We start from the raw sequence: 57,671 nt of genomic DNA, 5'->3' as shown, positions 1-57,671 counted from the left end.
TACCAGAAGATCATGGTGCGGAGATGATGTTTCCAGGTTTCGAGGAAATCACGCATGCGACAACCGATATTAAGAAAGCGATGGAGTTTGCGGAATTGATTGTAATGATTTGCCCTTCATTCGCACAAGAGCTTTTATTTGAGCAAATGCTTCCTCACTTGCAAAATGGGCAAGTCGTTTTCTTAATGCCTGGTAACTACGGCGGACTAGTCTTAAATCGTATGAAAAATGAATCCAATCAAAAAAATAAAGATATTACGTTTGTGGATGGAATCAGTATTCCATGGGCAACGCGCATTGTTGAACCTGGTGTTTTAACTATCATGGGCTTAAAAGAGTTTTTATCTGTCAGCATTTTTCCGTCAGAAAATGCGACGAATGAAGTGAAGCAACTGATTACAGAATCCCTTCCAGTTCCAGTATATTTTCTAGATAACCCATTAGTAGCAGGGTTGGAAAACATCAACTTTGGTGGTCATCCATTATTGACAACGTTAAATATGGGACTACTTGAAAACTTTAACGGAGATTTTAACTATTATCGAGACTGCTGTAGTCCAGCCACTGCGAATGCGGCAGCGAAAATGGATCAAGAACGGCTTGCTGTTGGAGCGGCTCTTGGATTTTCATTGAAGACTGAATTAGAAGCAATGAATGCTCTGTATGATTCAAATTATAAATCAGTATACGATTTCAATCGTGACTCTACAACACATGGTAAAATCAACAGCGCACCAAATAGCTCTAAAAACCGTTATGTAACCGAAGATGTACCTTACTTACTCGTTCCCTGCTTCGAATTAGCACAAGCAGTCGGTATTCGTGTACCAATTGTAGAGTCTTGTATCCATATAGCCTCCGCTTATAATAATACAGACTATTTTAAGATTGGCAGAACATTAAAAGATATGGGTCTAACTACAGATGAATTAAAGATTCTTATCCAATAACTATCGAAAACCCAGATATCTCTTGTTGATATCTGGGTTTTGTTTAAAATCTAAACTAATTAATCCAAATAAAAAAGCTCCCGATCCATTACGACCGAAGAGCTCTGAATATTTGTTTTGCTATTAGAAAGTGATGAATCCTTTTTGTACTGCGAATCCACCTAATGTAAATAAGGCGATGACAACGAGTGTAATGATGAATAATCGATTATTTCTGTCCAAGACGTCACCTTTTTCTCTATCAGATAGATTATGATTGCTAGTTACTTCATTCTATCCTATCGAGTTCAGAATTAGCAATCTAATTTTCACGAGACGAAATATCTGTATTCGCACTTACTACGAGCAATGTCACGGGCTGGCGAGTCTCGTTAAACCATACATGCTCTTGCGTCGAATCTATATGAAAAGATTCATTCATATAAAATGTGTCTGAGTAGTCCTTCAAGACCACTTTAAGTTCACCTTCTAATATATAGACGAATTCCTGCCCTTGGTGGGCGTAGGGATGTGTATGGGATTCTCCAGGTCTTAATTCAATACGTGCGGGGAAAAATAACGGATTCTCCATATCGCCCACTAGGTTTGTAAAAGTGAAGTTAGGCTGATCAGCGGTTTTTTTAATAATACGCTTTTTGATCGGTGATTTTTCCATTGGCTCCTCGAAGAATAGATTAATATGAACTCCTAATGCCTCAGCAATTTTACGCAAAGAGGTAAAAGTTACCGAACTAATTCCGCGTTCTACTTGGGACAAAAAGCTGACGGATAAACCACTTTTGACACTAACATCTTTTAAAGTCAATTTATTCATCTTTCGAATTCGATGAATCTCTTTTCCTAATTCTGCATTCATTCCCATCCATCCCTTACTCAAAAATACTATAAGACTATTCTAGCATCAAAATGAAATTGATTTCTTATGATAAAGAAGACTCCTGAGTAAATCAAGAGTCTTCTTTATTATATAGTATCTAATTATTTCGAACTCAATAAATTAGGAAGCCAAGTAGCCAACGTCGGGAACAAAACGAAAATAATCGTCGCAATAAGTTGGATGATGATAAACGGCACAGTTGCACGATAAATCTTCTCGATACTCACCTTATCGCCCACCGCACTTTTTAGATAGAAGATTGCAAATCCGAATGGCGGCGTTAAATATGCTAATTGAAGAACAACCATGAAGACGACTCCCCACCACAAAGGATCAAAGCCGGCATTCGCAATAATCGGTGAAATTATTGGAGCTGCTAGCATAATCAACGCCATTGTCTCCAGAAACATTCCTAGTAAAATTATAAACGCCAAGGAGAAAGCTAAAATCCCCCATTTACCACCGGGTGCTAATTGAGCCATTTCGGATACAAAACGATTTCCTCCTACTCCAGAGAACACAGCAGAAAATGCTGCCGCACCAATCAATATCCAACCTACCATTCCGGTCATTTTAGTAGATTCTTTAAGCGCTAGATTAATCTTTTTCAAGTTCAAACGCTTGGTAAATAGGCCGATAAGTAAAGTACCCAGAACACCAACTGCCGCTCCTTCAGTAGGAGTCGCAATGCCAGTAAAAATCGATCCAAGTACAATGACGATTAAAATCAGGGGTAGGATGACAGACTTCGTAGCCAGCAATTTTTCACGTGTTGTAGCACGATCTTGCTTTTCCAACGAGGGAGCCATATCCTTGTTTTTATAAGCACGGAATAAAATATACGCTATAAACAATCCTATTAAAATAAAGCCAGCACCTAAGCCCCCAGCAAATAAACTAGACACCGATACGCCAGTGATGGCGCCATAAACGACCATGTTTAAACTTGGTGGAATGAGTTGTCCTAGTGTCCCCCCTGCCATAATCGATCCTAAGCTTAATGATTCATTGTATTTATACTTCATCATCTGCGGTAACGCAATTAATCCTAGACCAATTACTCCCGCAGCAACTACCCCTGAAATCGCACCGATAATTGCACCTACTAAAATGGTCGCAATTGCTAATCCTCCGCGCACTGCACCAGACCACTTATACACAGCATCATATAAATCTGTGATGATATTGGACTTTTCCAATAAAACGGACATTAGAATGAATAACGGAATTGCAATAAGTGTGAAATTATTCATCACCCCCCAAACAGCACTAGTCAATAGACTGGTACTATCTAATCCCCACATCATTAACGAAAACACCACGCCAACTGTGGATAATGCAAATGCAATCGGTACCCCTAAAAATAGAAGTAGCATCAATAAAACAAACATCGCAACCGGTGCATAATCAAATAGAAGTATCATCTATGCTACCCCCTTTTGCGATTTTATAGATTTCGACACACGCCTGTAACCAAATCAGCAACCCGCTGATCGGGATGAACCACTTAAACCACCATATCTGAGGATTAAACGTACTCTGATGTGAGGAATGTTCCATAATCATCGTTGATTCAATCGCCATGAGGGAACCACGGTAGATTAGGAACGATGCTACCAATATCACGAGCAGCATAGCAAATATGCCGAAGAATTTATTCCAACCAGGAGACAGTAAACGTGGAATAATATCCACTGCAATGTGTCCCTTTACTCTTAGCACTTCGGCTCCCGCTAGTAATATGGATACACCATATATGAAAATCGGCACTTCAAAACCCCAATCTGGTGCATCATGCAAAAAGCGTCTCATGATGATGGTATAGATGACTATTAGGGTTAGTGGAATCATTAAATAACCCGCTATTCTTCCTGCGATAGAAGACATTTTTTCTATTATTGTTGTTAAGCGAATCATGTAGCCACCGCCTATTCTTTATAGCCTATTTTTTTTGCCTGTTCAATATAACCAAGTTCAGCCAACAGATCCGCATATTGTTCTACATATTCTTTACTTGCTTCACTTTTCTCTTTATAATCATTTAATAATTCAAATCCTTTTTCACGCATTTCCTCAACATCTTCTTCAGGTAATTGAATGAACTCGATATCTGAATTATTCATCCATTCAGTCTTTGCCTTTGAACTTTCCACGCCATAAGCAATGGCAGATTGATAGCGTACTTTATCTCTTGCCACCTGCACAATCGCCTTCAAATCATCCGGCAACTCCTCCCAAGATTTCGGATTGGCAATCAGCTCTTTATCGGAACTTGGTCCAACATGTAAAGCAGGTTCTATAATGTATTTCGATACTTCATCTAATCCCATTTCGCCATTCACCAGATAATCATTAAATTCTGCGGCGTCCACTGTACCGAGTTGCAGTCCTGTATATATTTCAGGTGCGGATAATGAAATAGCTGACGCACCGAGTTTTCCGTAAAAAAGACTTGCCACTCCAGCAGCACGAATATTCTTTCCTTTAAAATCATCAGCCGAACGGATTGGTACTTGCGACATCAAGATTTCTTCCGGTGCATAATCGAATGTTCCTAAGCTATTAATTCCATGCTTTTCATAGGCTTTATCCATAATAGGCTGAAGTTTTTCGGAACGATAGAAATGTTCTTCAAATCCAGAAATCGGATCACCTGGAATTGTGCCTCCACCTAAAGCAAACACGGGATCTTTCCCTGTCCAGAAACCTGTATAGACAGCTCCTAAATCAACAACACCATTTTTCACCATATCAAATGTTTCATTAGTTGGGAATAAAATATTAGCACCAAACGGCTCAATCACTAAGCGTCCACCTGACATTTCTTCTACAGCTTTGACGAAAGGCAATATCGTGCCATCATATCGTGCTGTTCCTGGTATTTGATGGGTAACCATACGCCACTTATAAACTTTCTGTTCTCCTTCAGGTATCGTTTGATTAAGTTGGCAACCAGATAAAATCAATAGAAATACGAGCATCAAACTAATAAGCAGTATAGATTTTTTCAACATATTACTCCCCCTCTTTGAAATCGCTTACATTCTGATAATTACGTCTAATTATACGAATTAACTTATTATAATTACAGTAGGAGTGTAAAGTCAATGCAATTTTTCTCTTTTACTGTAATTTTGTTATTGAGATTTTTAATTGATTAACAGGAATAAATATTTTTTTTATATTACAAAAATGAATCCAAAAAACAGTCTCTGAAAATCTGATTATCCAGACTTCCAAGACTGTATGTTTTATAATTTGAATTTACTCTACCTTGAGCTATATTACTCAATTTCCAACTTCAATTGCTTTAGAAAATGCACCATGAATTCATGACGTTCTTCCGCTAAGCACGTTCCTTTAGGTGTAACCATTAAGTTTTTCAATAATAATAACTTCTCGTGAAAATGCGTAACCGTAGCCGTTTCTTTTTTACGATATTCTGACACAGACATATCCTTTCGAGCTTCTTCTTGCTGATCGTAAAGTTTCCTGCCGCGCGCGCCACCAAACGCAAATGCACGCGCAATGCCTACCGCGCCAATCGCATCCAAACGGTCAGCATCTCTGACAATAGCGCCTTCAATAGAGGTAATATCTTTTGCGTTGCCGCCACTGAATGATACACTTTCAATCGCAGATATCACGTTTTCTGTAATCTGTTGTGTCGCACCTATTTTTTCAAGCAACTCTATCGTAGTTACTTCATGCATTTCTTCATATTTCGCATCTTCCACATCATGCAACAGCACTGCTAAACGAACGACTAATTCATCAGCACCCGGCTCAGTCGCTAAAATTTTCTCAGCATTTTTCATTACACGATCTATATGGTCGAGATCATGGCTCGCATCGAATTTATTATAAATACCTTCTACTTCAGATCTGCACTTCGATACCATTTCTTGCATTGAATCCCTTCCCCTCTTTTACATTAGTTATATGCGAATACAGCCTGTAAAATCAGTCTTTTTACCTGACGAATGAAATTCATTTCACTGGATTACAGAAAAAAATCGTTACAGTCGCTCCTAATTAAGAAGCAGAATTTACTGCAGCTCGTATTCCTCACCGTAATAGAGTTTAACATGCTCTTCAATGGTATGAATACCTTCTTTTGTTGTACTACATGCTAATTGGACAACGAAATCCAATCATCCGCAGAAACTGTCACGACCCGCAGTTCCCCTCGACGTGTAAAAAGGAAAGGTAGCCAAGGTGTGGCCCCTTTCCTTCTATTATATACCGTGTATATTATTTAACGTAACTTGTTAGATAGCCGTAACCTGTAGCTTCCATTTCTTCTAGCGGTACGAAATCGATTGATGCGCTGTTAATACAATATCGTAATCCACCACGATCTTTTGGACCGTCTTCGAAAATATGGCCAAGATGGCTATCTCCTGCACGACTTCTGACTTCAGTTCGTACCATATTGAAACTTTTATCTATATGTTCCGTCATTACTTCCGGAACGATTGGTTGCGTGAAGCTTGGCCAACCGCACTGTGAATCATACTTATCAGCACTCGAAAATAATGGTTCACCGGTTGCAACATCGATATAGATGCCACTTTCGAAAGTATCCCAGTATTCATTCGAGAATGCTGCTTCTGTATGGTCACCTTGTGTCACTTGATACTGATCTTTCGTCAACTTCTCTTTTAATTCTTTATCGCTAGGCTTAGGATAGTCCGCTACGTCAATTATAGATGGTATTTCTTGATCTTCCAACGTATCGAATTCAACATGACAATAGCCATCTGGGTTTTTCTCTAAGTAATCCTGATGATACTCATCCGCTAATGTAAAGCTCGTCAGCGGTTCTACTTCCGTCACGATGTCGTCATCATAGCGTTCCTGCTCAATAGCAACGACTTCGTCAATAACCGCTTGATCTTCTGGATTAGAGTAATAAATGCCCGAACGATACTGTGTACCACGGTCATTTCCTTGTTTATTCAAAGATGTAGGATCCACAATCATGAAAAAATGTTCCACAATGGTTTTCAAATCCGTATGTGCTGGATCGTATTGTACATGAACTGTTTCTGTATGGCCGGTTTTTCCTGTGATTACTTGATTGTATGTTGGATTTTCCGTTGTGCCATTTGCAAAGCCGGAAGTCACATCATATACGCCATACACTCTTTCCATATATGCTTCCACTCCCCAGAAACAACCACCGGCCAAATAGATATCCTGTAGATTTTCTTCGTTAAATTCTACATCTTCATTGGGATTGGCGGGATACTTGGAACCTGAAGAAGCAGTCAGTGAATCAAGGCTGGATGATGACTCCGGATTACTTAAGCCACACCCTGTAAGCAGTAAAATACCGAGTAAACCGAGTATGAATTTTAACTTCATAATAGTGAGCTCCCTTCATTAATTAATTTGTGACATGGCATCGATAATTTGATCATTTGATAAGTGGCCTGGTTGTGAGCGGACCAATTTCCCTTTTGTATCAATAAAAGCCGACGTTGGATATCCTTTAACATTGAATTCTTGCACGAGACTGCCGCCATCATTTAATAATACCGGCAAAGCGTCCACATGTTGAACACCTTTGAACCATTTGACAAATTCATCGTGTGGCTTTTCATTATTAAAACCAGGGGCTACGACAGTAAGCACTTCAAAATCCGTGGATTCTTTAGCAAGCGTATTGACTTCATCTAGACCTGCCAAACAGATCGGACACCAAGAAGCCCAGAACTTTACATACACTTTTTCGCCTTTATAATCTGCAAGACTAACGGTTTTTCCATGAAGATCCTGCAAAGCAATACTATTTGCGTCACTATCCGTTCCAGCAGACGAACAAGCACCTAGAACAGCAACGATGGCCAACAACATAACGATTTTTTTCAACATGGTAGTTCCTCCTCTTATTGTGGAAATCGTGTTGTAAACCAGTTAAAATTAATAATAATAATGATGATGATTAGCATCCCACTAGTTTGACCTATTTTCGTAAAGTAGTAATTCAGTTATTTCTTTTGAAACAATAAAAGATCAAAGAAAGTAGTGAAAATGATAGGTTACGTTTCAAATACCTGTTGCCCAATCATGAGTAATCCCCTCTTTTTTCATTTATACTTCTATTATAAATTGAGGACACTCTAAAACCTATCGATTGAGACTTTTAAAAAATTTAATATGACCAAATCCAGACGTTTTTCGACAAATAATGATCCTTGACTTTAACTGTTGACAATTTGCCAACAACCATTTATTCTTTTAAAGAAGTATATATTTTTACCGTTGTCGTAGAAATGGAGGGGTAGTGTCATGTCAGAAGGTAGTCTTGGTCTGTCTATCGGGCAATTATTGCGTGATGTTTTAGAAGAACGTTCATTGTCCATGCGCAAACTAAGCGAACTCACAGATATTGATACTTCAACTATCTCTAGGATCATCAATGACAAACGCAAAGCAACACTAGATCACCTAGAGAAATTTGCGATCATTTTGGAAATACCATTAGCCAATTTACTTCAGGCGGCAGGCTATCCAGTTGATCATAAAAACACGATACCTTCTGCTTATGATGATACGATTCAACAACTTGTCGAAACATCAGAACTTCTATCTGCAGATATTTCCATTGAAAAAGTCGAACTTCAGCTTGCAAGTTATGAAGCGTATGTTCAAACTACTGAAGGTAGAAAAAGAATTTTACATGATTTCGATAAGAAGTTAAAACTGACAGGCGGAGTAGGTCCATTCGTCGATCAAATGAAAGAATTATTTACACGGTTTAAAATGCAAGATGTTGCAAAGCGTGATCTAGCCATTATCGGTAGCGCATTATTATACTTTATCATTCCTGTGGATGTCATCCCGGACTACATTTTTGCGGTCGGGTATCTGGATGATGCGATCGCGGTCCAAATTGCTTCAAGCGTACTAACAAAGAATTCATAATTAGATGAGTAGGTGTGACATTAATGGAAAACAGAGTGACTGAAAAGCGTCGCAAGAAAAAACTTAAGAGAAAATATAAGCGATTAATATTCATGGTATTCACTTTGCTACTTTTAGCGGGTGGCGGATATGTCGCTGCGCAATATTCAAACGGCTTATCCTTTGCGAACGGTGGCAAAACAAATGAAATACATACAGAACTCAGCGATAGCAGCAATACATTTTCCGATAACAATTCCGCTTTTGACGACTTTGAAGGTGGCGAATCACAATTTGGCGAAATTAACGTATTGTTAATTGGTGATGACGCAAGGGGCGACGAAGATGACACGCGTTCAGATGCTTTGATGATTGGTCACTACGATCAGACAACAAACCAAGTGAAGTTAATCTCTCTTATGCGTGATACATACGTCGATATTCCAGGTCACGGTATGGAAAAGATCAATGCCGCTTATGCACTCGGAGGACCTGAATTAGTGCGACAAACGATTAAGCATAATTTCGATGTGGATGTGCAATATTACGCGATTGTTAATTTCGAAGGTTTCTCAAAAATTGTCGATGTTATCGCGCCTGACGGAATTGAAGTCGATATTCCATATGAAATGTCACACGGGCTAGGTTTAACACTCTATCCTGGTCAACAGAAATTGAACGGGGATCAATTACTTGGTTATGTGAGATTCCGCCACGATATCCATAGTGATTACGGTCGCGTAGAACGTCAGCAAGAAGCTCTAGGTAAACTGAAAGATGAAGCGATGAGTTTACAGACACTCGTCAATATACCTAAATTAATGGGCGTTATTGATCCATATATTGATACGAACATCGACAGTAAAACTATCTTTACAATTGCTAAAGGTATGTTGACTGGTGGAAAGAATAACGAAATGGAATCCCTACGTATTCCGGTAGAAGGATCATTTGGCGACTTGCGCACAGACGTTGGTGCTGTTCTTGAGATTAACCTAGAACAGAATAAACAAGCATTACGAGAGTTTTTATCATTAGAGGATGAATCAACCGATGATGGAAGCGAACAAGACGTAGAATATGCGGAAGATCAAGAATATAGTCAAGACCAGCCATACTAAAACGAAATAAATCCATACAATAATAAGCTGTTCCAGTCATTCAAACGACTAGAACAGCTTATTTTTATGTTACCTATTTATATGCTAAAAGGAATATCACTTTCACTAAGCCTTTTCCATTTAGTAGTTAAATTATATGAAACATTTCTTATAATCACAAATGATGCTATTCATTATATAATAGTACACTATAACTTTATGTTTTATTACGTCGTCAATACTAATTTCCCCATCGTCTTCCTACCCTGCAATTGTCTCTGGGCTTCTGCTGCCTCTTCCAAATCAAATGTACCACCTATTGTTAATTGTAAATCTCCATTTTGTACATATTCTAGTAGTTCTTTAAAGCTGTTCTGATATACTTCATAGTTTTTCATGATTTGAGGCAAGAAAAAACCAACAACCGATTGATTTCGTTGCATCAATTCTCCCGCATCCATTGGAGATCGTTCTCCGCTTGCCGCACCAAAGACTACCATACGCCCAAATGGTGCAAGACATTTCAGTGTTTTTCTAAACACATCTCCACCGACCATTTCAAGCGCCACATCTACACCTTTACCATCAGTCAATTCTCGGACCTTCGATTCCCAGCCTTCTTCCGTGTAGTTAACTAGATGATCTGCCCCCATCTCTTTTGCATGTGCTAGCTTTTCCTCACTACTCGCTGTTGCAATAACTTTGCCAGCACCAAATAGTTTTGCTAATTGTACTGCAATCGCCCCTACACCCCCTGCTGCTGCATGAACAAGAACAGTTTCTCCTTTTTGTAATCGCCCCATTGTCTTTAATATGTGGTAAGCCGTCTGACCTTGAAGGGGTAGCGCAACCGCGTCGGTATATTCCACACCGTCTGGAATCGGCGCAAGCGTCATTTCAGGTATCGCCGCATATTCGCTATAACCGGCCGATTCAATGAGTGATACTACTCGCATACCGGGCTTAAAACGCTTTACGCCTTTCCCGACTTCCGTAATAATCCCTGCGACTTCAGCTCCGGGAATAAAAGGAAGTGGTGTCGGTACAACATACTTACCTTCACGGCGTGCAACATCCGCATAGTTCACACCAATAGCTTTAATTTCTACCAATACATCACGATCTCCTACAACTGGTTTATCAATTTTCACAAGTTGAAGTACTTCCGGTCCACCATACTGCTCTAATTGAATCGCTTTCATATCATCTGCCCCTTTATGAAATATAGTTTTCTGCTTGATTCATTGCATCAGCAATTCCGCGCTTTGTTTCCACTGTATTTTCAACCGATAATTCACTACATCTATCGAATACATTGCTCAAGATGTATTTTTTAGTATCCCCCGAAGCAACACTGGAAAGTAGTCTTCTCGCATTCATTTCTACACGTAGTAACGTATCCGTAACAAGTGCTTCTGTTAGTTTAATTTTTAGCGAGGCAGACTTGTTATTTGAAGACTCTATTGCTTTCATTGTTCGTAAGACAGCCGATTCCATTGCATAAAGATCAATTGCTATATTAGCAAGTTCCATGAGTGCTTCTTGTTCGTTCGCAATTTGTTCTTCATGCTTCTGATACGTGAGACCAATACATACTAAGAAAACATTTCTTACTAATGTGACTGCTCCTTGTTCTCTTGAAAGTTCAGTGCTTTGCAGAGTTGTTGGCTGACCCAATGCTTTACTCGCTTCCTTTACTAATTCTTGAAGTGGAACCATTCCTTTAGAAGTGTGACTTAGTAAGGACATGGGAATGAGCAACCGATTAATCTCATTCGTCCCTTCAAATATTCGGTTAATACGAGAATCCCGGTACACTTGTTCAATTGCATAGTCTTTGATATAGCCATAACCACCATGAAGTTGCAGTGATTCGTCGGCTACTTGATCTAGCGTTTCGGATCCATATACTTTACAAATTGCACATTCTACAGCATACTCCATCATCCGTTTAGCAATTAAACGATGGTCTTCTGAATGCTCCAAATCACCAAGTGCATCTTCTAAAAGAGAAGCCGTTCTGTACTGAAGCGATTCTGCAGCATAGATCCGCGTCGTCATATCCGCTATCTTTTCTTTTGTAGCAGTAAATTCAGCGATAGGTTTTCCGAATTGCTTGCGCTCTTTTGTATAATCAATTGCTAGTTTCATACTGAACTTTGAAGCACCCATTGTTGCAGAACCTAAATTAAAACGCCCTAAATTAAGTACGTTCAACGCAATATGGTGACCTTTTCCTACTTCTCCCAACAGATTACGTACAGGAACTTCACAGTTTTCAAAATACACCGCAGTCGTTGATGATCCTTTAATCCCCATTTTCTGCTCTTCTGGCCCAAGAGAAATCCCTGGGAAGTCATTCTCTACAATAAAAGCAGTAAACGCCGTACCGTCTACTTTTGCATAGACAATAAATGTATTAGAAAAGGCAGCATTTGTAATATACAACTTTGAACCGTTCAAAATATAATGCGTACCTTCTTCATTTAATGTCGCTGTAGTTTTCGCCGATAATGCATCAGAACCTGAAGTTGGCTCAGTTAAACAGTAAGCGCCAATAAATTCGCCAGATGCCAGTTTCGGTAAGTAGTATTCCTTTTGCCATTGCGTTCCGAAATATATGATTGGAAGCGTGGCTATACACGTATGATTGGAATGTGCCACACTATACCCCCCGGCAGAGCCTAAATGCTCACCGACGAGCCCTTTAGTGATTTTATCAAGACCTAACCCACCATATTTTTCTGGTATACTGTGTGCTAATAATCCAAGATCTCCTGCTTTAGTTAATAAAGATTTCACAAGAGTAAAGTCTTGCTTTTCAATCTCTGAATTGCGTGGATGTACTTCTTTTTTTATGAAGTTTTTTGCTGTATTTGCAATCATATGGTGTTCGTCAGTAAATTCCTCTGGAGTAAATACTTCCTCTTGTCTTGATGGACGATATAGAAAAGCAGCACCTTGGTAGAGTTGTTTTTTATTAGACATGTATATTCTCTCCTTTATGAAAAATAGATATGAAAACTTAGTCTCGTTATCTATTGACTAGATTTGGCTACTCATGCCGCCGTCCACTACTAATACGTCTCCAGTGATGTAATCAGACGCTTTTGACGCTAAAAATACAGCTACACCTTTTAAGTCATCTTCGCTACCTAATCTATTTAACGGTGTTCCATTTAAAATGTAATCACGACCATTTTCGATTGTAACATTCGACATTTTCGTAGGGAAGAATCCTGGAGCAATGGCATTTACATTAATATTATGTCGACCCCATTTTGCTGCTAAATCTTTAGTCAGTACAATGACTGCGCCTTTGCTAGTATTGTAACCAATCGTATCCATGAAATCTGGATGTGTTCCGCCAAGTCCTGCAACAGAAGCAATATTTATGATTTTTCCGCTGTTTTGCTTGATCATGACCTTTCCCACTTCTCTGCTCATAATAAATGTTCCCGTTGCGTTGACGTTAAGCACTTTCTGAAAAGCTTCTATCGGCATATCTATTGTGGGCGCCCCCCATGTGGCACCGCTATTATTCACCAGAATATCAATGGTTCCAAATTCCTTTACTGTCTCTTCAACTACTCTTCTCACATCTTCTTCATTTGCCACGTCACAAGCCAAACCTATTGATCTCACACCTAGACTTTCCAACTCTTGACTCATCTCAATACACGATTCCACTTTGCGAGAACAGACTACAACATTCGCTCCAGCTTCCGCAAATCCTCTTGCAATTTGTGCTCCAAGCCCTCTTCCACCGCCCGTAACTACTGCCGTTTTCCCCTTTAAATTAAACATATCAAGAACCGTCATGTCTATTTCCCCTTTTCTATAGTTTGCTAGTTTCCTTCATTACATTAAAACTACTTTCACTCAAATGTTCATACTACCCTTTATACATAAAGCTTATTCTCATGTACTAACCAGTCGGTATGTTCAGAATAAAAAGATATAATTACCATACTAAACGTTCAGCTTTTATTTAGCAAGACTTTACTTCCCCCTCTTACACTGTAAACCCACAGAATGCTATTGTTGAGATATCATTTATGTCTAAAATTGATGATGAAAATGCGATTTACGCTTCTTATTCGTACGTTTTAAAGGGATTCGAACCCCGACCTACGTCTTAGGAGGGCTTTGATCTATCTAGCTGAGCTACTGGGACGAAATGTGATTGAAGCATCGTGAATACAGCGCCTCCAGGAATACTTGTTTATTTAAACTCAAACTTACTCTTTTATTCGAACTAGAGTATTTGTCCAATCATCTCACTAGCCTTTTCATATATTGATTATAAGGTCGGCCGGCATGAAAAGTGTAATGGAGGTGAAAAGATATGTGTTCTAAAAACAATCGACGGGGAAATCGAGTAGAATTGGTTTGTAAATGTCGAGAAGTAAGATCAAATCACGATAATAGGCACCACTGTAACCGTGACTTTGATCATCACGATAATAAACACCACTGTGACCGTGACTTTGATCATCACGATAATAAACGCCACTGTGACCGTGACTTTAATTGTAGAAATGAGTTCAGATGTCAATGTAGAAGATGTAATCGCAGACGTTTTAACTTTTTCTGGTAAATGTAATAAGATTAAGAAGGTAAAATAATAAATGTGTCTGCGCAGACAAAGCATAAGAAATGGAAAGGCGATTACTCTAAATTGAGTAATTGCCTTTTGGGGATTTGAAGTGGTAAAGCGTGAAAACAGGTTATATATTCTGTTAATACTTAAGGTGGTTTTAAAGTGTGATTTTTTATCAAATCTCCACTTTTAGAAAATGATTTTACTAGATGAGGTTGACTATCGCAAATTTTAGAGGGTTTGGTGGGTTTGCTGAGATATGTGTTCATGTTTATTACTCTAACAATGGCAAGTATTATTTATAGACCTAGTATTTGTTAAGACAATTCAAGGGTCCATTCTAGTAATCAATTTCATGGATTTATTTGATATCAAAGTGTTCGGTTTCAGTAAATAGTAACCAAATAACGTCCTAGAAGGGATTCGAACCCCCGACCTACGCCTTAGGAGGGCGTTGCTCTATCCAGCTGAGCTACTAGGACATGATAGAAATGAGTAACACTTCGATTCATCTGCTGATTCAAAGTGTTCTCACGCTTATTAATCGTTCGCCGTACCATCGTAATCTTCATTAAACCATAATTGCTCATCATCATCCACGTCGCCATTATAGTTAATCAAAATTTCTTCTCCAGCTTTGATATCTCTATAGGCAAAGAAATCAAATGTATGGTGATCGAAATTAATATCATACGTCGCATTCGGTTCATAAGAATGATTGAATAACATTCCGTAGCCAAGAAGGACAGCGGTATGGTTTTCTCCATACTCGAAAGCATAGTCAGCTAGAACAGTTTTCTCAATATGTTCATGTTGTTCATTTGGATAAGAGATAACAGGCGCTTCATGTAACAACTGCCCTTTTTTAATATCGCATTTTGCGAATACTCCTCTATTGAATTCCCCTTCGCCAATTGGAGAAAGTTTTACTTCTATCATGTCTTTCACCTACTCGCTTGTAAATTATACTTGCCTAGTATACCATTAATTTCACCCAATTGCTGATTTCTTTTCTCATTAAATAAAACAGGACGTTAACAGCAGTTAGTTCCTTTTTAGAGACACCTACCAACCATACACTTTCGTACAAACGACCGTTGCTACAACTGACCTGAATAGACATTTGACGGAATACATTTCATACATAAAACCTCTACCTATCTACGCAAAGTCTTGATCCACTTCCTGCCTATCATACTCAAGAATCCAGTCAGAGTATTGTTCATAAAGAAATCTAATAGATTCCCTGTCAGACGCTATGATATCACAGCCACGATCATCGTATAGATGATAAATGATATTTTGGGATAGGTTGATGAAGAATATATCATAACCGCTTTCAAGATTTCGTTTTAAAATCGTAGTCGGATCAGAGTAATCTTCATAACAAATCGCTTTCAGTAACTGCATATACCGAATATCTTGTTTTTTACAAGTAAGCATAAATCGATGTGTTTGAAGTTCTTCCTCCTCTTCACCATAAGGATTAGGAATCGTAGAAAACTGCAATGTATATAATAATTCTTTTCGTTTTATAAACTTGGAATAGACATTCAACGGTCGATCGCGTAGAAAATGATTATTTGTATGGACATCAGTGACCATCATGATTTCATCATCTTCCCCAAACACCGCTTCGAATAATGTAATGGACCGATAAAATGCTTGTTTTAAGAAATCCGGCTCATCAAATGCTATTGATTCAGAAATTTCAAAGCGTATAGCTTTATTTGTTTCGTAAAATAGAGCAGGTGCCAGTTCAATCCCGTCAAAATACTCAGCTAAATATACTTCTAACGTTTTCATTAATTCACTCTCCATTACGGATGTCTTACATGATTGTGAATGCAATCGCCCGTAGTTCTTGCAATGCATATTCAAAGTTCCCTGCCAAAATCTTAGCCTCTTGTTCGCCACCGCTATAGCTAGAAAGATTAACAATTAGTAGATCCTTAGTAAGACGTAGAAAATTCCATAGCCACCTTCCACGACCGGCGCAAATGCACCATTTTCAACTTGTGGATGTGTCGTATTACTAGTGGAAATAAAATCATGACGCATCTTCAAATAGCTGGGATCAGTAAATAGTGCAGGTAATTGTTTCGTTTTGGCTCATCTTGATATAACGAAAATATCTTCTATAATCCAAATAGATGTCTCTCACTCCAAATCCTTTTTGTGCTTCTTTTAATCGATGAGAATGTGCAGCACCTGATTATTGCATTAAACGATAGACAAGAGGAGCTTCTAGCTGTTCCTCCACTATTGCTTTCGCCAGTATTAGATTTTCTGTATTTGAAGGGCGTATGCATTCGGTTCTTTCTTTATTAAACCAACGCATGGACAGCGCATCATACCGAATGTCTTATATTGAGCTACTTGCAGCGCCATATGAAAAAATGAATCTGGACTGAATCCAAGTCGTTTTATTTCATCCGTTCCAAGAGCTTCAAAATTCACCACATGAGTGAAATATTCTCGATCGCTTTTTTTATTCTCTTTTTCTAATGCATGGAGCTCTTGCTGTACTTCAGCTGAAAGCATCCAGTCTAATTTTTCTGCTGTAGGTTGCACGTTCATTTCGATGTTTTCCAAATCCGTTGAAATGAGCTGAATTTGTACATCTTGAATGACCGCGAAACTAGTCGTCCCATCGACTGCAGTATATTCTACGCAGTAACCAAGCTCGCTTGCTTTAGTCATGACGATTTGCAATGTCATATCAAAGTATTTATTCCTGCCACTCAGTAAAAGATTATGTATCGCTTCATTAGAATTTGTACTGTGTTCATCTATTGATATAACAACCAATGAATTTGCCATGCTTTGTAAACTTTCAGTATTCAATTGAGTGACTGTAAGTCTTTGATAAATATCTGTTGCTTTATTTTTACTTGTGGTGAAAATCCCGACATTAGATCCTGCTGGTTCATTCAATGAAAAAGTTTCTTCAATCACTTTTGACAATGCCTCACTGGAATACAACAAACCTTCTTCATCCGTTACAGGAATCGTGTAGATATTGCCATTAGTTCAAAAGCTAATATGATTGTCTACTTTAGAATATTCAGCAACGCAGTGACCATCCCGTTGATATTTAGGTATTCGAACAGAACGGATAAGTTAGGATATTGGCTCATGTCTAGCGGTATTTTCCGCAACATTTCAGAGTGGGCTTTTTCATCAATGATCGCATGATAAAACTGCACCACGAATCGACTCACTTTGCCAGCTAACTCAGCTATTGTACGAACTGGATACTGCTAATTATCAAGTGAAATATTGAAATTACTACTGGTATGTAAGGGCTTACGAGATGTTAGATATAAATCATTCAAACAAAATTTTAGCCAACTATCTGCATTTTACTTTACATAATAATATTATTCTAATTATATTATTCAATATATACACCATATAGTAAATAATAGCATATAAAAAATCTCCCACCTATTTAGATGAGAGATTCACTTTCACTTTTTCACAAAGGTTCCAAACGACTCTCGATTTCTTCACGACGATGTTCGAGGAATGGTGGCAATGCCAAGCTTTCTCCTAAATGCTCTAACTCCTCATCGGTATCAAATCCTGGTCCATCTGTTGCTATTTCAATAGTTAAACCGTTCGGATCTTTTAAATAGACTGAATGAAAGTAATATCTATCAACATATTGTGAATTGGGAATCCCATTGTCATTTAACTTATGAATAAACTCATTCAATTCCTCTTCATCTTCAACACGTAATGCAATATGATGAACACTACCTCTTCCCGGACGTTCTTTAGGAAGATCCGCACGATGTTCTAGATGAATTTCAGCTCCCGTTCCCCCTTCACCCGTTTCATAGATTATGATATCGGGCTGCCCTTTCGTTTCCGAGACGTAACGATCTTTTTCCTTAAATCCTAAAATGTCTGTTAGAAGTGCAGTCGTTTCATCCACGTTTTGCACAGTAAAACGTGAAGGCCCTAATCCAATGATGCCATATTCTGATGGAACTGGACTTTGACTCCATGGAACGCCACCAGCTACGCCTGTATTGTGTTCATCTGAAATCAGTAGTAGTCTTTGGCCTTCAAAGTCTTGAAATGGCAGAACTAATCTCCCCGCTTGCTCGCGTATATCTTCATACAGCACGTGAAATTCTTCAAATCTGGATTTCCAATATTCCAACGCTTGATCATTTGGTACACGAAGCGAAGTAGCCGAAATACTATTTGTTCCCTCATATGTTTTTCCGGCACGTGGTATTTCAAAAAACGTCACGTCCGTTCCAGGATTCCCCTTCTCATCTGCATAAAATAAATGATACATAGAAGGTGAATCTTGATTGACGGTTTTTTTCACTAAGCGCATACCCAAAATATTCGTATAGAAATCTAGGTTTTTCTTCGCATCAGCTGTTATTGCTGACATGTGGTGAAGCCCTTTAATTTTCATCATTATTCCTCCTCATGATTTCATTCTTACTAGCTATTCCCCATTTTTGCATACTTTATTATGTATCAATTTATAGGTAAGCTGACTAACAATCAACTTCTCTGCTTATGAATCTACCTAATAGGTAGATTCTGTCAAGGTCTTTCATGTATTATATAGATACAATGCAAAAAGTGAGGTTACATACGAGATGAATAAAAAACAATTGTGGTGGGCTGTAGTTGGTGCAGCCGTATTACTGTTAGCTCTAATCATTGCCATTGTGAGCGATAAAGAAACACCCGAAACTACAATAGAAAAGCCAGCGTTAATCGAAACTCCGATAGAAAATGAAGCAACAGAACCATCTGCTAAGCCTAAACGAACAGAAGAACACGATAAGGAACAACCTAAAATGAATGAAATCGAAAACGATGTAATAGAACCGGACGAATCAAAAAAAGAACAAACAACAAAGCCAGCTACAAGGCCATCTAACACCGTTTCCGATGAAAATTCAACACAGCCGACGACAACAGCACCCAAGCCAACAGAACCGGAAAAACAATTGAACCCGTCCACTATGACTTCTATGACAGACGGGACCTATAAAGTAGGAACTGATATTGAACCAGGTGAATACCTCGTTTTCTCCAATGGCGTTACACTCTTGGAAAATACAACTGATCAATCAGGAAACCCTGACAGTATTGTGTTCAACGTTGCACTGGATGGACGTTCCCACACATACGTAACAGTACGCCAAGGTGAATACTTTACATTAAAAGGTGGAGAAATGTATCCGGTAGCCTCCGCGCCTAGTATTAAACCAGCCAATGGAATATATAAGGATGGCCAATACAAAGTGGGTACAGATATCCCCGCTGGTACGTATACTTTGTTGGTAGAAGATCAAAGCGACATAGGATTTTATGAGATTAGCAAAAACAGCCGACAAGATATGATGGATCTTCTCGTGAGTGATGTAGTAGAAGGTGAAACGTCTATAAATATAACAGACGGCCAATATTTAACGATCCGAAATGCTTATTTGAAAGTACAATAAAAAGAACACACAAAACCAAAACTCCTTTTGGTTTTGTGTGTTCTTTCATTTTTAGACCTTTCGTACTTTCAATACCCACCAAATTAACACAAATTGCAGTGGGAGCCTTAGCCACAATGCCGTTGCTGATACATCATAATTCTCAGCTGTAAAGGCCATATATATATTAACTGGGAATACAAGAACTAAAAACACCGCAATTAAAAAGCCCGTAACGAAGCGTGTCCGCTTCATGAACAATCCAATAGCCAATGCTATTTCCATTAGACCTGATATGTACACAACGGCTTTTCTAAACGGTACCCACTCGGGCATCATTCCTGTGAAAAATGATTCCATTGCGAAGTGGCCGATTCCTGCCGCTAAAAATAATAGACAAAACACATATAAAGCAATTTTTCTCATACACGATAGTCTCCTAACTTTCCTCTACTCTGCTAGTGCCCTTTATACAATCTACGTAAACCTGATCACTCGTTAATATTATATTAAAAAAGCAAAGTGGTCTACAATTCAGTTCATTAATCAAAAAAACCTAAGCTCTCCAATTGGGAGCTTAGGTAATAAATTGAATTTAATTGAAGTTATACTCCGTTACAATTTTCTCTCTATCCGAATTCACATCATTGAAATACTCATATAAACAAATACCAAGGAAAGAACCCGATATATTCACAATGTTATCAAATCCACTGTTCTGCAAGGCCATCAATGCATTGTAACTACGTTGTGATGAGCGGCAATGAACATAGACGGGTACATCTTTAGGCACTTCTTCCATGCGGTCGCGCAGCTGACTGAGTGGAATATTCACCGCGTTCACTAAGTGTCCTTTCGCAAATTCATTTTCTTCACGCACATCAATAATCACTGCATTTTGTTCTACTAGTCCACGCACTTCCGATACATGAACTTGCTCATAACGGCCATATAGAATGTTAAGAGCTACAAGTGCAGCCAAGTTGACGACATCTTTAGCTGTACTGTACATGGGTGAATAGGTTAACTCAAGCTCTTTTAAATCTTCAAGCGTACCACCCATCGAGATGAGTGTTGCGATGACATCAATTCGCTTATCGGCATTTCCTTTACCAATTGCCTGAGCCCCTAATATTTTCCCAGTCGGTACTTCAAATACTAATTTGAAGTGAAGCGGGTTACTGTTAGGCATCAATGCAACTTTATCGGGTGCAATAATATAAACGCTGTCATGCTGTATTCCTGCAGAAGTCGCCAGTTTTTCATTGAGGCCAGTCGAAGCTGCTACTAGATCAAAAATCTGGATACTTGATGAACCGATGACTCCTTTGTTTTGATGTGGAATCCCATACATATGATCCGCTGCGGCACGTGCTTGACGTTGAGCAGGACCAGCTAAAGCCAGTCTAGTCGGTTTATGAAGTAACTGGTGATACACTTCAATGGCATCCCCGACTGCATATATCGATTTGTCACTTGTGCGGTAATTGGCATCTACTTTAATACCACCAAGCTCACCGATTTCAAGATCAGCGTCTTTCGCAAGCTTTGTCTCGGGACGAACACCATTTGCTAAAACTACTACTTGTGCATCAACTTGTTTACCAGAATTCAACGTAACGTTGTTATCAGTAATTTTAGCCAACCCATCGTTAACTATCACTTTGATCCCTTTATCCATTAATTCTTTATGCAAAATTTGAGCCATATCATAATCAAAAGGCATCATGACCTGGTTGGCAAATTCGATTAACGAAACATTCCGTCCAGCAAGCTTTAAGTTCTCCGCCACTTCTACGCCGATGAAACCACCACCGATAACCGCTATATTGGCTATGTCTTTCGTTTGTACATAGTTGTTCAGACGCTCAATATCTTCCACGTTACGAACGGTGAAAACATGTTTCGAATCTACACCTTCCAAATTCGGAACGATTGGACTGGCTCCTGGAGATAACACTAATCGATCATAGCTCTCCTCATATGTTTCGCCTGTCAGCACATGCGAAATACTCACCGTTTTTTCTTTGCGATTAATGGCTATCACTTCTTGGCTAACACGCGCTTCGATATTATATTTGTTTTTAAACGCGACCGGATCCATTAACACTAGTTTGTTACTATCTTCTACAATTCCGCTGAGATAAAATGGTAAAGAACAGTTAGAAAAAGATACATGCGGTCCTTTTTCAAACATAATAATCTCTGCTTGCTCATCCATGCGTCGAATACGTGCAGCTGTTGAAGCCCCTCCAGCTACTCCGCCAATTACAACAATCTTCATCTCGCCATCCCCTTAATTAGTAGTTATCTTAAATAAACTATATACCCCTCAGGGTATATAGTCAACGAATTGATTTAAGGTTCAGAGTTTGTTTAAAGTTTGAGTTTTAATTCGCTAAGTCCGCAACCAAGCGTCTTAGTAGGACTAGTGTCTCTCTTCTTAAGACTTGTGCCGTTTCGATATTCAGCTCAACTTCTTTACTGAATGAGGATGCGCGAATACTGTTCACCCAGTGTGTGAAGTACGCTACCACATGTCCTTTATCTACATTTTCTTTTAATAAACTCGTACCGTTTGCGCTAAGATAATGATAAAAACTCCCGAGCGTGACATAGTGATAGTACTCTTCACTGCCGATTTCGACAGAAGTTAATCCGGATTCAGGCATTGCTACATCTACTAAAGGCATCGTCTGTTTATCCGCCCGAGCTTTAACTAGAACATGACCGAAAAACTCTTCCACTGCCTTTACATAATCCGCCATAATAAAAGTGGCTTTTTGACCGAATTGTTGATTTTCCCGTTGAAAGCTTTTTTCAATTTCTTGCCATTTCGCTTCAGCAGTCGTTAAAAGACGTTTCACTTCATTAGATTTTAATAAAAGTGGCAATTGTCTTCCGGCTTTTTCAAAGCGCTCTTTCTCTTCCTCATTGAACAGTAGCGCACTTTGAGAAGTGAGTGATGTAAAGGTCTCTTCCAACAGCGTCGCCGCTTGATTAGGATCAATTGGTTCCAAATCATATTGGTCAGCCTTTTGTATCACCGCTTCAACTTCTGAAGATAAATCTTTCAAGTAAAACTCTGTCAGGAATTCATTTAATTGAATCAAAGCGTCCGTAATCATAATTTCACGGTATTCGATCCCTTCGTCAGGCACCAATGATAGAACTCGGTTTCTTAACTTCATGCCTTCATTGCCTAATTCCCAGCCAATCAATAAGTTTAAAGCTGGTTCTTTCACATTTCCTTCCTCTGAAGTTAATGTTTTATCTGCCTTATAAAAACAAATCATTGCGTTCAATAAATTCCTTAATATAGCGTCTTGATCTTCAAACGGTAATTCGGAAAAATTCGCTGTACACATTTCTTCAATTTCGCATTCGTAAAAGAAAAAATTGAAATCGGCTTGTATAAAGGAATCTTCCTGTATCTTGCCACCATGTTGTTCTTCAATAACATTTTTCATTCGTAATATGTACTCGGAAACCTTCGTTAGTTGCGAAACGATATCCCCTTTGTATTTCTCGATGCGATATTGAATTGCTTGCATATCACCATGCAAAACATGCACGGCGTGATAATCATAAGCAGACTTAGAAAGATTCACCAAGCTCATGACGGTTGGTATATCATTCAAATCGAATAGATCATTGAATGTGATATAGAATTCCAGACCGACACTGTGCATTTCTTTGTACTTCATCATATGAATCAAGCGTTCACAAAAACTTCGCTTCGTCGCAAAGTCGATCAATGTATCGTTATGAACGACTTGTAAAAACAGATCATACAGATTCATAATGGTCTTTTTCGTTACGCTCTCTAAAATATCGGGATCACGTGTTTTATCCATTAGCACACTAAGTTCATTGAAGTATCTAGCAAGTGTCTGCATATGATCGGCACGTGTGTTATTCAAGGTTGCACATAACGGATATATTTTTGAATTAAACAGTTGCCAAGAATCCGCCACATGTCCCTCATTATTGAAGAAATAGAACCAAAGATGGTACCGCCAATCCCCTTTTGCTTTGGTATCCTGATCTAGCTCAAACGGATCGAATTCTTCACCATATGCTAGTGCGAGTAATGTTTCATTATATTGGCTCGCTAGCGTAATTTCACTGCCATACAAGTCAGATAATTCTACAAGCAATGCATACCGTTCATCATCCCTGCATTCGTTAATCACTTTCGTAAACGAAGGATGGTCGATGACGTGACAAACATCTAAATGACGCCCTTTAAGCAACCACTGACGCAGCATATAATCCAAGAATTCTTCCGAATCCAAATAAGCCCCAAAATGCCGGGCTGAAAACTCCTGATAAATATCCAAACCAATTCCCCCTTAAACATCTGACAACATATAGATCTGTACGAATAACAAACTTTATTCCAAGAACAATAAAGTTTGAGCTATCCTTATCATATCGCGATTTCTCTTTTTTCTCTACCTAGAAATCACAGTTTCAAAAAAGCTAGGCCAACAGTGATATAAATTCATTTTATTATAGACAAAAATATAGAACATTCCATATTCCACGGAAGTGCTCTATATCTTTAAACCTTTTTATAAAACTTGTTACATTCATTCATTTTCTAATCTGGACTTACAGTATCTTCGTCCATTTTGTATTCTAATATATCGCCAGGTTGACACTCTAAAGCTTTACAAATCGCATCCAATGTAGATAGTCGAATCGCCTTCGCCTTTCCATTTTTCAGTATTGAAATATTTGCCATTGTAATTCCAACTCGCTCGGAAAGTTCTGTAACACTCATTTTCCTTTTAGCCAACATCACATCAATATTGATTATAATTGTCATGTTATTCACCTCAGCTCAGACTATTAAATCATTTTCCTCTTTTATATCTATCGCTTCTTTTAAAAGCCTTTGAAGAACAGCGGCAAAAACGGCAATCACTATGGATGCAAAGATAGGGATCATTCCGACTATTACGAGACCCGGAGCGTCGTCTATCTCCGCCATAATAAAGACGAATGGAAGAGCTACTACATACAAGCCGCTGATTATGATCGCACAGTATTTAATTTTCTTTAGAGCCCTAACAGATAACTCAGAGAAGGCCTGATTTTTATCAATAAAGTTTAATAGGGTAAAGGTCTGATATAATGCGAAATAAAATGGAATCACCGAAATATACATGACTGCTAAAATACTATATACCACATAAGCAAAATCCCAACCTCTATCTGCAGCTTCACTTGCCTCACTTGCTATCTGCGGCAATAAAAATATGCATAAAGCTAGAACTGGAATTCCTATGAATATGACAGCTAACTTTAAAAATAGCGTTGTTCCTCGTTTCATAAAACGCACCTCATTTATCTTCTATAATGTAAATTTCACTTTAACATGTAATTTATCGATTAACAATAAATATAATTCGATTTAGAACACATTTTTATTACTAAGCATATCCATACATCTTCTTCTAGAAGCTGAAGATATCTTCACGAAGCTTTCGTAATATTTTTAATTGAAAAACGCTGACCCCATTTACATTAACTAAATGGGGTCAGCGTTTAATTGTATATTACTTTTTCTATAAAATAAAAAATGTGCCTAGGCTTTCAATTAAGTAGCTGATTGTGAAATATCTCAGAATTCTTTTACCACTACATTACTCTGGTAAGTTTAACTGCCATGAAATTCCGAATTGGTCATTCAGCCATCCGAATTTTTTACTGAAGCCATAGTTATCTAAAGGCATGAGGGCTGTACCATTTTGCAACATTTTTTCATAAAGTCTGTCAATTTCCTCTTCAGAATCACATGTTAAATAAATAGAAAATGATGGCGTAAACGTAAACTCGTGATCGATATGGCTGTCGATACACATGAACTCTTGCCCTTTTAACGAAAATAACGCTTGTATAACTGTACCTTCCTTACCTGGCCCTTCCGCTCCATATCGAGTAATACTTTTAATTTCTGATTCATCGATGAGTGAAGTGTAGTATTTCATAGCTTCTTCTGCGGTACCGCCTTGAAACATTAAAAATGGTTTGACGTCCTTCATATTTAACTTCCCTTTCTTTACATAAACTTTATTTTTGATTGAACTATTTTAACTAGCTATTTCAATATTTATTAGCCTTTGTAGCTAACTTCACCTGTTTCAACTAATTCCTTCAGTCCCATAAACATATAATTCCAACCTACTTCAGTACCATCATGCATTTCGTCAAGTGCTTTTTCAATCTCAGAAACTGTCCAATTCGATTCTTGAGCAACATGGATCAATTGTGTGAATGTCATCTCGCAGCCTTGCTCGAGCTCTTTTATCTCAACTGTTATCGTATCTTCTAAATCGCTCATTTCTGGCATCTTAAAAGTGAGCTTGATTTTTTTAGGAGAATCAAGTTCAAGGTATTCGCCAATGGCACGGTAATCTTGTCCTCCCCTGTGGTCAATAATTTCCCAAGTACCGCCTACTTGAGGATTATTTCGCGTCACTTTATTCGTTACTTCCAACGTGAAGAACCATTTTCCCATCATTTCTGGTTTTAACCAAGCATCAAATACTTTTTCAGAAGCTACTTCAAAATTTCTTATCATTTTCAAACGAGTAGATGAAACTTTACTCATACTTACACCCCTTATACTTAATTATTGTATTGCTCAATAGCAACTTATCGAAAACGTAATTTTTTCATTCACTAATGAATGTATGAAATATAGTTTAAACAGCTAATCAACGCAAATAAATCACGAATTATTAAGCAGTTTAAATTGAGCGCTATTAATAAGCTGCGTCTTCTTTGTTTACACTCAATTGCCAAATTACACCAAATTTATCAGTGACACTACCATAAAGATTTGCCCAGAACGTCTCTTGGAGCTCCATCCCAACTGTTCCACCTTCTTTTAGTTTCTCGTAAATCGTTTGTAACTTTTTCTCTTCGGTGCATTGGTAAGCTAGGCTTATATTGTTGCCAAGCGTGAAAGGAGAACCAGGGAACGTATCTGAAAACATCACAGTGCTACCTTCGATAGCTAAACGAGTATGCATAATTAAGTTTTTGGCTTCTTCTGGAAGAGGGTATTCTGGATTTGGTGATTGATCCCCAAAAGTCATAATATTAGGTTCTTCTGTTTCAAAAACTTCTGTATAAAATTCAACAGCTTCACGGCAATTTCCATTAAACGTTAAATAAATATCAATAGCCATATTCTACCACTCCTATAATTTAATCAAAACGAATGTAGTTGTCTGCAAATAAACCCATTAAAATCATTACAGAACAAAACGTCTCTTTAGTTTAAGATTATATTCCCCACAAAAAAACTTATCATTTTGCATTTTTATCTGGTTGATGAAGCCCAAAAACATTACCCTCGGTATCCAAATAATAGCCTTGCCAAGCCATTCCTGGCAACGCGTATTTAGGGAATGCAACACTGCCTCCACCATCAATAATTTTTGCTTCCGTTAAATCATAATTATCGACTCCTATAGTACAAGCATAGCCATTTAGTGGTTGGTTACGTTCTGGACGTGGACCTTGACGTTGCATTAATGCTCCATCCACTCCAAGGTCACTATCACCAGTCACTGCTCCGTAGTAAGGCATTCCTGCATACTCACTCCAGTCCTGAAAGGTCCATCCGAATACATCCCCATAAAACTTTTGTGCCCTTTCCATGTCGTCTACGTGAATTTCAAAGTGAACTACTCTTCCCATCTTTTCCCTCCTCCTTTTAGTACAGAACATGTTCCCCATTTATATCCAATCGTTCTTACTCCGATAATTAAAAGCAGCTAGATTTTGATATATACCCATTTTTAACTTATCAGTAGTAATTAGTATGTCTTCCTCTTGCGCCTTCTATCCCTCACTACTCTCGGAGGGTAGCATTTCACAGAATGGATTACTAGTAAAATTGAATTACTAAATAAATTAATCAAGACAATTTCTTAGAGTCTTGATTACCAGTTTAAGGCTGATTAGACAACGTTTATTTAACAATTCTTTGAGAATAGCTATTCTCTATTTGCTCTTCAATGGTTTTGCCAGAATGATTAAAATATCAGTGGGTAGTTTCGCTTGTCTATTTCCGCCAAAAGCTCGTAACGTCCATTTTATCCTCTATATTAAACTCAATAATTTTCTTAAGCAGTTCGTAATTGATTGGCTTATTCCACTGAATTCTAAACAAGCCTTTAGTTGCACTGTAGCCGTGTTGCGCAATATCATCTGCAAATTTCGCGATCCCTGCGTATTCGGGTGAAATGCTCATATGATGCTTTGCTACGGAAAAACCAATTATAAAAGTGCCATGATTAGAAAACATTGGCGTATTCCATTTGATGACCGGTTCCAAATCGGGAAATTCATTAGCAACCCACTTCAACACTTCCTCCATCCGTTCACGATGGTCGGGATGATCGATACTTGCCAGATATTTTGAAAAAACCATTATGTGACCTCCTTTAAAATAATTACTAATATCATCTCTATAAACGGGAATGTATGTTCTGATTATAGCAGATGAATACATACTTTGGCTAGTGACAACCGACATTCATCTCCCGCTAACTCAAGGGGCTATACCTGAATCATTCTTTGTAGCGGAAGTCTTCTGCCAGAAGTCAAAAAAAATTTGTGAGGGACCCAATCTTATTAACAGCAAAGTTTCAAATTCCGGTATATGTTGAATCATCCAATCTAAGACAGATTGAACACTAGGATTTAATTTTAACTGTCTACGTCGATGTTCATTGAAAATTATTTTACTCATATAAAACACTTCTAGCCGAATAGTTACCTTCAGTATACAGAGGAAGTGACATATAAAAAACCCCAAATGGAGTCACTTTTTAAAGTGTCTATCATTTGGGGTTCAGTTCATGATGACGCGTAGGCTGTCGCTTTCGATCACACCGGATAAACCGGATGCTTGCGGTCTGTAACTTGGACATATTTTGTCGCATACGCTTCGTAGCGTGTAATCAACTCATCACGCAGTGAGTCTGCCGGGACGATCCCGTCAATAATCATTTCAGAAGCTAAGTGGTAAATATCGATATCTTCTTTGTATTCATTACGCTTTTCTTCAATATAAGCTGCGCGCTCTTCTTCAGGCAACGCAGCGATTTTATTTGCGTAGACTGCATTGATAGCTGCGTCTGGCCCCATGACCGCTATGGAAGCAGTTGGCAGCGCTAAACACGCATCTGGTTCAAATGCCGGGCCTGCCATAGCGTACAATCCTGCACCATATGCTTTGCGGACGATGATAGAAATTTTCGGCACTGAGGCTTCTGACATCGCAAAAATCATTTTTGCACCGTGGCGGATGATGCCTGCACGTTCTACTTTTGTTCCAATCATGAATCCAGGCACGTCGACTAAGAACAACAGGGGGATGTGGAATGCGTCGCAGAGATTGATGAACTTTGCCGCTTTGTCGGCAGAGTCGTGGAAAAGCACGCCGCCTTTAACGCGCGGTTGGTTTGCGATAATGCCGACTGCTTTTCCATCAATGCGCGCAAGGCCAGTAATAAGCTCGCCTGCGAACAGTTTCTTAATTTCGAAAAATGAATCTTCATCGATAATCCCCTTGATCAAGTCGTGCATATTGAACGGTGCGTTTTCATTTTTCGGAATGATTTCTTCCAATGTCTTATCCAGCTGTTTCGGTGCCACAGCATCATGTACAGGAGGCCTTTCTGAAAAGCTTGCCGGGAAATACGATAAATATCTCCGCGCCGCAGCGATTGCGTCTTCTTCATTTTTCGCGAGCACATCGCCGCATCCTGATGTTGTGCAGTGCATGCGCGCGCCGCCCATTTCTTCGAGCGTTACTTTTTCACCGATGACCATTTCTGCCATGCGCGGTGATCCGAGGTACATCGAAGCGTTTTTGTCGACCATAATGACGATATCACAAAACGCTGGGATATACGCACCACCTGCAGCAGACGGTCCGAACAAGACACAGATTTGTGGAATGCGGCCGGATAGCTTTACTTGATTCTGGAATATTCTTCCTGCACCCCGGCGGCCTGGGAACATTTCGACTTGATCCGTAATCCGTGCGCCTGCTGAATCGACTAAGTAAACGAGTGGCACATTTAATTTTTCAGCGGTTTCCTGGATGCGGATAATTTTTTCCACTGTCCGCGCACCCCATGAGCCTGCTTTAATTGTGGAATCATTCGCCATGACACAAACAACTTGGCCGTTAATCTTCCCCATGCCTGTCACAACTCCGTCAGCAGGAAGATCGCCCGCCATGCAGTTCGCAAATTGACCGTCTTCGATTTTAAGATCCGAATCAAATAATAATTTCAAGCGGTCCCGGACGAACATTTTCCCTTGATCCGCATTTTTCTCATGGTATTTCGGCGCGCCACCTTTTTTAATCTGTTCTACTCTTTCATTCAATGCTTGCTGCAAAGATTTTGTATCTGTTGTCATCGTCCTGCCTCCCTTATGATCATTCATCATTCGCCAGTATAAACAGGCTTGCGTTTTTCCTTGAATGCCTTCAGTCCTTCGAGCCGGTCTTTAGAAGGAATTGTCACTTCATAGGCGTTCTGTTCAATTGCGAGCCCTGTCTGCAGTTCGACATCATAGCCGTGGTCAATCGCGAACTTCGCCTGCGCGACAGCAAGCGGGCTATTCGCTGCGATTTGTCCCGCGACAGCAAGTGCTTTAGCCATCAGCTGATCAGATGCCACAATGTATTCAGCGAGCCCGATTTCCGCTGCTTCTGCTGCTTCGACTCTGCGCGCTGTGAAAATAAGCTCCTTCGCCCGTCCTTTGCCGATCAATCTGGGCAGACGTTGCGTACCGCCTGCTCCTGGAATAATGCCGAGAGAAGTTTCCGTCAATCCAAACTTTGCCGTCTCTGCTGCAATGCGGATGTCGCATGCCAGCGCCAATTCTGTTCCGCCCCCAAGCGCAACACCGTTAACTGCGGCGATGACCGGCTGAGGAAGTGATTCAATGCTGTTAATCGTCTGGCGGATCAATGAAACCGTCTTGCGCACATCGACCGGGTTCATTCCTGCACGTTCTTTTAAATCAGCGCCCGCACAAAAAGCTTTTTCACCGGCGCCTGTTATAATAACTGCGCGGATTTCCCGGTCGTAGCGACATTCTAGCAACGCATCGTAAAGCCCGTTTAGCATCTCGACTGACAATGCATTCGCCGCTTCCGGACGATTCAATAAAATGATCGCAATTCCGTCGCCACGCTTCTCTACTACCACTTTATTCCCCATCCACTCACACCCTTCACCTATCATGCGCACCGGCAGCCTGCAAGTTTTTACTTGGAAGTGCCTGGCCGATTTTTTCTTGAATAAACGCGGACGCCGCTAAAATCTTCTCTTCATCGACGCCGGTATGAATCCCCATGCCGTGTAGCATATACAATACATCTTCTGTCGCCGCGTTGCCTGATGCACCCGGTGCATACGGACAGCCGCCGAGCCCGCCAGCTGAACTGTCGAACACCGTAATGCCCATATCAAGCGAGGCTAGGACATTCGCTAAAGCTGTCCCGTGCGTGTCATGAAAATGCATCGCTAATTTGTCCGCTGGAAAACGTTTCAGCAGCACGTCAAGTACTTCCTGGACTTGCCTCGGATTCGCAACGCCGATCGTATCGCCCAACGACAACTCATCAATACCCATTTCAAAAAGAGATTCCGACACGCGGACGACTGCTTCTGTATCGACCACTCCTTCGTATGGACAGCCAAACACTGTAGACACATAGCCTCTCGTCCTCTTGCCCGCCGCATTCGCGTCTTGGACAATTTCTTTTAATACAGGCAATGTATCCACGATCGTCTTATTAATATTTTTCAAATTATGCGTTTCGCTCGCCGACATGAACACCGCTGCTTCATCGATATCCGCCGCAAAAGCTCGTTCAAGCCCCTGGCGGTTCGGGACGAGCGCTGAATAAGAGATGCCAGGCTGCCGCTTAATGCCTGCCATCACAACACTTGCGTCCGCGAGTGCCGGAATCCATTTCGGATTGACGAAAGACGTCACTTCAATCGATGTCAGACCGCTTTTTGACAGCTTATTAATCCAGGCGATTTTGTCTTCTGTCGGAATGAAGATTTTTTCGTTTTGCAGTCCGTCACGTGGTCCGACTTCTTTAATCGTAATTGTTTCAGGCCATTTCATCGTTTCATCTCCTTCTACAGGATTTATTCAATGATTGCGATGACGTCTCCTTCGTTGACGAATTCGCCTTCGTTCACTTTCACTTCTTTTACGACGCCGTCAAAATCAGTAGCAATCGGTATTTCCATTTTCATCGATTCCAAGATGGCGATGTCTTGATCTTCTTCTACTGCGTCTCCTGCTTTCACAAGTACTTTCCAAACGCTTCCTGCCATGCTTGCTGTAATTTCTGTCATACTAATTCCTCCCAGTGTCATTTCATCTACTTTTGTTTTATCTTTTTCTTCGTCAAATATTTTTCCACAAATTCCGTTGTCGTTTCCCCAGATCGGAATGCTTCATGCGTTGCTACTTCCTGTAGCATCGGAATATTTGTCTTGATACCTTCTATATGGTAGTTCGAAAGTGCTTCCTGGAGCCGGTCGATCGCTTCGTCGCGGTCTTTACCTTTGACAACGAGTTTCGCGATCATCGGGTCGTAAAACGGTGTGACGACTGACTCGCCGTGGACTGCCAATTCGTGGCGGATGCCCGGTCCTTCGGGTAGCTTCAGTTTCGTGATCGTCCCGGGTGAAGGGAAAAATGTTTTCGGATCTTCTGCGTAAATCCGCACTTCAATTGCATGCCCATCGCGTTTGACGTCTGCCTGCGCAAATGAAAGTGTTTTCCCCGCTGCGATTTCAAGCTGCTCTTTCACTAAATCAAGCCCCGTAATCTCTTCCGTAATCGGATGCTCTACTTGCAGTCGTGTGTTCATTTCAAGAAAATAGAAGTTTTGATCTGCATCGACTAAAAACTCGATTGTGCCAGCGTTTTTATAGCCGATAGACTTCGCTGCTTTAACCGCCGCTTCACCCATTTTTTTTCGGGTCTCTTCCGAAATGAATGAAGACGGTGCTTCTTCCACGACTTTTTGGTGGCGGCGCTGGATTGAGCATTCGCGCTCCCATAAGTACACTGTATTTCCTTCATTGTCCGCTAAAATCTGAATTTCAATATGGCGTGGTTTTTCGACGAATTTTTCAATATACATCGCGCCGTCTCCGAAGAAATCAGTAGCTCGTTTTTGATTACCTTCAAACGCTTTGCCGACTTCATCGGCGCTGTGGACAACTTGCATACCGATTCCGCCACCGCCTGCAGATGCCTTCAGCATAACCGGATAGCCAATGCTTTCCGCCACTTCGATTGCTTCTTCCGCGTCTGCAAGCGAACGAGTGACACCCGGTACGACTGGAACACCGGCTTTTTCCATCGCCTTACGCGACGCGATTTTGCTGCCCATCTCAGAAATGACTGCAGGTGAAGGTCCGATGAACACGAATCCTTCTTCTTCGCAGCGGCGAGCAAATTCGGCATTTTCAGAAAGCAGACCATAGCCTGGATGGATCGCTTCTGCTTTCGACTGATGAGCTGCTTCTAAAATTTTATCGATTTTCATATAACTTTCTGTTACACGGGGTCCGCCGAGCAAATATGCTTCATCCGCCTGCTTGACATGGACAGCTTCCGCATCTGCTTCCGAATAGACACCGACCGTCTTAATGTCTAGCGCTCTGCATGTACGCATAATACGGGCCGCTATTTCCCCACGGTTTGCAATTAAAATCTTTTTAAACATGACATTCACCCTTTCAATTTATCCTGTAACAAGCTTTTATCAGTATCAATTTAAGAAAGAGAAGGCCGGCCACAAAAAGACCGGCTCTGCTGTTCATTTATTTGCCCGCAGTGTTCGCTTCCATGACGCTCTGAAGTTCCTTAACTGTCGATGGATCTTCAAGCCCCGTCACATCGCCTGCAACACTGCCTGTCGTAACGATTTCTTTAATCAGACGGCGCATAATTTTTCCACTCACCGTTTTCGGCAGTGAGTCGGTTAGGACGATCTCTTTCGGTAGGGCTATTTTTCCAATTTGGCGGATGATGTTTTCTTTAATCCGTTCTTTAACTTCCTGCCCTTCTGCTTCATTTTCAGAAAGGCGAACGAAAACTAAAGGCACTTCCCCTTTAATTTCATCCGGCACACCAATGACCGCGCATTCCGCCACGCCTGCACATTCAAGCACAGCACTTTCCATTTCCATCGTGCTCAAACGGTGACCTGCGACGTTGAACGCATCGTCGGAGCGGCCGACTACCCAAATATAGCCGTCTTCATCGATTAGTGCGAGATCGCTTGCATAGTAGCTGCCGTCGACTTGGCTGTAGTAGGAACCGTAATAACGTTCCGGCTCTCTCCAAATCGTCCGGCACAACATCGGGAACGGCTGTTTAATGATCAAGTTGCCGAGCTGCCCGGCTTTCACAGGTTCGCCGACTTCATTGACGACATCTAGCACCGCGCCTAAAAACGGTTTGCCAGAAGAGCCGGGTTTCATCGGCGTCAGCCATGCTGCTCCTGAAATCGGTGAGCCGGCTGTTTCGGTCTGCCCCCACGTGTTGTTAATATAAACTTTTTTCTTGCCGAGCACTTCATATGTCCAGTGCCATGTCTCCGCATCGAACGGCTCACCGACGAGTGCGATTACGTCAAGACATGATAAATCAAACTGCTCGATCGGCTTCTCCCCCATGCTTTTCAACATGCGTAGCGCTGTCGGAGCGGTAAATAGTTTATTGACACGATATTTTTCAATGATTTCATAAAAACGTGTCTTCTCGGGATAATCGATCGCTCCTTCGTAAACAACTGTCGTGACGCCGTTCGCAAGAGATCCGACGATGCCCCAAATGTGCATCGTCAACCAGCCGATATCCGCTGTACACCAAAATACATCGTCATCTCGATGGTCGAGATGGTATTTCGCGTAGACATAGTTCTGCACGACAAATGCCGTTCCTGAATGGACGATCCCTTTCGGCTTGCCCGTCGTGCCGCTCGTATAGAAAACAATGCCGCTTTCATTTGCTTCAAGGCGCTCAGGTTCGCAATGAATGCTTGCTTTTTCCGTCAGCTCATGCCACCAGTAATCGCGACCTTCTTGCATATCGATATCGATACCCATGCGATTGACGACGATGACCGCTTCAACTGATGAAGTAGACGGCGCTACTTGATCAACTTTTTCTTTCAAACGGATTTCTTTGCCGCGGCGCACTGTTGCATCCGCGGTGACGATGACTTTCGGTTCAAAGCTTTCAAGACGATCGGACAAAGAACGCTCGGAATAGCCCGAAAATACTGCGTTGTAAATCGCCCCGACACGGAAACAAGCGAGCACCGCTATGACCGCCTCCGCCAAGTTCGGCAGATAAATCGCGACACAATCGCCTTTTTTTACACCAAATGACCGAAGCACATTGGAAAAACGGTTCACTTCAGCAAGAAGCATCGAATACGTGTAAAACTTGGAATCGCCGTTCTCACTTTCCCAAATGAGCGCTGTCCGGTTACCGGCGCCGTTATGTATATGCCGGTCGAGTAAATTGATACTCGGATTTGTAATGCCCTCAACGAAAAACTTGAAATCGGGAAGCGTGCCGCTGATCGTCTCTTTCCAGGGTTCATACCATTCGAGCTCACGGGCTTGCTGATCCCAAAATGCAGCCGGATCTTCTTGGGACTGCTGGAGAAGTTCTTGGAAAGCTTCCGCGCTACCAATTGACGTCGAGCGCACCTTTTCTTCACTAGGATAAATAAGTTTACTATTTGCCGCTAATTGTAAAACTCGTTCAATATCCATTCAATCGCTCCTTTGTCAATTCATTAAAAATCCTTTCACAAATCAGCAACCGATCTGTTTTGCAATGACCATGCGCTGAACTTCAGACGTGCCTTCACCGATTTCTAAAAGTTTCGCATCACGGAAGAAACGCTCGACCTGGTATTCTTTAATATAGCCATAGCCACCGTGAATCTGCACTGCTTGATCGCAGACCCGCATGCACATTTCAGAAGCAAATAATTTTGCAAATGCCGCTTCCTTTTTGAATGGACGGCCTTGATCTTTCAGCCAAGCTGCTTTATACACCATATTGCGTGCCAGTTCAATATTCATCGCCATATCCGCGAGTTTGAACTGAATCGCCTGGAAGTTCGAAATGCTTCTACCGAATTGCTTTCGTTCCTGCGCGTAATTTAGCGCCTTCTCGTAAGCACCCTGCGCGATGCCGACACCCATCGCGGCGATGCCAATCCGTCCGCCGTCAAGCGTTGCCAAAAACTGTTTGTAACCGTTTCCAATTTCACCGAGAAGATTTTCTTTCGGCACACGGACGTTTTCCAAAATCAATTCCGTCGTGTTGGAAGAATGAAGCCCCATCTTTTCGTAGTTTGAGATGACCGTAAACCCTGGTGCATCAGTTGGTACGATAAATGCACTGATACCGTTCGTTCCTTTCGAACGGTCTGTAATCGCCGTTACGGCAAGATGTTTCGCATAACTCGCATTCGTAATGAAACATTTCGAACCATTAATGACCCACTCATCGCCTTCAAGTACAGCTGTCGTCTCTGTACCACCTGCATCGGACCCAGCATTCGGTTCCGTCAATCCAAACGCCCCGAACGATTCGCCCGTACAAATCGGCGTAAGATATTTCTCTTTTTGCTCCGGTGTGCCGAATAAATGAAGTGGCGCGCCGCCAAGTGAAATATGCGCAGAATACGTGATGCCTGTCGATGCGCAGACACGGCTCAATTCTTCCGTAACAATCGCAAAACTCGTCGTATCCGCTCCGCCACCGCTGTACTCTTCTGAGAATGGTAGCCCCATCAATCCTAGCTCTGAAAACTTTTCAAAAATCTCTTTCGGGAATTCCCCTGTACGATCACGCTCATCTGCACCCGGTGCCACTTCCGCTTCCGCAAACTCCCGAACCAGCTTGCGCACCATTTGTTGTTCATCCGTTAAATCAAAATTCATATCCAATATCCTCCATTCTTTCATTACATTCTGTTATTGCCGCTACTTGTGCTATTAACACTTACATTGCAAACGCTTTCATCTATACGTATACTTTCAATAGACACGCTTTCATTTTATTTCCAATTCACTTATAATTATAAACAATAAAAAAAGTCAATTCCATGTGTGATTCTCCGAAAGAATTTGTGTGTTTTACACAAAAAACATAAAATACCATAAGGTTAGGATGATAGATTATGCAAGACACGTTAACTCACCGCCAGCTCAAATCTCTTGTACATGTTTCCACTGTCATAAACTCTTCATTAGATATTGAAACGATTTTCGACTTAATTATCGGTGAAGCAATTTCCGCAGTAGACGCAGCAGGAGGCGGTTCAATTTGGGTTTTCGACCAGCAGAAACAGCGCCTGATGGCCAAATCCGCACATGGCTTGTTTTATCCACAAATCTTTAAATCGATTGAATTAAGCAGCGGGGAATCTATGACGGGTATGACGTTTCAAATGGAAAAAGGGCTAGTGTTTAAAAACGAAGAAGAAATCAAACAGGCGCTCGATACACTCACTCCTGACAACCGAACGCTTCTTGACGAATCGATTCCTGATAATTTCCATTTTACTTCAATCATTTCATCTCCGATTTTATCGAAAGGAACGTGCATAGGCGTCATTACGCTTGATTCATTCGATAAATCACTTCATTTCAAAAAAGAGGATATGCAACTATTAGAGGCGATCGCCGAGCAAGCCGCCATCGCGCTCGAAAAATCGAATATTTATTATAAAGAAAAAAAGATTGTCCAGCAGCTGTCACGCTCGATTGAAACGCAGCGCAACATCGCCAATCTCGTCGTCAACGGAGAAGGAATCCAATCCATTATCGACTATATTTACAAAACAATCGGCGAGCATATTTTCTTATTCGATGAAATAGGCGAACTGACCGCTTCTGCCTGCCGCACGCCTGTGTCAGAAGAGATGCAAAGCGAAGTACGACGCTTTGCGAAACAGAACGACCAGTCGCCCAATAGGCCGTATAGCGTCTCTGAAATCACGCTAGGCCTCGAAACGTATCAATTCATCGCGCTGTCGCTACAATCGAAAATGAAGTCGCTCGGCACGCTCATCATCGTTTCAAAAGATCCAATCGGAGAAGCTGGAATCATCGCGCTCGAACACATCTGCACGGTCATCATGCTCGAGCTCGTCAAAGTACAAGCTGTCTATGAAACACAGCAGCGTCTGCAGGGCGAATTCATGACAAAAATATTATCTGGCCAGGCGATCGATGAAACATTAATGAAGCAGGCAAAAAATCTACAATTCGACTTGAACCGCAACTACATCGCCGTCAGTATCAACGTCGAAAACAAAGACAAATTGCAGCACGGTGCTATCAGCGAAAACGTCATCAACAACCTGCTCCATATGACAAATAAGTACTTCCTGGGAAAAAACTCGCAAGGCGCTGCGCTTATCGATCAAAACAAGCTTGTCGCCTTATTTTCCTACCCTGCCAAACTGCAGACAGCAAACCAAGTAAGTAGCATTAAACAACTCGCCTTGCACTTGCAGCAGGAAATCGAAAAAACATACAATGAACTCGACATCACTATCGGCATCGGCAGAATGAAACCAAACCTTGCCGCCGCACATGAATCGTTCAAAGAAGCTGAAAAATGCATCACATTCATGAAAAGCTACCATTTCGAAGAACGCGCACTGTCCTACACAGACCTCGGCATCCAGCGTTTCATCTTACAAAATTCAGAAGAAGAACTGCTCGATTTCGTCCACGAAGTCATCGGCTCGCTTATTCAATACGAACAAACTCGAAAAGGAGACTTGTTGCAAACACTACTTACCTATTTGCGTCAAAACCAAAACATCAAACGAACCGCTGTCGCCCTTCACGTCCATACCAACACGCTGAACTACCGCCTAAAACGGATTGAAGAAATTCTTTCAACCGATCTGACAGATGGCCAGCAATTATTCAACATTCAGCTGGCGGGGAATATTTACCACTATATTAAACGGTGATAAGGGGATGGGCTCCAGTCTTTGGAATTTCCACTGATAGCTCAATAAATGTAGGTCAATCATTCGTATCATGTGCTCAAGTGATCGACAACTATCTTTGGACAGATATCGCGATGTTGTTCAAAACGTTTTTGTCGGACAAAGTTAATTCTGCTGAAATTTACTGAATACAAACAAAGAACAGCACTGTAAACGTCAATTTTCTTAACGTTTGCAGTGCTGTTCATTCTATCTTCTTTTAAGAATTACATAACGCAATAGTAAGGATGCAAATATTCAACCATCTATAATTTATTTTATTAAAAATGATTGATTACTATTCAAATGGAGCAGATGTAAAATTTCTAATTTCTCCTTAATTCGAAAAACAGAATACTAATTGGAAATAACACCCATTTAGTGTTCTGTTTATTGTTACTTATTATACGCTACTAGGGCTTGTTCAGTTAGCTAAAGCCACAAGTAATCATTTTTCTACTATTTTTTTAAGTTGCTCTCCAAAATTCGTCCAACTGTATTTGGCTCCTTCAATAGCGCCTTTGGTTGCTTTTGTTTGTTCACTGAAACCAGTTTGTTGAAAATGTACATGCGTATTACCATCTGAACCTGTTTTTAACGTCCATGTGATCGTAGTCGTTTCACCAGCACTTGCCCAAGTGTATGTTAATATGTGAGGTTCCTCTACTTCAAGCACCTCACCATTAACGATTCCATCCCACCATTCATTTGGCTCAGAACGAAATTGGAACTTTTCTCCGATTACTGGTGAAAAGTCATTTTGCCATATCCATTTTGCCAGCATATCTGAATCTGTTAACGCTTTCCACACTTGCTCAATCGAACTTGTAAATTGAAAGTCTAATGATACATCTGCCATGGTCTATTCCTCCGATACCTTTTGTTTTACATGTGCTACTTTTTCCATCGAGAAATTCTCATGAAATGATACCCAGTTTTTAATTTCTTGCAATGGGGTAGCATTTATTCGATATCTTGTTTCTCTTCCTACTTTACGTACAGTAACTAGGTCAGCCCCTTTAAGAATAGCCAAATGTTTAGATATGGCAGTACGCCCCATTTGAAATTCCGAAGTTAGCTCGTACAAAGGTAATTCATCTGCATCTGCCTCTGCCAACAAATATAGCAATTTACGTCTTGTTGGATCAGCGATAGCTACATACACATCACGTTTTTGTTTTCTTTCGCTCATAACCTCCCACCTCGCATATAGGACACCTAACAGTGACGTGTCAATGTTCATTCTTGACATAATTAATATACCTTTATTCACTCGTCAATAATTAAATTCAAAATCAACTTTTTTATTTGCATATTTCTTCATATTCCTTCATTTTACTAATAATCACAAAATACTCTCTTCAATTTTAAAAGACACAAATCCTTAGTTAGGACGTGTGCCAATTGGGAAAAGCTTTGTCATTGTGATTACTTACTTCACTGGTTTCCTGCTAAAATCCATGTCATTATTTAAAAGTTTTTAAAGGAATATTACACAATGATCTTTATTAAAGTCTGACTAAAGTTTACATATCAATCGATAAAAACTCAGGCAACGAATGTTCATGCTTGTCGATCATAATTTGTTCAGGTTTGATGCCCTGCTCACGTAGAACTGCAATGTTCTGCACAAGGAATTCGTCACTGCCGACAACATAGAAGAGTCCCTCTTTGTCTGCCGAAAGACTTTTCACTTCTTCATAATAGTCTTTACGAGTGTCGACGAATTGTGATGTGAAATTCTTGTCAGGTGCGGACTCAAAAATATTCGTGAATAAGAAATTATTTGATGAGTCGATGTTCAACGAATGAATGTGATTGACGTGATCAGCACGATCGAAATAGTCAAGTACAAGCGGTCTAAAAGTTGCCAGACCGACGCCTGATGACAGCAAGTAAACATTTTTGTCTTCTCTTTTAAGCGGTACATTTGAGTGTGTTTTAAAGATTGCAACCTCATCGCCAACCTCAAGTTTTCTTAATATGTTTTTAAACTCAGAGCACTGCTCTCTGATGCGTGTTGTGATACCGATGAAATTTTCGTGCGGTAAAGTGGAGATTGACATGTGACGAATCAAGCTACGGTTTGGTTTATCTCCCGCATTAAAACCTTCCAGTGCGAAGTGGGTGTGGGAACCTTCTTCCCATGTAAAGTCTTTCGGACAGTCGAGCATATACGTTTTAACCTCAGGTGTTTCTTCTATAATAGTATTAATTTTAGTCCAGTATATTTGCATTATATATTCTCCTTAGCTAATTATATGTATCATTACTATAACTTTAATTAAAATTGAATACATCTCTCTAAGAGGCTAAAATAAGCCTGTTGATCCCACATATACTAGTTAAATTACAACATGTATTCATAATACACTCGTATTTAATTTCCCATAAGATAAGCATATTGGCTTTTGACTAAAAGGACAAATCGATAGGATTGCTTGAATTTGAAAGATCTGCTGCAAATGTTCACAAGTAACGACGCGCTCTGGTATACCTTCTGTTACAATTTCACCATTATACATAGCTATTAAGAAATCTGAAAAACGAGAGGCGTGATTTATATCATGCAACACCATCACAATCGTTTTCCCTTGTTCTTTGTTGAGTCGTTCTACCAATTGTAAAACATCAAGTTGATGCGCCATGTCAAGATACGTCGTCGGTTCATCTAATATTAAAATATCTGTATCTTGAGCAAGCGCCATCGCAATCCATACACGTTGTCGCTGACCCCCAGATAATGCTTCAATGGGTCGCTCTTGAAATTCAGTTAAGTTTGTTGCTTCTAGCGCCCAATCAATCGCCTCAATATCTTCTTTTTTTAAACGACCAAAACTTGATTGATGTGGAAAACGACCATATGCCACGAGCTCATATACCGTTAATCCATCGGGTGCTTCCGCTGTTTGGGGTAAGATGGCCATCTTTTTCGCGATTTCTTTCGTGCTTGTCTCATGAATCGCTTTTTGATCGATAAAGACTGCGCCATGACTCGCTTGTAAAATACGAGAAATAGTTTTTAATAAAGTAGATTTGCCACATCCATTTGGTCCAATAATTGTCGTGATTTGTCCTTTAGGTATCGCGACACTTAGTTCTTCAATAATGATTTTCGAGCCATAACCGACAGTAATTTCTTCAACATCAATCATTCCATTCACCTCACTTATTTTTCATTAAAAATCGCAATGCTTGGCACATGCTGGCTGGAATGATGGACATGTGATTTTCATCCGGAGATGTAAACATTTCGACCGATTGCAGGGGCAAAGATTTCAGATGGTTATATAGAGATTGTACATTTTCAAACATCTTATGCTTTTCCTGTTGTTCTGACGCTATAAAGATCACACTTTCTATAGGAGTGATTTTCAAAGCATCCTGTAGTATTTGCTCTTGGTTCCACCAAAGAGATGGACTGCAAATATAATAATGTGTGAATAATTCCGGCTCCAAAATAAGCGTTTGAACTAGAAATAGTCCTCCCAACGAATGGCCAAAAACTAGTTGCTTGCGAACATCCATTTCGACTTCTTGTCGAACCATTCGTTTCACTTTTTTTAATACCTTTAAAAATTCTTCCGCACCGCCAGAGGTAGGCCACGGTACTCCCGATGGCCGTTCTGGTAAGTTGACAACTTCACTTTGTGGTGTGAAATCATATATACGTAAAGGTGAAAAGATTTCTTCTTGTGCATATCCTATCGATACAATTACCGCAAGAGGTACGCCTGTTTTTTCGGTGCGTTGTGCTTGCAACTTCACAACACTTTCGAAAAGAACACCGTAAGCATTCCCATCCAATATATAAAACACAGGATACCCTTCCTCTGGTGCTGGTTCCTTAGGGATGGCAATTTTAATTCTATAGTCAGTCTCTGATATAGAATGACGTATTGATTTCACTATATGTCTATAAGTCATAACCAACCTCCATTCTTTATGCCCGTAATTTTCGGCTATTTCGCATTAATAAATAAATGAAATAAGGTACGCCAATAATTGAAATAACAATTCCAACTGGCAATTCAGCAGGTGCAAAGACCACCTTACCAATCCAATCTCCTGTTACAACAAGAATCATTCCGATAATACCGCTCATCGGAATGATATGTTGATGATGAATACCCACTAATCGCCTTGATATATGAGGAGCTAGTAATCCGACAAATGCAATGCTTCCGGAAACAATCACACTTGCACTGATCAATCCAACCGCCCCCATTACCAACAACACGCGTTGTCGGTTTATCCGAACCCCTAAACCAACAATCGTTATATCATGGAGTTGTAACACATTTAGAATGGGTGCTTTCCAAACGAGTAACGGAATGATTAGTAGAACCCAAGGTAACATAGATAATACTTGTTGCCATGATGCACTATAAATACTTCCTGATAACCAAACTGTCGCCATTTCAAAATCTTTAGGATCCATCTTCAATGAGATAAAAAGGGTAAGCGCACCAAAACCAGAATTCAATGCAATACCAACTAAAATCAAACGTTTTGGATCGAGCTGGCCTTGATGACTTGAAAGTATAAATAGCAGGAGAGTAGCGAGGACTCCACCAAGCCATCCCCATACAGACACCCCGACGATCGAGAGACTTGACATCTCATTCACATTCCCCTGAACAAAAAACATATAAAGAACCACTGTGAGTCCTACACCAGACTGAATACCTAAAATACCTGGATCGGCTAAATTATTTTTCGTCACACCTTGTAAAACGGCTCCTACTACTCCCAGTGATAAACCGACTAGAACACCAATTACTATTCTAGGCATCCTAAAACCAAAGATCACAAGTTCATGATTTGGAATATGATCGACACCAAATAACGTTCGGAACGTTTCAGATACCGTCAATGGGTATTGACCGCTTGTAAGACTCAAATAAATAACGAGTAACGTAAATAGGATTCCAATACCTGCTACTACAAAGAAACGCTTATTTAGATTCAGCTTAGGCATAACGCTTCCCTCCCTTTGTTTGAATCAGATAAAGGAAAAAAGGTACTCCTACAAGTGCCGTAATGACACCGACTGGAGTTTCAAATGGCGGGTTAATCAAACGGCTTACTATATCCGCCCATGCGAAAAATAGTGCACCGAACAATCCGGCGTATAGAACAATCTTTTTATAATCTTCGCCGACTAAAAAACGTGTGATATGCGGGATGATTAAACCGATAAAGGTAACCTTACCAACCAAAGCTACAGACGCACCTGTTAACAGTGCGACACTCACTAACGTCAATGTTTTCATCACCACAAGGTTAATTCCTAAACCTTGTGCGACTTCATCTCCTAGGGAAATGGCTGTAATAGACTTTGAAACGTAAAATGCTAAGAAAAGTCCGATGATTGCTAAAGGTACAGACCATTGAAGCATGACCGGATCAATTTGATGAAGTCTCGTATTGTACCAAAAACTGATATTTTGTGATATTTGAAAATATGTTGCCAGGGCTTGTGATACGCCGTTCAAAAACATACCTAGAATTGTTCCGATAATTACAAGCGATAAAGGCGACATGCCACCTGGCACTAGCTTGGCGACTCCAAAAACAAACACTGCGCCCATTAAAGAACCTATAAATGAAAAGATTAGGAGGGTAGCAGGTTGAACGTTCGGAAGAAATATCATTGACAATGTGATAACAAAAACCGAACCGTCGGTCACACCCATAATGCCGGGGGAGGCCAAGTAGTTTCTCGTCATTCCTTGCATAAGCGCTCCAGATATCGCGATGAAAGCACCGATCAACAAAGCACCTAGCACCCTAGAGATCCTGGAAGATCGTATGATTAGATGTTCCATATTCGTTTGATCAAAATGAACCAAGGCTTGCCATATTGTTAAAACCGAATAACGACTAGCCCCATACATGATTGAATACGTTATTGTAACGATAAATAAAATCAATAGGAAAAGGATTAATACAATCTTATTCTTTCGAATTATGGACATCTAAATTCCCTCTATTTCTTTAACACGTTTTCTTCCAGAGCTTTTAAGAATTCGATTTTACTTAATACCGTTCCTCCTTCTAACAAAGAATCTACAATATTGATATAAGCAGCATCATTTTTGAAAGCGTTGATATTTTGAATGATTGGATTCTTTTTCAATTCTTCATATGCTTGCTCATTCTCCTGATTTCCACTTGTTTGAATTTGAATGAAAAGAACATCTGGATTTGCTTCTGCTAGCTGCTCAATCGAAATCTCTTCTTGAGCTTTTGCTTTCTGGATAACGTCTGGAACATCTACTCCTAGTTCATTGTATAAAGAAGGGTTAAAGAATACATCCTCCGGGTAGACAAACAAGCTACCACCACGAATGCGAATCGCCATTACCGTCTTGCCTTTAAACTCTTCCTTTATTTCTGTCGCAGCTTTAATATCTTTGTCATATTGGGCTAAAAGTGTTTTCGCTTCTTCTTCTTTATCTCCAAGTTGAGCCATTAGCATCAGATTATCTTGCCAATTCGTTGAAATATGGGAAACTAAAATTGTAGGTGCAATTTGTTCCAATTTTTCAACCACTTCATCTTTGAATTTTGTCGTTCCCAAAATAACGTCTGGCTGCAATTCTAGAATTTTTTCAAAATTTGGTTGTTGCTTTTCACCGATTGACTCTGTATTTCCTACCACCGCTTTAAATGTTTCTGGGAATTCTCCTGCAACTGTAATTCCTCCAACTGGCTCTATATTTAAAACCGTTGCGTCTTCCATCGCTTCCATCGCCCCTGTAATGACAATGCGTTCTGCGTTTTCTGGTACAGAATAGGTCTCACCTAAGTATGTAATTTCTTGCATGCCATTTTCAGCTGCACTATCATCTGCAGATTGTTGCGTTGCTTCTTTGTCAACAGGGGATTCCTGTTTATCATTCTCTGTTGTTTTTTCCTCTTCTACTTTTCCTCCACATGCAGCAAGTACCAATATAGCCATCAATGCAAATACTAATAAGCTTAATTGCTTCTTCATCATTCATCTTCTCCTTTTAATTTAAGTATCGATGCCTAATTGTCCTTGAGACGGCAAACCTTCGTATTTCTTACGATTAAAACCACGCTCGGCGAGTAACAGCATAACTTGCACTAAGAATAACGTTGATGAAGTAGTCGATTCCCAGGTACTGCAATGCTGCCATCTGTGGCCCTCGCTTTATACCCATGAACTATTTCAACTACTACCTCTATCGAAATAGCAATTATTAGCCAATTCGCGGAGGAATCACCTCAGAATTATTCTAAATCCCTTTAACAGTCAGATAATTTAACTGAAAATATCTTATAACAAATCACTCTGAGTTCGATGGATCTTTTATGCGTCTAACTTTGTATTTCAGACGAAGAAATTGCAACCGGGTAAAAACGCACATCATTTACATACAGTTAGCCTATCTTGTCGCATTCCTAATGTTAGACCAATTACTACAGATTTTCTTTTCGTCCTTCCTATATTCCTTCCCTCCTATATAACTGAGTACTAAAAAATGAGACTTCCTTTTTTGCCGTAATAAAGAATCACCACCTTCTCAACTGAGAACAATTCTCATTTTATCGATAATGAGAATCATTGTCAATCATTAAATGAATTTTTTCCTAATGATGTAAATAGTTGTGTAACACCAATTGAGAAGTGTGGCTGCAAATGGATTTATCTACTACTAGATATAACTGCTTTTAAATTTTATTTGGAAATTAAAATAGTAATTCAACACAATTGATCGAAATTCATTTCGGTTGGATGTTCATGAAACATATTCCCTCCAGTCATACGTGCACACACAGTTAGCTTGTAATCTGTATGAATCGCATATTGTTTACATATGAAATTCGTTACTAGCTCCTTTTCGTCCGAACTAACAACTTCCATAAGGTTACCTACGTGTTTTCTTATACAAATAGCATCTAGCGGGATAACCAGTCCCATTCCTATTGCTTTTGTATAACTTTCCTTCATAGTCCAAATTTCATAGCATGCATGATTTCTATCATTTGAATTAAGTATCATTTGGTATTCATCCACAGTAAACAGTTGTTTAGCCAAGAGTAAATCGAAAGTTTGAATTTCCTCAATGTCAATGCCTACATCCTGATTATGTACTGCACAAACTACGTATTTACCTGAATGAGATATATTAAACTGAATAAATGGATAATCAGGTAAATACGGTTTGCCATATGCATTTCTTTTTAAGGTTATTTCTTTTAATGTTTTCCCAGTCCGTTGCTTTAAAACATGATCTAATAAATAATCTCCTATAATAGTTCGGTATGCATCATCCAGATGGTAGAACCTTCGAATATGCTTTTGTCTTTCTTTAGGCACTTTTAAAAGTAATTCCCCCAATTTTGCTTGACTCTTTTCTTTAGGTAATTGACAGATATAGACTTCTACCACATGGAATGCTCCCTTCATCTTTACAGTTTGATTTATTTTATAATAGACCGCTATTCTGCTTTCTCAACCAGATTCAAGTGTAGTGTGGGATCATTTTCTGTCGTTTTATTCATTCTCACTGCTATTAAACATGCAACTATTAAAAATATCGAAGCGCCAAACAATGCATATTGATAGGTTAGCAAGTTAACCTGTTCCCCTGTTGACGTATTGGATGTTCCTAGTACTCCTGATAAGATAGCAACCCCAAGAACTGCGCCAAGTCTATTTTGCATATTAAATAGCATTGTAGCTCTGCCCATTGATGGGGAGTCTATATTCTTAAAAGCTGATATTTGCGCTGCCCCAACTGTTTGTCCTAAGAAAAACCCTATTCCAAACATTAAAAATCTAAGTAACCACGGATTAGATGCAACAAATAACGAAATAAGCATAAAAACAATGATTGTACCAATTAGAGAAAAAATAAGGAGTCGCCGCAAACCCATTTTCTTCAATGTCCAAGGCATTAGCTGGGAAGCCACCATTAATCCAAGTGCTTCTATGAATGTGGTTAGACCTGTATGAAAAGCACTAACGTTCAACGCATTTTGATACATTAGCGGAAAAACATATAGCATTCCAAGTAAACCCGCGGCGGAACAAAGACCGATAAAACTCATTGAGCGGAACATTGGATCCTTGAACAATCTCACATCTATCAATGGTTTATCCTCACGCAGTTCAAGGCGAACAAGTAAAACCATTAATACAAGTCCCAAACATCCCGTTACTATAATTTCAGGAGATGTCCACCCTTTAACAGTTCCCTGTGTCAATGAATAAATCGACAGCGAAAAACCTGTTAAGGATAATATAAACCCTTTATAATCAAATGCTCCGGCTGTTGGCTCAACATGTTCCTGTAAATATACCTTCCCAATGAATAAAGCCAGCAAGCCTATAGGTATATTTATAAAAAATATCCAACGCCAGGAAATTGTATCCACTAAAAAACCACCTATAATAGGACCAAGAGCCGGAGCTAGTGCGATCGGTATAATTAGCATACGTGACAGCTTGGGACGCTCTTCATGAGTAAATGTCCGAAATAGAATGGCCATGCCAACAGGGGTAATGAAACCTGCCCCAATACCCTGGAGAATCCTATATACATTCAACGTAAACATATTATGAGCAAATCCGCACAAGACAGATGCAATAGTAAATATGCCTATCGCACTCAAAAATATCCGTTTTGTTCCAAAACGGTCCCCCATCCAGCCTGCTGCTGGTAGAAACATGGCTAAACTAATTAGATATCCAATATTTATGGTTCCCATGGCTTCAGGAGGAACATGGAATGTTCCTCCAATAGCCGGCAATGCCACATTAACAATTGTACTGTCGAGAGCAGACATAAACATCGCTAATACATATACTGCACCTACAGCAAACTTCACACTTACACGTTTCTTCATGGTTAATTCCTATTACTAACATTCTCAATTGTCTTCACACTGTTCGGCATTAAATTATCCCATTTGGAATTTACATAATCCAAACATTCTTGCCTATTCGCCACTCCATAAACCTGATCCCAGCCCGATGGAATGTGAAGAAAACCAGGCCAAAGAGAATATTGTCCCTCACTATTGATTAATACAGCATAAGATTCCTCTGCGTTTTCAAAAGGGTTACTCATGTTCTATCTCTTCCTCTCTGAGTTTATTTTAGTCGATTCATACAACATACTTAGCTTTTTAGATAGAATCTCTCCGATTTCTGCTAATGGTTCCGGTTGGCACATATCTTTATGACGACAATGAATATCATATACTTCCAACTTGCCATCGATGTAAGGCTCCCATGTATTAGTGGAAATTGGATCAAACCACTCTGGGGTAATAGTCGATCTAAAAAACAAGACATCACCTTGATATATTTCCGGTTCAAATTCACTTAAGTTTTGAACAGATTGTACATATGTTTCCTTTAAATTAGTGATTGTTTTATCATCAAGACTCGCTAACGCACTTCCATCCTTTCTTAACAACTCTATGGCATCTTCGAGCGTAAGTGCATCTCCATTTACGCTTTCAGGATCATAACCTCCCAATGCAAGCAAAGCAATAAGTGCTTCTTCCTCATCTGGAACATTCTTAATTGGGAGAAAATGATTTGGATAAGAATCTAACATAGCAACTAGCGCAACCTTTTCACCCTTTTTCTGCAGTTTTGTCGACATGGCTTGCATGATATTACCTCCGAGTGACCATCCCAGTAAATAGTAGGGACCTTGTGGTTGAACAGATTGTATCTGTTCAACATAATCCTCAGCCATCTCATCTAATGAATGGGGATGATTATCTGGCTCGGAAATACCTCGTGCCTGAAGACCGTAAATTGGATAATCTTTGTTCAATTCCTTCATCAGACCTGCGTAACACCAACTAAGTCCGCCAGCCGGATGAACACAGAATAAAGGAGATAAGCTTCCACTTGTTCGAAGTGGTAACAAAACCTCTAGCGCACTTGTATTGTCACCAGTTTCCAATCGTTCTGCCAGACCCGCAACCGTAGGAGACTCAAAGAGATTCCCAATACTTAGGTCAATACCAAATGATTCTTTGATTCGAGTCATTAGCTGGACAGCAAGTAAGGAGTGTCCCCCTAGGTGGAAGAATTCGTCATCAATTCCCACATACGGCAAATCCAATACTTCCATAAATAGATTACATAATATTTCCTCCTGTGGTGTTCTTGGTCCTTTGTCTGTTACTTCCTCAGAATAATCTGGATCAGGTAAAGCCTTGTAATCTAGCTTCCCATTAGGAGTTAATGGGAATATATCAATCATGATAAATGCGGAAGGTATCATATAATCTGGCAAACGTTTAGCAACCCACCGCCGGATATCAACACCATTTTCACTTGCATCGGAATTTAATATTATATAAGCAAGCAGTTGATTTCCACTCGACTGGCCCTCTCTGCTGACCACGGTTACCTGTTCGATGCTAGGGTGCTCGGATAGCACAGATTCAATTTCCCCTAGCTCAATCCTAAAGCCTCTTATTTTCACCTGTTGATCAGCGCGTCCGATGTAATCTAACATGTCATATTCTTTCCAACGGGCTAAATCACCCGTACGGTACATTCTAGATCCATTTTCAACGAATGGATTTGCCACGAAACGGTCAGCCGTTAAACCTGGTCTTCCTAAATATCCCCTTGCTAACCCTGGACCAGATACATACATTTCTCCAATAACCCCTATTGGTACTGGCTGTAAATATTCATCCAATATATATACATTTAAGTCTTTTATCTCCTGACCGATAATACTATTCGCTCTTAGTGATACAAGAGCTTCATTAATTTCCATATACGTAACATGTACGGTCGTTTCCGTAATTCCATACATATTAATTAGTTTAGGTGCGTCCTCTGTATGACGCTTATACCAATCCTCTAGTCGATTAAGTTCAAGCGCTTCTCCGCCAAAAATGACATATCGTAATTGCAGCTGTTTACCTACTTCCTGCTGTTCTCTGTCCGCCTGCATTAATTGATAAAATGCGGAAGGAGTTTGATTCAGGACCGTTACTTTCTCATTTACTAATAGTTGTAAAAACTCATACGGAGAACGGCTAATCTCATAAGACACAATAACAAGTCTTCCACCATAGAGCAGAGCCCCCCACATTTCCCATACCGAAAAGTCAAACGCATAGGAGTGGAATAAAGTCCATACGTCATCCGCATTAAATTGGAACCATTCGTCTGTAGATCCTAGTAGACGATTCACATTTTGATGGGGAATCACTACTCCTTTAGGCAGACCAGTGGAACCCGAAGTATATATAATATATGCCGGATGAAGAGCTTGTAACGGCTCTGTACGCTCTGCATCTATTGGATTCGTATCTTTTTGTTTACTAAGTACTTCCTGTGTATCTTCTGCATCTAAAATAAGTTTTGGCACCGCATAATTATTAGGTAATTTATTTGTATACTCTTCATTTGTAATCACCATCAAAGGCTTTACGTCCTCTATCATAAAGGTAATTCGTTCACTCGGATAATTAGGATCAATAGGCACATATGCAGCTCCAGCTTTTATAATACCAAGCATAGCGATTACCATTTCCATTGATCTAGGTAAAGCTAAGACAATATATTGCTCCGGTCCAACGCCTTGTCCAATTAATAGATGCGCAAGTTGATTAGCCCTTTCATTCAATGTTTGATATGTCATTTGTTCGTTTTCAAAGATGAGCGCTATATTTTTTGGTTCAAGCATGGCCTGCTTTTCAAATCGTACTGACAAACTGGATTCTTCCTGTTCATCATTCACTTTTACATCTTGGACCAGCTCTTTCTTTTCATTTTGATCTAAAATCTCCAGAAGTCCGATTGGTTTATCCTGATCAAGCACAGCAGATTCTAACAAACGAATCAGTCTATTCATCATCGATTCTATTGTCTCTTCTGTAAACAAGTCTGTACTATACTCAAGGAATCCATCTAATCCTTCCGCATACCCCGATTCACTTACATTTTCTCGAAACTCTAACGTCATATCGAATTTAGAAGCTCCTACGCTATATAATGACAATTCACTCTTCATTTCAGGTAAATCTAACTTTGGCTCAGGTGTATTTTGTAATGCAAGCATGATTTGGAATAATGGATGCCTTGATCTAGAACGCGGAGGATTCAATTCCTCTACCAATCTTTCAAAAGGTAAATCCTGGTTTTCATACGCATTCAAATTTACCTTTCTCACTCTACCAAGTAACTTCTTAAAGCTCGGATTACCAGATGTATCAGTACGTAATACTAAGGTGTTAATGAACAACCCCACGAGATTTGTCAAAGCATCATCATTTCTTCCAGCTACCGGACTCCCTAAAGGTATATCATATCCTGCCCCAAGACGAGTCAGTAACGCCGTAAGACCGGCTTGCAACGTCATAAATAAACTAACTCCGTTTTGTGCAGAGATATGAAGTAACTTCTGATGAAGCCTCGCGTCAATCGTAAAGCGATACGTTTTCCCTAAATAGCTAGATTCCACTGGTCGTGGATAATCTGTTGGGAGTTCCAAATGATCAGGTAAATCCGCTAAGGTATTTAACCAATAATCAAGCTGTTCTTTAACAAGACTCTCTTGTCCTTGCTTTTCTTCCAATAAATTCTCTTGCCAATATGCATAATCCGCGTATTGAACTGGTAAATTTATCCAATCCGGCTGTTTGCCATTAACGCGGCTCCTATATGCCTTCTTCAAATCTTGTGTTAACGGCGTCAAGGACCATCCATCGCCAACGATATGATGTAGTAACAGTACAACAACATGTTCTTTCTCTGCGGTTGAAAAGAGCTCAACTCGAAATGCAGGTTCCTCATCCAATTGGAAGCAATATTTAACAGTATTATTCAATCGGCTTGTTAACTCGGATGCTTCTATTTGGTGTACATGTAAATCTGGCTTAACCTTTTCTGGATTTAATACCTCTTGCCTGGCTGTCCCCGCATGTTCGGGAAAAATAGTTCGCAACGGTTCATGCCTTTCTATTACATCGCAGATTGCTTCTTGCAATGCGTTCTTTTCTAATTTCCCTGATAATCTAACCACTAGTGGTATATTATATGTAGGGCTTGGTCCTTCTAACTGATATAGGAACCATAATCGACGCTGCGCAAACGATAATGGGATATCACCCTTGGATTCGACTCTTTGAACAGGGGGCCTTCCTTTCCGTCCTGCCTCTAACTGTTTAACAAGTCCTTCTACAGTCGGTGTTTCAAAGATTTTCCCTATCCCAACTTCCACTTCAAAGACTTCACGAATACGATTCGCTAACTGTACAGCAAGTAATGAATGACCGCCAAGATGGAAGAAACTATCGTCAATTCCCACTTGTGAAACATTTAACACTTGTTTAAATAAATCACAAACTATTTCCTCCTGTGGTGTTCTAGGATCTCGACTATCTTTACCTTTTTCGAATTCTGGAGACGGCAATGCTTTGCGGTCTATTTTCTTATTTGGTGTCAGCGGCAAATCGTCCATTATAATAAAGGCAGAAGGAACCATATAATCAGGAAGTAATTCTTCCACATATTTACGTGTTTTAGCTAAATCAATAATGGCATTCTTTTCTGGCACGAGATAAGCTATTATACGGTTATCCCCTGGTTGGTCCTCCCTAGCAACAACGACTACTTGACTAACCTCTGAGTTTTTCGCTATGACGGATTCAATTTCTCCAAGCTCTATTCGAAAACCGCGGATTTTAACTTGATGATCTGACCTGCCAATATAATCAAGCTTTCCATCCGCATGCCAACGTGCAATATCGCCTGTTTTGTACATCCTTTCACCTGGATTTCCATATGGATTAGCAATGAATGTATCTGCTGTTAAATCCGGACGATTAAAATAGCCCTGTGCTAACCCTTTACCTGCAATATATAAATCTCCACTTACCCCTGGGGGGACAGGCTGTAAACCGGCATCTAAAATGAATATTTGTGTATTTTCGATCGGATAGCCAACAGAAGGAATACCCGTTTCCCCTGTATTTAAAGTAATAGCTGTGGACCAGATTGTCGTTTCTGTTGGTCCATACAAATTTGTCACTTCACAATCTAGCTCATGTAAAGATTTTACGAGTTTTTTAGGAAGCGCTTCTCCGCCAACCAAGATACGTATTCCACGAAGTGCTTCTGGATAGGTCGATACAAGCGCATTCCAGTGTGTGGGCGTTGCCTGCATAATGGAAATATTACGGTCTTCAATCAATTGTGCTAATATTGCCGGGTCTTTGTTTGCGTTATCCTTTGCAATCACACAACATGCACCACTAATGAGCGGAAGAAATATTTCCAATGCTGAAATGTCAAAAGCAATTGTCGTAACTGCTAAAAGACGATCCTGATGACTCAAAGCAAACTTATTTTGCATCGAGCAAAGGAAGTTGGTTAATCCTTCAACTGTAACAACAACTCCTTTCGGACGCCCTGTCGATCCGGAAGTATAAATCATGTACGCTGGACTCTTGGGCGCTACTATTCTGTTCGGATAATCTATATCAGCATAAGCTGTTAGTTGATTACGAACAGCGGGATCATCCAACACGACATGATCTACATGACTGTCTAGTAATTGAGATTGTATGTCCTTATGTGTCAGGATACAAATCGGCTGTGCATCTTCCAGAATATAAGAAATTCGCTCAACAGGATATTCGGGATCAATTGGCAAATACGCTGCTCCCGCTCTTAAAACAGCCAACATTGCAATAACCATATCTACGGATCGGGGTAAAGCCAAAGCAGCAAACTTACCAGGCCCTAGTCCCTTTTCCTCAAGTAAATTCGTCAGACAATTAACCCGTTTATTTAATGCTGCATAAGAAAGGCTTTCATCGTCGAACCTTAAGGCCTCGGCATGCGGTGTACGGGTAACTTGTTTTAAAAATATTTCTTGTACAGACATATAAGACAATTGTTGAGTTGTTTGATTCCAATTATTGATTACATTGTCAAACTCTCCAGGTAAAAGTACCCCTAATTGAGATATTGGCAAATCCGCATCTGCAGCAGCTATATTCTCAATCAAATTCACCAAACGATTTAGATGAAGAGTTACCTCATCCGGTTCATAAATATCCGCATTGGCATCCAAATCAATCCTTATCCCTTTTCCGTCTTGTTGATCATATATATTCAAGGATAGGTCATCTACTGGACCCGTATGGAGCTTATTTGTCGTTCCTTTACTACCAGCGAAGTCCAATCCATAATCAAATGGCATCATATTTATTTGAGGTCCGAACAAGCGTTGACCATCCCCTAACAACTTCAGATCATGCCGTAAATATTCATGACGATAATGCTGATGGGACCGCACTTGCTTTATTTCTTGATGAACTTGTTTTATCAACTCTATGAAACTCATTTTGGGTTGTATATTCAGTCTTAATGGTAGTAAATTCATCACCATTGCTGGGACCTTTACTGAAGACGTGCCCATACGACACATCATTGGTAAACAAAGCACAATGTCCTCACTACTAGTTAAACGCTGCATATATACAGCAACAGCTGCTACAATCGTTTCATACCAGTTTCCCCCTCTGGAACTAGCTGTTTTCCTTAACCGCTCTATCGTATCTGCTTGCAAATAACTTGTCTTATGGATAATGCGTTTAGATAATCCTAACGATGAACCCTTTAAACTAACAATGTCTGGATGATCCTGGAATCGCTCCATCCAAAACTCACGGTCTTGAATAAATTTCTCCGAACGCACATACGATTGATGTTCATCCAATACCTTTTGAAAATCTCCCAACTCATTTCCCTTTATCGTTTCTTGCTTTACTAGGGCTGTATAAATCTGAGCAACACGTTGTACGATTAGAGAAAAACCGAAAGCATCTGCTGCAATATGATGAATACGCAAATACCAAAAACTTCGATTCTCGCTTATCTTACATAGAGCCTGTTTAACAACGACATCTTTAGTTAAATCCAACGGTTTATCTATATCAGATTTCATCCATTTTTTTGCAGATTGATCAGGGTCCACTTCCCCAGTAACATCGATAAGTTCAAGCGAAAAATCCCTTTTCTCGGAAATATGCTGCCATGGACCATTTTCGTCTGCTCCATATTTAGCATGAATGGAATCTGTCTCTTTCATTACTCGTTCTACAGCTTTCTTAAAATACTCCACATGTAGCTTTCCATTTATGTCAATATACTCCGCTGTATTATAAACAGGGTTATCCGACTCCAATTGCTGCGCATACCAAATTCCAGCTTGCGCACCCGTTAATGACTGATACTTCGTTAACACGCTAGACATACGATACCCCCTCCTTTATATTTATACTTTCACCATTCGGCTTTCCATTAAATCACACCATTCAGCTAATGTTTTTCTTTCCACTAAGTCCATAAAGCTTACTTCCAGACCTTGTTGTCTCCATGCTTCAACTAAACTCATAAGTCCAATAGAATCAAGCCCCATATAAAATAAATCATCTGTGTCTGATAGATCCTTCGCTTGTATATCCAGTAAGCAGGCAACTTGCTCATGAATTGTTTCAAATGTAAGGGATTCATTATTGCTATTTTCTGTACCTTTCGACAGTACTTTGATTAATTCATCTGTAGACGTCGTAACACCACAACGTTTAGCGGCATAATCCAATGCCATTTTATGTTCATCATATGAAAAGTCGGCAACCGCATCTGCTACGAGGAAAGGCTGTATATCATACATGAATGCCTCTGCAGCCGTCATTAAACATCCTATATGGGCATAAACTCCACAAATAATTAGTTGGTCACGCCCTTGCTTTTCTAATATATTCAAGAAATCTGATTTTTTAAACGCACTATAACGCCATTTAGTTAACATTAAATCATTTGAATCTGGTGCTAAATCTTTAATAATCCCTGTTTGAGCTGGATCATCGGATAATCCTTTTCCCCAAAAGTCAGTTAGGAGTGCCCGATCTGCCGCGTTCTGATTCCCTGGTTGCGCCGTATAGGCAACTGGAATCCCTTGCTTTTTGCACTGCTCTTTCAATTTTGCGATATTATGGATCAATTCTGGTATCGGTGATTGTTCCGTATCATAAAAGTTCAAAAAATAATTCTGCATATCATGTATGAGCAGAACTGCCCTATCCGGCTCCACCTGCCACGACACTTTATTTGTTGGATAAATAGATATATTCGGCATTTGATAAGATGGAATAGTAGGAATTCCCATGTAATCACGTCCTTTTCGTTTATTTTATTTATAGATAGGTGATAGTTTCTTTGTAATCATTTCACGCAATGCTTTTTTACTGACCTTTCCAAATGATGTTTGTGGAAAGGTATCCACTATTTCAACCCGGTCAGGAATCTTAAAATCCGCGATCCCTCTTTTTATTAGAAAATCCTTCATTTCAACTTTAGTTATCATCCCCTCATTAGGGATAACAAACGCACATGATCTCTCTCCAAGAAATTTATCCGGCATAGAGACGACAGCAACGTCAAATACATTAGGATGTGAAGCAATATGATCTTCCATTTCCTCTGCAGCTATTTTTTCACCGCCACGATTTATCTGGTCCTTAATACGACCTTCAACGACAATATTTCCCGCTTCGTCTAAGCTAACTAAATCACCTGTGCGATAAAACCCATTCGACGTAAATGCTTT

General features: G+C 40.0%; 51 protein-coding genes, 1 tRNA gene and 1 pseudogene (2 of these 53 running past the window's edge). 5 read left to right on the top strand and 48 right to left on the bottom strand.

Annotation, left to right across the window (positions count from 1 at the left end; all coding sequences use genetic code 11):
• Nucleotides 1–950, top strand: the 3' portion of a protein-coding gene (locus tag CSV64_RS04200; protein WP_099632938.1) for an NAD/NADP-dependent octopine/nopaline dehydrogenase family protein. Its footprint begins 151 nt before the window's first position; only the last 950 of its 1,101 coding nucleotides appear in the window; its start codon lies off the left edge, out of view; the stop codon is at nucleotides 948–950.
• Nucleotides 951–1,251: 301 nt separating this feature from the next.
• Here the strand turns inward: CSV64_RS04200 and CSV64_RS04195 are convergent, their stop codons facing one another.
• From CSV64_RS04195 to CSV64_RS04165, 7 genes are all read right to left on the bottom strand, one after another.
• Nucleotides 1,252–1,806 (bottom strand): helix-turn-helix domain-containing protein, encoded by a 555-nt coding sequence (locus CSV64_RS04195; protein WP_099632937.1) that lies wholly within the window; start codon nucleotides 1,804–1,806, stop codon nucleotides 1,252–1,254.
• A gap of 122 nt (nucleotides 1,807–1,928) precedes the next feature.
• On the bottom strand, nucleotides 1,929–3,251 hold the full coding sequence (locus tag CSV64_RS04190) for a TRAP transporter large permease (protein ID WP_099632936.1): 1,323 nt from the start codon (nucleotides 3,249–3,251) through the stop codon (nucleotides 1,929–1,931).
• Nucleotides 3,235–3,744, bottom strand: a complete 510-nt coding sequence (locus tag CSV64_RS04185; RefSeq protein ID WP_099632935.1) for a TRAP transporter small permease subunit — start codon at nucleotides 3,742–3,744, stop codon at nucleotides 3,235–3,237. Before CSV64_RS04185 ends, CSV64_RS04190 begins: the two co-directional genes overlap by 17 nt.
• Nucleotides 3,745–3,755: 11 nt before the next feature.
• Complete coding sequence (gene dctP, locus CSV64_RS04180; RefSeq protein ID WP_099632934.1) at nucleotides 3,756–4,841, bottom strand: TRAP transporter substrate-binding protein DctP; 1,086 nt, start codon at nucleotides 4,839–4,841, stop codon at nucleotides 3,756–3,758.
• A 270-nt stretch (nucleotides 4,842–5,111) separates the two neighbouring features.
• Entirely contained in the window at nucleotides 5,112–5,738 is a 627-nt protein-coding gene (locus CSV64_RS04175; RefSeq protein ID WP_099632933.1) for an HD domain-containing protein, read from the bottom strand.
• A 343-nt stretch (nucleotides 5,739–6,081) separates the two neighbouring features.
• On the bottom strand, nucleotides 6,082–7,197 hold the full coding sequence (gene msrB / locus CSV64_RS04170; RefSeq protein WP_099632932.1) for a peptide-methionine (R)-S-oxide reductase MsrB: 1,116 nt from the start codon (nucleotides 7,195–7,197) through the stop codon (nucleotides 6,082–6,084).
• An 18-nt stretch (nucleotides 7,198–7,215) separates the two neighbouring features.
• Complete coding sequence (locus tag CSV64_RS04165) at nucleotides 7,216–7,707, bottom strand: redoxin family protein (protein WP_099632931.1); 492 nt, start codon at nucleotides 7,705–7,707, stop codon at nucleotides 7,216–7,218.
• A gap of 417 nt (nucleotides 7,708–8,124) precedes the next feature.
• On the opposite strand from CSV64_RS04165, the gene CSV64_RS04160 reads away from it, so the two are divergent.
• Nucleotides 8,125–8,760 carry a DUF1232 domain-containing protein gene (locus CSV64_RS04160; protein WP_099632930.1) on the top strand — a complete coding sequence of 212 codons (636 nt, stop codon included), beginning with the start codon at nucleotides 8,125–8,127 and terminating at the stop codon, nucleotides 8,758–8,760.
• 23 nt (nucleotides 8,761–8,783) lie between these two features.
• The gene (locus CSV64_RS04155; protein ID WP_099632929.1) at nucleotides 8,784–9,860 is read left to right on the top strand and encodes an LCP family protein; all 1,077 of its coding nucleotides are present in this window, start codon (nucleotides 8,784–8,786) and stop codon (nucleotides 9,858–9,860) included.
• A gap of 206 nt (nucleotides 9,861–10,066) precedes the next feature.
• Here the strand turns inward: CSV64_RS04155 and CSV64_RS04150 are convergent, their stop codons facing one another.
• From CSV64_RS04150 to CSV64_RS04110, 10 genes and pseudogenes are all read right to left on the bottom strand, one after another.
• Complete coding sequence (locus tag CSV64_RS04150) at nucleotides 10,067–11,041, bottom strand: quinone oxidoreductase family protein (protein ID WP_099632928.1); 975 nt, start codon at nucleotides 11,039–11,041, stop codon at nucleotides 10,067–10,069.
• Between the two features lie 13 nt (nucleotides 11,042–11,054).
• Nucleotides 11,055–12,827, bottom strand: a complete 1,773-nt coding sequence (locus CSV64_RS04145; protein WP_099632927.1) for an acyl-CoA dehydrogenase family protein — start codon at nucleotides 12,825–12,827, stop codon at nucleotides 11,055–11,057.
• Between the two features lie 57 nt (nucleotides 12,828–12,884).
• Complete coding sequence (locus tag CSV64_RS04140; RefSeq protein ID WP_099632926.1) at nucleotides 12,885–13,661, bottom strand: SDR family oxidoreductase; 777 nt, start codon at nucleotides 13,659–13,661, stop codon at nucleotides 12,885–12,887.
• Nucleotides 13,662–14,253: 592 nt separating this feature from the next.
• The gene (locus tag CSV64_RS16600; protein ID WP_158232976.1) at nucleotides 14,254–14,397 is read right to left on the bottom strand and encodes a hypothetical protein; all 144 of its coding nucleotides are present in this window, start codon (nucleotides 14,395–14,397) and stop codon (nucleotides 14,254–14,256) included.
• Nucleotides 14,398–14,850: 453 nt separating this feature from the next.
• A tRNA-Arg gene (locus CSV64_RS04130) sits at nucleotides 14,851–14,924 on the bottom strand.
• Between the two features lie 58 nt (nucleotides 14,925–14,982).
• The gene (locus CSV64_RS04125) at nucleotides 14,983–15,381 is read right to left on the bottom strand and encodes an SET domain-containing protein (protein WP_099632924.1); all 399 of its coding nucleotides are present in this window, start codon (nucleotides 15,379–15,381) and stop codon (nucleotides 14,983–14,985) included.
• Between the two features lie 222 nt (nucleotides 15,382–15,603).
• Nucleotides 15,604–16,248 (bottom strand): DUF3885 domain-containing protein, encoded by a 645-nt coding sequence (locus tag CSV64_RS04120; RefSeq protein WP_099632923.1) that lies wholly within the window; start codon nucleotides 16,246–16,248, stop codon nucleotides 15,604–15,606.
• A 135-nt stretch (nucleotides 16,249–16,383) separates the two neighbouring features.
• Nucleotides 16,384–16,533: pseudogene (locus CSV64_RS17075) on the bottom strand (choline/carnitine O-acyltransferase); the annotation flags it as partial.
• A gap of 189 nt (nucleotides 16,534–16,722) precedes the next feature.
• Nucleotides 16,723–17,463 carry a choline/carnitine O-acyltransferase gene (locus CSV64_RS04115; RefSeq protein WP_099632922.1) on the bottom strand — a complete coding sequence of 247 codons (741 nt, stop codon included), beginning with the start codon at nucleotides 17,461–17,463 and terminating at the stop codon, nucleotides 16,723–16,725.
• Nucleotides 17,464–17,923: 460 nt separating this feature from the next.
• Nucleotides 17,924–18,883 carry a ring-cleaving dioxygenase gene (locus CSV64_RS04110; RefSeq protein WP_099632921.1) on the bottom strand — a complete coding sequence of 320 codons (960 nt, stop codon included), beginning with the start codon at nucleotides 18,881–18,883 and terminating at the stop codon, nucleotides 17,924–17,926.
• 190 nt (nucleotides 18,884–19,073) lie between these two features.
• Between CSV64_RS04110 and CSV64_RS04105 the strand changes: the two genes are divergently transcribed.
• Entirely contained in the window at nucleotides 19,074–19,928 is an 855-nt protein-coding gene (locus CSV64_RS04105; RefSeq protein ID WP_099632920.1) for an Rv1352/Rv1906c domain-containing protein, read from the top strand.
• 51 nt (nucleotides 19,929–19,979) lie between these two features.
• Here the strand turns inward: CSV64_RS04105 and CSV64_RS04100 are convergent, their stop codons facing one another.
• The 17 genes from CSV64_RS04100 to CSV64_RS04015 form a co-directional block, all read right to left on the bottom strand.
• Nucleotides 19,980–20,333 carry a DoxX family protein gene (locus CSV64_RS04100; protein WP_099632919.1) on the bottom strand — a complete coding sequence of 118 codons (354 nt, stop codon included), beginning with the start codon at nucleotides 20,331–20,333 and terminating at the stop codon, nucleotides 19,980–19,982.
• A 169-nt stretch (nucleotides 20,334–20,502) separates the two neighbouring features.
• Nucleotides 20,503–22,191, bottom strand: coding sequence for an FAD-dependent oxidoreductase (locus tag CSV64_RS04095; protein ID WP_099632918.1), 1,689 nt, complete (start codon nucleotides 22,189–22,191; stop codon nucleotides 20,503–20,505).
• A 106-nt stretch (nucleotides 22,192–22,297) separates the two neighbouring features.
• Nucleotides 22,298–24,250 (bottom strand): hypothetical protein, encoded by a 1,953-nt coding sequence (locus CSV64_RS04090; protein ID WP_099632917.1) that lies wholly within the window; start codon nucleotides 24,248–24,250, stop codon nucleotides 22,298–22,300.
• Nucleotides 24,251–24,513: 263 nt separating this feature from the next.
• On the bottom strand, nucleotides 24,514–24,741 hold the full coding sequence (locus CSV64_RS04085) for a helix-turn-helix domain-containing protein (RefSeq protein ID WP_099632916.1): 228 nt from the start codon (nucleotides 24,739–24,741) through the stop codon (nucleotides 24,514–24,516).
• A gap of 15 nt (nucleotides 24,742–24,756) precedes the next feature.
• Complete coding sequence (locus CSV64_RS04080; protein ID WP_099632915.1) at nucleotides 24,757–25,248, bottom strand: DUF2975 domain-containing protein; 492 nt, start codon at nucleotides 25,246–25,248, stop codon at nucleotides 24,757–24,759.
• Nucleotides 25,249–25,561: 313 nt separating this feature from the next.
• Nucleotides 25,562–25,960: a VOC family protein gene (locus CSV64_RS04075; protein ID WP_099632914.1), complete on the bottom strand. Its 399-nt coding sequence runs from the start codon at nucleotides 25,958–25,960 to the stop codon at nucleotides 25,562–25,564.
• 71 nt (nucleotides 25,961–26,031) lie between these two features.
• Complete coding sequence (locus CSV64_RS04070; RefSeq protein ID WP_099632913.1) at nucleotides 26,032–26,529, bottom strand: SRPBCC family protein; 498 nt, start codon at nucleotides 26,527–26,529, stop codon at nucleotides 26,032–26,034.
• A 154-nt stretch (nucleotides 26,530–26,683) separates the two neighbouring features.
• Nucleotides 26,684–27,112: a VOC family protein gene (locus CSV64_RS04065; protein WP_099632912.1), complete on the bottom strand. Its 429-nt coding sequence runs from the start codon at nucleotides 27,110–27,112 to the stop codon at nucleotides 26,684–26,686.
• A 121-nt stretch (nucleotides 27,113–27,233) separates the two neighbouring features.
• Nucleotides 27,234–27,626: a VOC family protein gene (locus tag CSV64_RS04060; protein WP_099632911.1), complete on the bottom strand. Its 393-nt coding sequence runs from the start codon at nucleotides 27,624–27,626 to the stop codon at nucleotides 27,234–27,236.
• Nucleotides 27,627–27,993: 367 nt separating this feature from the next.
• Complete coding sequence (locus CSV64_RS04055) at nucleotides 27,994–28,365, bottom strand: iron chaperone (RefSeq protein WP_099633023.1); 372 nt, start codon at nucleotides 28,363–28,365, stop codon at nucleotides 27,994–27,996.
• Between the two features lie 455 nt (nucleotides 28,366–28,820).
• The gene (locus tag CSV64_RS04045; protein ID WP_099632909.1) at nucleotides 28,821–30,365 is read right to left on the bottom strand and encodes an acyl-CoA carboxylase subunit beta; all 1,545 of its coding nucleotides are present in this window, start codon (nucleotides 30,363–30,365) and stop codon (nucleotides 28,821–28,823) included.
• Between the two features lie 26 nt (nucleotides 30,366–30,391).
• The gene (locus CSV64_RS04040; RefSeq protein ID WP_099632908.1) at nucleotides 30,392–31,174 is read right to left on the bottom strand and encodes an enoyl-CoA hydratase; all 783 of its coding nucleotides are present in this window, start codon (nucleotides 31,172–31,174) and stop codon (nucleotides 30,392–30,394) included.
• 13 nt (nucleotides 31,175–31,187) lie between these two features.
• Nucleotides 31,188–32,093, bottom strand: coding sequence for a hydroxymethylglutaryl-CoA lyase (locus CSV64_RS04035; RefSeq protein WP_099632907.1), 906 nt, complete (start codon nucleotides 32,091–32,093; stop codon nucleotides 31,188–31,190).
• A 23-nt stretch (nucleotides 32,094–32,116) separates the two neighbouring features.
• A complete protein-coding gene (locus CSV64_RS04030) occupies nucleotides 32,117–32,329 on the bottom strand; it encodes an acetyl-CoA carboxylase biotin carboxyl carrier protein subunit (RefSeq protein WP_233190367.1) in 213 nt (70 codons plus the stop codon).
• Between the two features lie 26 nt (nucleotides 32,330–32,355).
• Nucleotides 32,356–33,714, bottom strand: a complete 1,359-nt coding sequence (locus tag CSV64_RS04025; protein WP_099632905.1) for an acetyl-CoA carboxylase biotin carboxylase subunit — start codon at nucleotides 33,712–33,714, stop codon at nucleotides 32,356–32,358.
• A 97-nt stretch (nucleotides 33,715–33,811) separates the two neighbouring features.
• Nucleotides 33,812–35,779, bottom strand: coding sequence for an acetate--CoA ligase (locus CSV64_RS04020; RefSeq protein WP_099632904.1), 1,968 nt, complete (start codon nucleotides 35,777–35,779; stop codon nucleotides 33,812–33,814).
• Between the two features lie 42 nt (nucleotides 35,780–35,821).
• On the bottom strand, nucleotides 35,822–36,961 hold the full coding sequence (locus tag CSV64_RS04015) for an acyl-CoA dehydrogenase (RefSeq protein ID WP_099632903.1): 1,140 nt from the start codon (nucleotides 36,959–36,961) through the stop codon (nucleotides 35,822–35,824).
• A 239-nt stretch (nucleotides 36,962–37,200) separates the two neighbouring features.
• On the opposite strand from CSV64_RS04015, the gene CSV64_RS04010 reads away from it, so the two are divergent.
• The gene (locus tag CSV64_RS04010) at nucleotides 37,201–39,009 is read left to right on the top strand and encodes a helix-turn-helix domain-containing protein (RefSeq protein WP_099632902.1); all 1,809 of its coding nucleotides are present in this window, start codon (nucleotides 37,201–37,203) and stop codon (nucleotides 39,007–39,009) included.
• Between the two features lie 466 nt (nucleotides 39,010–39,475).
• Here the strand turns inward: CSV64_RS04010 and CSV64_RS04005 are convergent, their stop codons facing one another.
• From CSV64_RS04005 to CSV64_RS03940, 14 genes are all read right to left on the bottom strand, one after another.
• A complete protein-coding gene (locus tag CSV64_RS04005; RefSeq protein WP_099632901.1) occupies nucleotides 39,476–39,886 on the bottom strand; it encodes an SRPBCC family protein in 411 nt (136 codons plus the stop codon).
• Between the two features lie 3 nt (nucleotides 39,887–39,889).
• Nucleotides 39,890–40,219: an ArsR/SmtB family transcription factor gene (locus CSV64_RS04000; protein ID WP_099632900.1), complete on the bottom strand. Its 330-nt coding sequence runs from the start codon at nucleotides 40,217–40,219 to the stop codon at nucleotides 39,890–39,892.
• 334 nt (nucleotides 40,220–40,553) lie between these two features.
• A complete protein-coding gene (locus CSV64_RS03995; protein ID WP_099632899.1) occupies nucleotides 40,554–41,264 on the bottom strand; it encodes a dihydropteridine reductase in 711 nt (236 codons plus the stop codon).
• A gap of 126 nt (nucleotides 41,265–41,390) precedes the next feature.
• Nucleotides 41,391–42,182 (bottom strand): ABC transporter ATP-binding protein, encoded by a 792-nt coding sequence (locus CSV64_RS03990; protein ID WP_099632898.1) that lies wholly within the window; start codon nucleotides 42,180–42,182, stop codon nucleotides 41,391–41,393.
• Nucleotides 42,183–42,192: 10 nt separating this feature from the next.
• Nucleotides 42,193–42,954, bottom strand: a complete 762-nt coding sequence (locus tag CSV64_RS03985; RefSeq protein ID WP_099632897.1) for an alpha/beta hydrolase — start codon at nucleotides 42,952–42,954, stop codon at nucleotides 42,193–42,195.
• 16 nt (nucleotides 42,955–42,970) lie between these two features.
• Nucleotides 42,971–44,008: a FecCD family ABC transporter permease gene (locus CSV64_RS03980; RefSeq protein ID WP_099632896.1), complete on the bottom strand. Its 1,038-nt coding sequence runs from the start codon at nucleotides 44,006–44,008 to the stop codon at nucleotides 42,971–42,973.
• On the bottom strand, nucleotides 44,001–45,008 hold the full coding sequence (locus tag CSV64_RS03975) for a FecCD family ABC transporter permease (RefSeq protein WP_099632895.1): 1,008 nt from the start codon (nucleotides 45,006–45,008) through the stop codon (nucleotides 44,001–44,003). The genes CSV64_RS03980 and CSV64_RS03975 overlap by 8 nt, the downstream gene beginning before the upstream one ends.
• An 11-nt stretch (nucleotides 45,009–45,019) precedes the next feature.
• Nucleotides 45,020–46,030: an ABC transporter substrate-binding protein gene (locus CSV64_RS03970; protein ID WP_099633022.1), complete on the bottom strand. Its 1,011-nt coding sequence runs from the start codon at nucleotides 46,028–46,030 to the stop codon at nucleotides 45,020–45,022.
• A gap of 732 nt (nucleotides 46,031–46,762) precedes the next feature.
• The gene (locus CSV64_RS03965; RefSeq protein WP_158232975.1) at nucleotides 46,763–47,452 is read right to left on the bottom strand and encodes a 4'-phosphopantetheinyl transferase family protein; all 690 of its coding nucleotides are present in this window, start codon (nucleotides 47,450–47,452) and stop codon (nucleotides 46,763–46,765) included.
• A gap of 50 nt (nucleotides 47,453–47,502) precedes the next feature.
• Nucleotides 47,503–48,912: an MDR family MFS transporter gene (locus CSV64_RS03960; protein WP_099632893.1), complete on the bottom strand. Its 1,410-nt coding sequence runs from the start codon at nucleotides 48,910–48,912 to the stop codon at nucleotides 47,503–47,505.
• A 2-nt stretch (nucleotides 48,913–48,914) separates the two neighbouring features.
• Nucleotides 48,915–49,136: an MbtH family protein gene (locus CSV64_RS03955; protein ID WP_099632892.1), complete on the bottom strand. Its 222-nt coding sequence runs from the start codon at nucleotides 49,134–49,136 to the stop codon at nucleotides 48,915–48,917.
• A 3-nt stretch (nucleotides 49,137–49,139) separates the two neighbouring features.
• Complete coding sequence (locus CSV64_RS03950) at nucleotides 49,140–56,315, bottom strand: amino acid adenylation domain-containing protein (RefSeq protein ID WP_099632891.1); 7,176 nt, start codon at nucleotides 56,313–56,315, stop codon at nucleotides 49,140–49,142.
• Nucleotides 56,316–56,336: 21 nt separating this feature from the next.
• On the bottom strand, nucleotides 56,337–57,230 hold the full coding sequence (locus tag CSV64_RS03945) for an isochorismatase (RefSeq protein WP_099632890.1): 894 nt from the start codon (nucleotides 57,228–57,230) through the stop codon (nucleotides 56,337–56,339).
• Nucleotides 57,231–57,254: 24 nt separating this feature from the next.
• On the bottom strand, nucleotides 57,255–57,671 hold the end of the coding sequence (locus tag CSV64_RS03940; RefSeq protein WP_099632889.1) for a (2,3-dihydroxybenzoyl)adenylate synthase. The gene runs 1,200 nt beyond the window's last position; only the last 417 of its 1,617 coding nucleotides appear in the window; its start codon lies off the right edge, out of view — the gene reads right to left on this strand; the stop codon is at nucleotides 57,255–57,257.

Source organism: Sporosarcina sp. P32b (assembly GCF_002743335.1).
Taxonomy (GTDB): Bacteria; Bacillota; Bacilli; order Bacillales_A; family Planococcaceae; genus Sporosarcina.
Note: the sequence above shows the minus strand (reverse complement) of the source record. Positions and strands in the feature narration are given on the sequence as shown.

Coding starts and splice junctions, on each gene's coding strand:
- CSV64_RS03970 (WP_099633022.1), bottom strand. CDS start 46,030: ATGAAGAAGCAATTAAGCTTATTAGTATTTGCATTGATGGCTATATTG.
- CSV64_RS04045 (WP_099632909.1), bottom strand. CDS start 30,365: ATGACAACAGATACAAAATCTTTGCAGCAAGCATTGAATGAAAGAGTA.
- CSV64_RS04155 (WP_099632929.1), top strand. CDS start 8,784: ATGGAAAACAGAGTGACTGAAAAGCGTCGCAAGAAAAAACTTAAGAGA.
- CSV64_RS04010 (WP_099632902.1), top strand. CDS start 37,201: ATGCAAGACACGTTAACTCACCGCCAGCTCAAATCTCTTGTACATGTT.
- CSV64_RS03980 (WP_099632896.1), bottom strand. CDS start 44,008: ATGCCTAAGCTGAATCTAAATAAGCGTTTCTTTGTAGTAGCAGGTATT.
- CSV64_RS04065 (WP_099632912.1), bottom strand. CDS start 27,112: ATGGCTATTGATATTTATTTAACGTTTAATGGAAATTGCCGTGAAGCT.
- CSV64_RS03990 (WP_099632898.1), bottom strand. CDS start 42,182: ATGATTGATGTTGAAGAAATTACTGTCGGTTATGGCTCGAAAATCATT.
- CSV64_RS04120 (WP_099632923.1), bottom strand. CDS start 16,248: ATGAAAACGTTAGAAGTATATTTAGCTGAGTATTTTGACGGGATTGAA.
- CSV64_RS04015 (WP_099632903.1), bottom strand. CDS start 36,961: ATGAATTTTGATTTAACGGATGAACAACAAATGGTGCGCAAGCTGGTT.
- CSV64_RS04150 (WP_099632928.1), bottom strand. CDS start 11,041: ATGAAAGCGATTCAATTAGAGCAGTATGGTGGACCGGAAGTACTTCAA.
- msrB (WP_099632932.1), bottom strand. CDS start 7,197: ATGAAGTTAAAATTCATACTCGGTTTACTCGGTATTTTACTGCTTACA.
- CSV64_RS04060 (WP_099632911.1), bottom strand. CDS start 27,626: ATGGGAAGAGTAGTTCACTTTGAAATTCACGTAGACGACATGGAAAGG.
- CSV64_RS04020 (WP_099632904.1), bottom strand. CDS start 35,779: ATGGATATTGAACGAGTTTTACAATTAGCGGCAAATAGTAAACTTATT.
- CSV64_RS04000 (WP_099632900.1), bottom strand. CDS start 40,219: ATGAGCGAAAGAAAACAAAAACGTGATGTGTATGTAGCTATCGCTGAT.
- CSV64_RS04040 (WP_099632908.1), bottom strand. CDS start 31,174: ATGGGGAATAAAGTGGTAGTAGAGAAGCGTGGCGACGGAATTGCGATC.
- CSV64_RS04140 (WP_099632926.1), bottom strand. CDS start 13,661: ATGACGGTTCTTGATATGTTTAATTTAAAGGGGAAAACGGCAGTAGTT.
- CSV64_RS04100 (WP_099632919.1), bottom strand. CDS start 20,333: ATGAGAAAAATTGCTTTATATGTGTTTTGTCTATTATTTTTAGCGGCA.
- CSV64_RS04095 (WP_099632918.1), bottom strand. CDS start 22,191: ATGAAGATTGTTGTAATTGGCGGAGTAGCTGGAGGGGCTTCAACAGCT.
- CSV64_RS04075 (WP_099632914.1), bottom strand. CDS start 25,960: ATGAAGGACGTCAAACCATTTTTAATGTTTCAAGGCGGTACCGCAGAA.
- CSV64_RS04195 (WP_099632937.1), bottom strand. CDS start 1,806: ATGAATGCAGAATTAGGAAAAGAGATTCATCGAATTCGAAAGATGAAT.
- CSV64_RS04080 (WP_099632915.1), bottom strand. CDS start 25,248: ATGAAACGAGGAACAACGCTATTTTTAAAGTTAGCTGTCATATTCATA.
- CSV64_RS04030 (WP_233190367.1), bottom strand. CDS start 32,329: ATGACAGAAATTACAGCAAGCATGGCAGGAAGCGTTTGGAAAGTACTT.
- CSV64_RS03960 (WP_099632893.1), bottom strand. CDS start 48,912: ATGAAGAAACGTGTAAGTGTGAAGTTTGCTGTAGGTGCAGTATATGTA.
- CSV64_RS04165 (WP_099632931.1), bottom strand. CDS start 7,707: ATGTTGAAAAAAATCGTTATGTTGTTGGCCATCGTTGCTGTTCTAGGT.
- CSV64_RS04110 (WP_099632921.1), bottom strand. CDS start 18,883: ATGAAAATTAAAGGGCTTCACCACATGTCAGCAATAACAGCTGATGCG.
- CSV64_RS03995 (WP_099632899.1), bottom strand. CDS start 41,264: ATGCAAATATACTGGACTAAAATTAATACTATTATAGAAGAAACACCT.
- CSV64_RS04035 (WP_099632907.1), bottom strand. CDS start 32,093: ATGAAATGGCCTGAAACAATTACGATTAAAGAAGTCGGACCACGTGAC.
- CSV64_RS04160 (WP_099632930.1), top strand. CDS start 8,125: ATGTCAGAAGGTAGTCTTGGTCTGTCTATCGGGCAATTATTGCGTGAT.
- CSV64_RS03950 (WP_099632891.1), bottom strand. CDS start 56,315: ATGTCTAGCGTGTTAACGAAGTATCAGTCATTAACGGGTGCGCAAGCT.
- CSV64_RS04105 (WP_099632920.1), top strand. CDS start 19,074: ATGAATAAAAAACAATTGTGGTGGGCTGTAGTTGGTGCAGCCGTATTA.
- CSV64_RS03975 (WP_099632895.1), bottom strand. CDS start 45,008: ATGTCCATAATTCGAAAGAATAAGATTGTATTAATCCTTTTCCTATTG.
- CSV64_RS04085 (WP_099632916.1), bottom strand. CDS start 24,741: ATGACAATTATAATCAATATTGATGTGATGTTGGCTAAAAGGAAAATG.
- CSV64_RS04145 (WP_099632927.1), bottom strand. CDS start 12,827: ATGTCTAATAAAAAACAACTCTACCAAGGTGCTGCTTTTCTATATCGT.
- CSV64_RS04005 (WP_099632901.1), bottom strand. CDS start 39,886: ATGGCAGATGTATCATTAGACTTTCAATTTACAAGTTCGATTGAGCAA.
- dctP (WP_099632934.1), bottom strand. CDS start 4,841: ATGTTGAAAAAATCTATACTGCTTATTAGTTTGATGCTCGTATTTCTA.
- CSV64_RS03955 (WP_099632892.1), bottom strand. CDS start 49,136: ATGAGTAACCCTTTTGAAAACGCAGAGGAATCTTATGCTGTATTAATC.
- CSV64_RS04185 (WP_099632935.1), bottom strand. CDS start 3,744: ATGATTCGCTTAACAACAATAATAGAAAAAATGTCTTCTATCGCAGGA.
- CSV64_RS04125 (WP_099632924.1), bottom strand. CDS start 15,381: ATGATAGAAGTAAAACTTTCTCCAATTGGCGAAGGGGAATTCAATAGA.
- CSV64_RS04175 (WP_099632933.1), bottom strand. CDS start 5,738: ATGCAAGAAATGGTATCGAAGTGCAGATCTGAAGTAGAAGGTATTTAT.
- CSV64_RS04070 (WP_099632913.1), bottom strand. CDS start 26,529: ATGAGTAAAGTTTCATCTACTCGTTTGAAAATGATAAGAAATTTTGAA.
- CSV64_RS04190 (WP_099632936.1), bottom strand. CDS start 3,251: ATGATACTTCTATTTGATTATGCACCGGTTGCGATGTTTGTTTTATTG.
- CSV64_RS03945 (WP_099632890.1), bottom strand. CDS start 57,230: ATGGGAATTCCTACTATTCCATCTTATCAAATGCCGAATATATCTATT.
- CSV64_RS03985 (WP_099632897.1), bottom strand. CDS start 42,954: ATGACTTATAGACATATAGTGAAATCAATACGTCATTCTATATCAGAG.
- CSV64_RS04025 (WP_099632905.1), bottom strand. CDS start 33,714: ATGTTTAAAAAGATTTTAATTGCAAACCGTGGGGAAATAGCGGCCCGT.